Source organism: Pseudomonas sp. G.S.17 (genome assembly GCF_038096165.1).
Classification (GTDB): domain Bacteria; phylum Pseudomonadota; class Gammaproteobacteria; order Pseudomonadales; family Pseudomonadaceae; genus Aquipseudomonas.
Genome location: NZ_CP151076.1, coordinates 4,215,891 through 4,273,561, shown reverse-complemented (window position 1 = coordinate 4,273,561; position 57,671 = coordinate 4,215,891). Strand labels below are relative to the sequence as shown.

Genomic DNA, 57,671 nt, shown 5'->3' with positions numbered 1-57,671 from the left:
ACTGCGTTAAAAACAGGCGGAAAATGCTCATTTAGAACACCTAGACTCCGCTTTTCCGGCTGTTTTTGCCTTGTCTTGCCTTCGCTCGTGACGTTTTCACACAGTCTGTACAGGTGCGTCTCCGTCCCATAAAAATGCCGCTCATTGAGTGGCCTTTTAGAAGAGTGGTGAAAGTGCGTGCGATTTTGGCAGATATGGATGTATGACAATGTAGTGTGCTGTAATACCGGAAACTACACAGGAGGTTCTCATGTCCGTTATGTCCCTAAGGCTGCCAGACGAGATGGCAGATACCCTGGCGATTCTTGCCAAAGCTACAGGCCGAAGCAAATCGTTCCTGGCCATCGATGCCCTGCGTGAATATCTGGCCCGCGAAGCCTGGCAAATTTCGGAAATCCAGCGCGCAGTCGAAGAAGCCGATGCTGGTGACTTTGCGACTGAAGGAGAAGTCACTGCCGTCATGGAGAAGTGGACGAACAATGTGCGTTGAGTGGCTAAAAACTGCACTGAAAAATCTGGATGACGAAGCCGCTTACATTGCATTAGATAATCCCGCCGCCGCCGCAACTTTCGTTCTGGCCATACAGGCAAGTGTTGAACACCTCTGCCGGTTTCCAGCAATGGGCCGTGAGGGGCGTATTCCTGGAACACGAGAGTGGCCACTTCCCGACCTGCCATACCTCATACCTTATCGAATTCGCGGCGGGCGCCTGCAGGTGTTGCGCGTTTTCCATACGCGTCGCCTGCCACCGACTACATGGTAGACCCATGCCGAGAGGACAGCCGTTGCCCATTGCCGACCTTCGAGTCGATCTTCATGACGCTCTGTCCATTCGCGGGCAAGCCTCGCTCCAACAGATTTCACCCACAAAAAAGCCCGCAACTCTTGCGAGCTGCGGGCTTGGGTAACGCTGGGAAGATTACTCTTCCAGGTTGCCCATCGCGGTGGTGTTGAAGCCGCCGTCGACGTACATGATTTCGCCGCTGATGCCGGACGCCAGGTCCGAGCACAGGAACGCGCCGGCGTTGCCGACTTCATCGATGGTCACGTTGCGACGCAGTGGGGTCTGCGCTTCGTTGGCTGCCAGCATCTTGCGGAAGTTCTTGATCCCCGAAGCGGCGAGGGTGCGGATCGGGCCAGCCGATACTGCGTTGACGCGCGTGCCTTCCGGGCCAAGGCTGCCGGCCAGATAACGTACGCCCGCTTCCAGGCTGGCCTTGGCCATGCCCATCACGTTGTAGTTAGGCATGGTGCGTTCTGCGCCCAGATACGACAGGGTCAGCAGGCTGCCATTGCGGCCTTTCATCATTTCGCGGCCGGCCTTGGCCAGGGCCACGAAGCTGTAGGCGCTGATGTCGTGCGCGATGCGGAAGCCTTCGCGGGTGGTGGCCTGGGTGAAGTCGCCGTCGAGCTGGTCGCCCGGTGCAAAGCCTACGGAGTGAACGATCACGTCCAGGCCGTCCCACTTCTTGCTCAGTTCTTCGAAGACCTTGGCGATCTCTTCGTCGCTGGCGACGTCGCAAGGGAAGCACAGCTCAGGATTGGAGCCCCAGCCTGCGGCGAATTCTTCGACACGACCTTTGAGTTTGTCGTTCTGATAGGTGAAGGCAAGCTCTGCACCCTCGCGATGCATGGCGGCAGCGATGCCGGATGCGATGGACAGTTTGCTAGCGACACCGACGATCAGGACGCGCTTACCGGCGAGAAAACCCATGTGTTGTTCCTCTTCAGGTTAATCGACAGCTACCGGCGCCAAAAAGGCGGCTTCCAGCAGCTGCTGTGTATAAGGATGTTGCGGTGCGGCAAAGATAGCTTGCGCGTCACCCTGTTCGACCACTTGGCCCTGCTTGACCACCATCAATTGATGGCTAAGCGCTTTGACGACCGCCAGGTCATGGCTGATGAACAAATACGTCAGGTTGTACTTGGTTTGCAGTGACCGCAGCAGCTCCACTACCTGACGCTGGACTGTCCGGTCGAGCGCCGAAGTGGGCTCGTCCAGCAAAATCAGCGCCGGTTTTAACACTAATGCCCGGGCAATGGCGATTCTCTGCCGCTGCCCACCGGAAAACTCGTGGGGGTAGCGGTGCCGGGTTTCCGGATCCAGACCTACTTCCCTGAGCGCCGCGATGATCGCCATCTCCTGCTCGGCCGCTGTGCCCAGGCGATGGATACGCAGGCCTTCGCCGACGATTTCACCCACCGACATCCGCGGGCTCAGGCTGCCGAACGGGTCCTGGAACACCACCTGCATCTGTCGGCGCAACGGACGAATCTGCTGCTGCGACAGGCAGTCTAGCGTTTTGCCCTGAAACCGTATGATGCCCTGGCTACCGATCAGCCGGAGAATCGCCAGGCCCATGGTCGATTTGCCCGAACCGCTTTCGCCGACAATCCCCAGCGTTTGCCCTTGCGGCAGGCTGAACTGCACGCCGTCCACCGCTTTGACATGATCCACGGTCCGTTTCAGCAGACCTTTCTTGATCGGAAACCAGACCCGCAAGTCCTCCACTTCCACCAATGGCGCACCGGCCGGATTGTCCGCCGGACCGCCGCTGGGCTCCGCACTCAGCAAAATTTTCGTGTACGGATGCTGAGGCGAACGGAACAGCTCCTCACAGGATGCTTGTTCGACGATGCAACCGCGCTGCATGACACATACGCGATTGGCTATTTGCTTGACCACGTTCAGGTCATGGCTGATCAGCAGCAGCGCCATGCCCAATCGGGCCTGCAATTCCTTGAGCAATTCGAGGATTTTCAGCTGCACCGTAACGTCGAGTGCGGTGGTCGGTTCATCGGCGATCAACAGCTCGGGCTCGTTGGCCAGGGCCATGGCAATCATCACACGCTGGCGCTGACCACCTGAGAGCTCGTGTGGCAGGGCTTTGAGTCTTTTTTGCGGCTCGGGTATGCCTACCAGCTCCAGTAGCTCCAGGGTGCGCTGTGTGGCGGCCTTGCCCATCAGGCCTTTGTGCAGGCCGAGAACCTCGTTGATCTGCTTTTCGATGGATTGCAGCGGGTTCAGCGAGGTCATCGGCTCCTGAAAGATCATGGCGATTTTGTTGCCACGAATCGCCCGCAGTTTTTTCTCGCTCAGGGTCAGCAAATCCTGGCCGGCATAATGAATCGTGCCGCGGGGGTGACGGGCGAGCGGGTAGGGCAGCAGGCGCAGGATCGAATGCGCCGTCACTGATTTGCCGGAGCCACTTTCACCCACCAGCGCGAGGGTTTCGCCACGGCGGATATCAAAGCTGATGCCTTCGACCACGCGCTGACAGCCTTCGCCCGCCACGAACTCGACGGCCAGATCGCGAATCTCGATCAGATTGTCATTGTTCATCTCATTTCCTTGGGTCGAAAGCGTCGCGGGCGGATTCACCGATAAACACCAGCAGGCTGAGCATCAAGGCCAGCACGGCGAAGGCGCTGATGCCGAGCCACGGTGCCTGCAGGTTGGATTTGCCCTGTGCTACCAGTTCGCCCAGCGATGGCGAGCCAGCCGGCAAGCCGAAGCCGAGGAAATCCAGCGCCGTCAGGGTGCCGATAGCACCAGTGAGGATGAACGGCATGAACGTCATGGTCGAAACCATGGCGTTTGGCAGGATATGGCGAAACATGATCGCGCCGTTCTCCATGCCCAGCGCCCGGGCGGCGCGCACGTATTCCAGATTGCGCCCACGCAGGAATTCGGCGCGCACCACGTCCACCAGGCTCATCCAGGAAAACAGCAGCATGATGCCCAGCAGCCACCAGAAGTTGGGCTGCACGAAGCTGGCGAGAATGATCAGCAGATACAGCACCGGCAGTCCCGACCAGATTTCCAGGAAGCGCTGCCCGAGCAGGTCCACCCAGCCGCCGTAAAAGCCCTGCAAGGCACCGGCAATCACGCCGATGATCGAACTGAGGATGGTCAGGGTCAGGGCAAACAGCACCGAAACCCGAAAGCCATAGATGACTCGCGCCAACACGTCGCGGCCCTGGTCATCGGTGCCAAACAGATTTTCTGCCGATGGCGGCGCGGGTGCCGGGACTTTCAGGTCGTAATTGATGCTCTGGTAGCTGAACGGAATCGGCGCCCACAACACCCAGCCATTCTTGGCGGCCAGCAGTTCCTTGATGTAAGGGCTTTTGTAGTTGGCTTCCAGGGGGAATTCCCCGCCGAACGTGGTTTCCGGGTAGCGCTCAAGTACCGGGAAATACCAGCTGCCGTCATAGCGCACGGCCAGCGGTTTGTCGTTGGCGATCAGTTCCGCGCCCAGGCTCAGGCCGAACAGGATCAAAAACAGCCACAACGACCACCAGCCCCGCTTGTTGGCCTTGAAACGTTCGAAGCGGCGACGATTGAGAGGAGACAACTTCATATCAATGTTTCCTGCTTTCAAAGTCGATGCGCGGGTCTACCAGCGTGTAAGTGATGTCGCCGATCAGCTTCACCACCAAACCCAGCAAGGTGAAAATGAACAGCGTGCCGAACACCACCGGGTAATCACGGTTGATGGCGGCTTCGAAACTCATCAGCCCCAGGCCGTCCAGGGAAAAGATCACCTCGACCAACAGCGAGCCAGTGAAGAAGATGCCGATGAACGCGGAAGGGAAGCCAGCGATCACCAGCAGCATGGCGTTGCGGAACACATGGCCGTACAGCACGCGATGGTTGCTCAAGCCCTTGGCCTTGGCGGTGATCACGTATTGCTTGCCGATTTCGTCGAGGAAGCTGTTCTTGGTCAACAGGGTCATGGTGGCGAAGTTGCCGATCACCAGAGCGGTGACGGGCAGCACCAGATGCCAGAAGTAGTCGAGAATCTTGCCGCCGGTGCTCAGTTCGTCGAAGTTGTTCGAGGTCAGGCCGCGCAACGGGAACCAGTCCAGATAACTGCCGCCGGCAAATACCACGATCAACAGGATGGCGAAGAGGAACGCCGGAATTGCGTAACCGACGATGATCAGCGAACTGGTCCATACGTCGAAATGACTGCCGTGTCGGGTCGCCTTGGCGATGCCCAGCGGGATCGACACCAGGTACATGATCAGCGTGCTCCATAACCCGAGGGAAATGGACACCGGCATTTTCTCGATGATCAGGTCGATGACCTTGGCGTCCCGAAAGAAGCTGTCGCCAAAATCCAGGTGCGCGTAATTCTTGATCATGATCCACAGGCGTTCCGGCGCCGACTTGTCGAAGCCGTACATGTGCTCGATCTCTTTGACCAGGCCGGGATCCAGGCCCTGGGCGCCGCGATAGGTCGAGCCCGCCACCGAAACCTCGGCACCGCCACCGGCGATGCGGCTGGTGGCGCCCTCGAAACCTTCGAGTTTGGCGATCATCTGTTCCACCGGGCCGCCGGGCGCGGCCTGGATGATCACGAAGTTGATGAGCAGGATGCCGAACAGGGTCGGAATGATCAGCAGCAGCCGCCGAAATATATAAGCCAGCATGTTATTGCTCCGCACTGGCAGGCGCATCGCCCGTTTGTTGGGGCTCCGCCGGACGGGCATCAGGTTTGTACCACCAGGTGTTGGTGCCGATGTCCGATAGTGCTTTTACGCCGGGATGGGCGATGTGATCCCAATACGCGACACGCCAGGTTTTGATGTGCCAGTTCGGCAGCACGTAGAAACCCCATAGCAGCACCCGATCCATAGCCCGTGCATGGTCGACCAGACTCTGTCGGGAGTTGGCGTTGATCAGGCCGTCCACCAGGCTGTCTACCGCCGGGTCTTTGAGTCCCATGAAATTGCGGCTGCCGGTCCGGTCGGCACTGACTGAGTGAAAGTACTCGCGTTGTTCATTGCCCGGCGAGCTGGACTGGGGAAAGCTGCTGACGATCATGTCGTAGTCCCGCGAGCGCAGGCGGTTGATGTATTCCGATGCGTCGACCCTGCGGATGGTCAGTTCAATACCCAGATCGCTGAGGTTGCGTTTGTAGGGCAGCAGGATGCGTTCGAATTGGGTCTGGGCCAGAAGAAACTCCAGTTTCATCGGGTTGCCGTCGGCATCACTCATCTTGTCGTTCTTGATGGTCCAACCCGCTTCCTGCAATAACTGGAAGGCACGCCGCAATTGCGGACGAATCATGCCGCTGCCGTCGTTGACCGGCAGTTGGAAAGGTTCGCTGAACACGCGTTCGGGGATCTTGCCGCGCCAGGGGTCGAGGATTTTCAGTTCCTCGGCGGACGGCAGGCCGCTGGCGGCCATTTCCGAGTTGTCGAAATAGCTCTTGGTCCGGCTGTACGAACCATTGAACATTTGTTTGTTGGTCCATTCGAAGTCGAGCAGCAGGGTCAGCGCCTCACGCACCTTTGGATCCTGGAACAGCGGGCGCCGCAGGTTCATGACAAAGCCCTGCATGCCTTGTGGGTTGCCGTTGGGCAGTTCCTCCTTGATGAGTCGGCCTTCGCGAACTGCGGGCGTGTCGTAGGCGGTTGCCCAGTTCTTCGCGCTGGTTTCCAGCCAATAGTCGAACTGCCCGGCCTTGCCGGCCTGGAGGGCCACGTCCATGTCCCGGTAATAGTCGTAGCTCATCACATCGAAGTTGAACTGCCCACGGTTGACCGGCAGGTCCTTGGCCCAATAGTCCTTGACTCGCTCGTAACGCACTGAGCGGCCGGCGTTAACCTCGGCGACCTTGTAGGGGCCGCTGCCCAGCGGAAATTCGAGGTTGCCCTTGGTGAATTCGCGGGTGGCCCAGAAATGTTTGGGAAGCACGGGCAACTGGCCGAGGATCAACGGCAATTCCCGGCTTTGGTTGTCCTTGAACTTGAAAAGCACCCGCAGCGGATCTTCGACGACCACCTTGTCGACGCCGGCGTAATAGGCGCGGTACATCGGGGTGCCATCTTTGATCAGGGTGTTGAAGGAAAACTCCACGTCTTCGGCGCGGATCGGGTGGCCGTCATGGAAGCGTGCCTGCGGACGCAGGTAAAAGCGCACCCAGCTGTTATCCGGAGCCTTTTCGATCTTGCTGGCAATCAGGCCGTATTCGGTCATCGGCTCGTCCAGGCTGGAGCGGGCCAATGTGTCGTAGATCATGCCGACGTCATCGGCGGCCGTGCCCTTGTTGATGAACGGGTTGAGGCTGTCGAAGCTGCCGAAACCCGCCTGGCGGAAGAGCCCGCCCTTGGGTGCATCGGGGTTGACGTAATCGAAGTGCGTGAAGTTGGCCGGGTACTTGGGCGCTTCGTCGTACATGGTCACGGCGTGCAGAGGCACTGCCTGAGCTGTGCAGGCCACGCCGGCGAGGAAGAGGCCGCCAGCCTGCTTCAGCAGGGAACGCAAAACGGTCATTGAGTCTTCTCCAGGGGCTTGAGCCACCACGCGCGCAACCCCAACGTATAGGGCGGGGTGGTGACCATGGCGAACCGGTTGCGGTACGCCAGGCGATGATTGTTGAGGTACCAGTTCGGAATGCTGTAATGCTGCGACAACAGGACCCGGTCCAGTGCGCGGGCGGCCGCTACCTGGGTGTCGCGGGTTGGCGCGGCGAGCAATTGATTGAGCAGGCCGTCGACCACCGGGTTGGCGACACCGGCGTAATTCTTGCTGCCGGTAATCGCAGCCTGGCTGGAATGGAAATATTGCCATTGCTCCAGGCCAGGGCTGAGGGTCTGGTTCAGCGTCATGAGAATCATGTCGAAATCGAACTGATCCAGGCGCTGCTTGTACTGGGCGCGATCCACCGTGCGCAGCCGCGCGTCAATGCCGATGCGCCGCAGGTCTTCGATATAGGGTTGCAGAATGCGTTCGAGATTCGGGTTGACCAGCAGGATCTCGAAGCGCAACGGTTGGCCATCACGATTCATCAGGCGCTGATCCGCCAGTTTCCAGCCCGCTTCGCCGAACAGCCCCAATGCCTTGCGCAGGGTTTCCCGTGGGATGCCGCCGCCATCGGTTTTCGATACTGCAAAGGGCTGGGTGAACAGGCTCGGCGGCAGTTGCTCGCGATACTGCGACAGCAGCAGCCATTCCGCGCCCGTCGGCAGACCTGTGGCGGAGAACTCGCTGTTGGGGTAGTAACTGGTCGAGCGCTTGTAGGCATCGCTGAACAGCGTGCGGTTGGTCCACTCGAAGTTGAACATCAAGCCCAGTGCTTCGCGGGTTTTGACGTCGGCGAAGGTGGCGCGCCGGGTGTTCATGAACAAACCCTGGGTCTGGGTCGGGATCTTGTGCGGGATTTGCGCCTTGATCACATCGCCGCTGGCCACGGCCGGGAAGTTGTAACCGGTAGCCCAATTCTTGGCCTGATGCTCGATATAGATGTCGAATTCACCGGCCTTGAAGGCTTCGAAGGCCACATCGCTGTCGCGATAGAACTCGACTTCGACCCGATCAAAATTGTACTTGCCGCGATTGACCGGCAAGTCCTTGCCCCAGTAATCCTTGACCCGTTCGAACACTAATTGGCGACCGGGCTGCACACGCGTGATGCGGTACGGGCCGCTGCCCAGCGGCGCTTCATAGGTGGTGGCCTTGAAGTCGCGGCCTTTCCAATAGTGTTGCGGCAGTACGGGCAGCTCGCCCAGACGCAGAATCAGCAGCGGATTCCCGGCGCGCTTGAAGACGAAGCGAATGCGATGTCGATTGAGGATGTCGACCCGCTGCACTTCCTGCAACGCCGTGCGGTATTGCGGATGGCCATCCTTCAGCAGCGTGCGATAGGAAAACGCCACGTCATAGGCGGTAATCGGCTTGCCATCATGAAAACGCGCCTGAGGGCGCAAGTTGAACACCACCCAGCTGCGATCTTCACTGAACTCCACGCTCTGTGCGATCAAGCCGTAACTTGAGGTCGGCTCATCCCCGGAAGGATCGTACTGGCCGGTGCCGACCATCAGAGGTTCGTTGAGCTCACTGACGCCGTATTGCAGGAAGTTACCGGTGGAAATCGGGCTGCTGCCCTTGAAGGTATAAGGGTTAAGCGTATCGAACGTGCCAAAAGCCATCATTCGCAAGGTGCCACCTTTCGGCGCCTCGGGATTTACCCAGTCGAAATGCGTGAAGCTGGCCGGATACTTGAGTACGCCGAATTGCGCATAGCCGTGGCTTTCGCTGATGGCTGCGCAGACGGGAAAGCTCAAGGCCAGACTAATAAGTAGCAGGAAGGGACGTATCACGATCCAGACGGCTTGGGCTTTAGGTCGGTAACAGTAACAGCTTGTATCGGCAGGAAAAAGACTACGGCGGAAAGGGCGGAATCCCACAGTGAAGCGCGGATCTGTGGGAGCGAGCTTGCTCGCGAAGGGAGTCGAGCTACCGCAGCATGATCTGCGGCTGAAATATCGTCTTCGCAAGCAAGCTTGCTCCCGCGGGCGTCAGTCCTTGAGCGGTTGGGATCAATGCGGCAGGTAAACCGTGAGGGTCTGGCCCGGCTTCAATGCGGAACCGGTACGCGGGTTCCAGCGCTTGAGATGTTGCATCTCGACGTTGAAGCGCTTGGCGACCAGGTACATCGAGTCGCCTTTCTGGATTTTGTACTGCATGGATTTTTTGTCAGCTTCCTTGGCACCGGGTTTGCCTTTGGCGCTGGCGACAACCACTGTGCTTCTGGCTTTGGTCTTGTCTTCCATGACCAGGGTCTGGCCGACTTTCAGGCCTTGCCCGGACAACTTGTTCCAGTGCTGCAAATCCTTGACGTCGACCTTGTTCGCCTTGGCGATCATGGTCAGGTTTTCGCCGGGTTTGACTTTGTAGCTGCGGCTGCGAAGCGGCTTGTCGTTACGGGCAACTTCTTCGAATACCGGTTGCGCCGGGCTCATGCCTGGCTGGGTCGGAATGGTCAGGGCCTGACCGACGCGCAGATTGTTGCCCGTAATCTTGTTGCTGCTCTTCAATGAACTGACCGAAACCTGATAACGGCTGGCGAGACTGGAGAGGGTATCGCCGGGACGCACGCGGTATTGCTGCCAGTCGACCAGCTCCTGAGGTTTCATGTTTGACAGGCTGGCAGTCAGCAGTTGCGCCTTGGACGTCGGCACCAGCAAATGCTGCGGGCCGTCGACGGTCATGCGCTTCTTGAAGGCCGGGTTGAGCTGGAACAATTCGTCTTCGTCGATATTGGCCATGGCGGCGACCTTGGACAGGTCCATGCGCTGGTTCAGCTCGACGACTTCAAAGTAAGGCCGGTTGGCAATCGGGTTCAGGTTTACGCCGTAAGCTTCAGGCGCCAGAACAACCTGGGACAACGCCAGCAGCTTGGGCACGTAATCCTTGGTTTCCTGCGGCAATGGCAGGTTCCAGTAGTCAGTCGGCAGGTTGAGCTTGTCGTTGCGTTCGATGGCGCGGCTGACCGTGCCTTCGCCAGCGTTGTAGGCAGCAAGCGCCAGCAGCCAGTCACCGTTGAACATGTCGTGCAGCTTGCTCAGGTAATCCAGTGCGGCAACGGTCGAAGCCTGAACATCTCGGCGACCATCGTAAAAGCTGGTCTGACGCAGGTTGAAATAACGACCGGTGGACGGGATGAACTGCCACAGGCCGACCGCGCTGCTGCGGGACACGGCCATCGGGTTGTAGGCGCTTTCGATGACTGGCAGCAGGGCCAGTTCCAGCGGCATGTTGCGCTCTTCAAGACGCTCGACGATGTAGTGCATGTACAGGCTGCCGCGTTCGCCGGCGTTCTCGAGGAACGATGGGTTGTTGGCGAACCAGAGGCGTTGTTGATCGATTCGCGGGTTCAGGTCGTTGCCCTGTTGCAACTGAAAGCCCTGACGCATCCGCTCCCAGACGTCTTGCGCTGGCGCAAGCGGCGCGGGTTTGTGGCTGAGAAAAATCGGTTTTGGCTTGATCCCCGCGGCCTGGGTCGGCGCGCGATGGGTACTGCTGGGCTCGATATGGCTGGTGGTTTGACAGCCCGCGAGTGTAGCGCTCACGGCAACAGCGATAGCCTGAGCCAACCGGGTCAATGCGTCTGAATTGAGGGTTCTGCTTATAGGTGACGACATTGGCTGGGGGATAGTTCCAGGCGAAAATGTCGGGCGATTCTAGGAACAGCCCTGCCAATGGTCAACCACTCAGAATTTTGTTACTGATTTGCGGGTTGTTTAGAACTTATCTTTCCAGGCGCGCAATGCAGCAAAAACCGCGCTCGGCGACGGATTAGAGGTGCCGGTCCGTTCGTCCGCTTTTTCTTTAACAGATGTTTCATGGGTGCGGATAAAGGGGTTGGTCAGGCGTTCCAGGGCTAGATTTGAAGGCAGGCTGATGCGGTTCTCGCTACGCCATTGGCTGACCTGGGCAAGACGCTCGGCGATGTCGGTATTATGCGGTTCCACGGCCTGGGCAAAGCGCAGATTGCTCAAGGTGTATTCGTGAGTGCAGTACACCAGCGTGCTGTCCGGCAGTTCAGTCAGGCGGCCAAGGGAGTGGTGCATTTGTTCCGGCGTGCCTTCGAACAGGCGTCCGCAGCCCGCGGCAAACAACGTGTCACCGCAGAACAGCAGAGGCGCCGGAGTCTGCGCATGGTAGAAAGCAATGTGGCCGAGGGTATGGCCAGGCACCGCATAGACATCGAAGTCCAGTCCGAGGACGTTGATCCGGTCGTTATCGACCAGCGCCACGTCCCGGGCCGGGATGCTTTCCGCCGCCGGGCCGAGGACTCTGGCCCCGGTGGCCTGCTTAAGCTGGGCAACGCCGCCCACATGGTCGTGGTGATGGTGGGTGACCAGGATGTCGGTCAGTTGCCAGTCGGGATGCTGTTCCAGCCAGCCCAGTACCGGCGCCGCATCGCCCGGATCGACCACGGCACAGCGTTTGCTGGAAGGATCTTGTAACAACCAGATGTAGTTGTCAGTGAAAGCGGGCAGAGCATCGATCTGTATCATGGCGCAGTTCGCTTAGCGGGAAACAATGGTGCATCTTAGAGTCTGATTACGTTCGAGGCGAGCATCCCCTCAGGAGAACTGAAATGACCGATGAAGCTTTCGCCCAGGCTGATCCTGAGTGGCTGGCGCTGATCAGTTCGGCGCGTGAGTGGCTGTCCGGGCCGTTGGGCCAATTATTGCTGCAGGAAGAGCGTCGCGTACTCGAAGACGAGTTGGGACGTTATTTTGGTGGTTATCTGGTGCATTACGGGCCGTCTGCCGAGACCCCGCCCGCTGCCGAGCAGGTGCAGCGCAACGTACGCCTTGGCGCGCCACTGCCGGGAGTCGAGATCGTCTGTGAAGAGCAAGCCTGGCCGCTCAGCGAGCATGCGGCTGACGTGGTGGTCTTGCAGCACGGGCTGGATTTCTGCCTGTCACCCCATGGTTTGTTGCGCGAAGCTGCCAGCAGTGTGCGCCCCGGTGGTCATCTGCTGATTATCGGCATCAACCCCTGGAGCGCCTGGGGATTGCGCCGTGCGTTCGCCCAGGACGCTTTGCGCAAGGCGCGTTGCATTTCCCCGTCGCGGGTCGCTGACTGGCTTAATCTGCTGGGCTTCGCACTGGAGAAACGGCGCTTCGGATGCTATCGTCCGCCGCTTGCTTCGACAGCCTGGCAAGCGCGTTTGTCTGGCCTTGAACGGCTCGGTGGCGGCTGGCAAAGCCCCGGCGGGGGCTTCTATTTATTAGTGGCGCGAAAGATGGTGGTGGGGCTGCGGCCCGTGCGCCAGACCCGCCGCGAACCCTTGGGCAAGCTCATTCCGCTGCCCATGGCGAAAGTGAATCGTCGCAGTAGCGAGCCCTAGGCTGTGCTGAAGCCCACTATTTTCCGGATAAAGTTGTAATGAGCGAAAGCGTTGAGATCTTCACCGATGGTGCCTGCAAGGGTAATCCCGGACCAGGCGGCTGGGGCGCACTGCTGGTGTGCAAGGGCGTCGAAAAGGAGTTGTGGGGCGGCGAAGCCAACACTACCAATAACCGCATGGAGCTGACGGGCGCGATTCGCGGCCTTGAAGAACTCAAGCGCTCCTGCGACGTGACGCTGGTGACCGACTCGCAGTACGTCATGAAAGGCATTACCGAGTGGATGGTCAACTGGAAGAAGCGCGGCTGGAAGACCGCCGCCAAGGAACCGGTGAAAAACGCCGACCTCTGGAAGTTGCTCGATGAACAAGTCAATCGACACACGGTGACCTGGCAATGGGTGCGCGGACACATTGGCCATTACGGCAACGAGCGTGCCGACCAGCTGGCCAATCGTGGTGTCGACGAAGTGAGAGGCATCAAACATGCGTAGTGTTGTACTCGACACCGAAACCACCGGCATGCCGGTCACCGATGGCCACCGGGTTATCGAGATTGGTTGCGTCGAACTGATCGGCCGTCGTCTGACCGGTCGGCATTTTCACGTTTACCTGCAACCGGATCGCGAAAGCGACGAAGGCGCGATTGGTGTCCACGGCATCACCAACGAGTTTCTGGTGGGCAAGCCGCGTTTCGGCGAAGTGGCGGATGAGTTCTTCGAATTCATCAAGGGCGCGCAGCTGATCATCCATAACGCCGCGTTTGACATCGGTTTCATCAACAATGAATTCGCCCTGATCGGTCAGACCGACAAGGCCGATATCACCCAGCATTGCACGGTGCTCGACACCTTGCTGATGGCCCGTGAACGCCATCCCGGCCAGCGCAACAGCCTGGACGCCTTGTGCAAACGCTATGGCGTCGACAACTCCGGTCGAGAATTGCACGGCGCCTTGCTCGACTCCGAGATTCTCGCCGACGTCTACCTGACCATGACCGGCGGCCAGACCAGCCTGTCGCTGGCCGGCAATGCCACCGACGGCAATGGCTCCGGCGAAGGCTCGGGCAATAACGCCAGCGAGATTCGTCGTTTGCCGGCTGATCGCGCGCGTTGCCGGGTCATCCGCGCCAGCGACAGCGAACTGGCCGAGCACGATGTGCGCATGGCGGCTATCGCCAAATCGGCAGGTGCTCCGGCGTTATGGGTGCAGTTGCAGGAAGCTCGGGACCAGGCGTCAGCGTGATCCTTTCATCCAGCGTAGCGATGTGATGACTTTGGCTAATCCGGCGGTTAATCCGGCACTGAGCATTCGGGTGGCAGACGAATGCTTCGAGGATTACATCCTCAACAGCGAATTCACCTTCACCGTCAGCGGCTTTGCGTTGGCGCAGGTAGGACAGAGCGTCGAGTGCTGGAAGATCGAACCGGTCGAGCCGTATTCCAAGAACTACGGCATTGATTCCCAGGAGTTCTGCGATTATCGCGACGCAGCGGACAGCACCGTGCTGGTTGCTTGGCTGGATGAGCGAGCGGTAGGGCATGTGGTGCTGAGCACGCACTGGAACGGTTTTGCCCATATCGACGAAGTGGCGGTGGATGCGTCCGCACGGCGTAACGGGGTTGCCCGGGCGCTGCTGGATGTCGCGCAGTTCTGGAGTCGCAAGCAGGGTTTGCCGGGGATCATGCTGGAAACCCAGAACAACAATCTGGCTGCCTGCAAGTTGTACGAACGCTGCGGGTTCGTCGTCGGCGGGGTTGATCACATGCGTTATCGCGGCATTGACCCGCAAACCCGGGAAGCAGCAATATTCTGGTACTTGCTGTTCAGTGATGCGGCTACCAATGCCGTAGCCGGCAGCGACCCGCGTTCAGCCTGAACAGCCGCTTGCGCTTGCGATAAGACGAAGCGATCAAGCGACCTCAGGACGAGTATTACTTGGTACGGGTCATTTCCACACCGGACTGAAGCAACTGGAAGACATCTCCGCCCAAGTGCTTGACCCGATCACCGATTGCCAGGCGATAGGTTGATACAGGCTCCGTGCCGCCAGCCTCGGAGGGCTGTGATTCCTGGAACTCATGCACGGAGTAGACGCGGCCTTCGGCGTCCCTTGCATGAAATTGTCCGACGAGAACTGAAGCCATTTGCTTTGTAACCTCTGAAGATAACCGCTCATTTACTGCTGCATGCTAACACCGCGCGCCGGTAATCTGCGCCGGCTTGTAAGCCGAGTCGCAAGAAAGGTTTATGGCGTTGGCACTCAAGCCTTGTAGACCGCTGTTTTAGCACAGAGTTTTCCGGCCAAAAAAAAATAGTTGTAGGGGCAGTTTCCCCGCACACGTCGCCATTTGGCAAAAAATATTGGCACATTCAAACAAGTTAAAGCCGGTTTTAATCCCTGACTTCATCTATAACTAATGGCTCTTTGAATTCGTAAAAGGAAATCTCCATGAGTCAGGTTTATTCGGTCGCCGTTGTGGTGGGCAGTTTGCGTGCGGACTCCATTAACCGAAAAGTTGCGCTGGCGCTCGCTGCACTGGCTCCGGCGAATCTGCAGCTGAAGATTGTCGAGATCGGCGATCTGCCGCTGTACAACGAAGACATCGATACCGCGACGTCCACGCCTGAGTCTTACGCTGCGTTTCGCCAGCAGATAGCCGCAGCCGATGCAGTCCTGTTCGTCACTCCGGAATACAACCGCTCGGTGCCCGGCGTCTTGAAAAACGCCATCGACGTTGGCTCCCGGCCGTACGGCAAGAGCGCCTGGAGCGGCAAGCCAGGTGCCGTCATCAGCGCTTCGCCAGGCGCCATCGGCGGTTTTGGCGCCAACCACCATTTGCGCCAGTCCCTGGTGTTCCTCAACGTTCCTTGCCTGCAACAGCCGGAAGCCTACCTGGGCAACGCCGGCACCTTTTTCGACGCGGCCGGAACGCTGTCCGAGCAGACCAAACCCTTCCTGCAAACCTTCATCAATGCCTACGCGGCATGGGTTGAGCAGAACCAAAAAGCCTGAAATCCAGTTGCGCTGCCGCACGATAGATCGCTGCTTTATGTAGCGCAGCCCACCTGAATCTTGCCGATAAGCTCCTTTGTTTCAGTCTGTGCCTGGTCAGAAATGGCACAGGCTGGCTTCAGACAAGGAGACTTATCATGTCAGCTTCATCCGCCCTTATTTCCATCCCGGGCCGCTCGGGGAGTGCGGCAGGCCCGTCCCGAGGTAGGTGTGGTGTTCTTCTCAACAACGCCGACTCGGTGACCTGGCTGGGCATGAACCTTGGGCGCAGACGCTTTACCTGAAAACGTCCCTGGGTTGCTCCCCACGGCTTGCGCTAATCCAGCACTGCTTTATGTATGGAACGCCCGCCGGGTGCCATGGATACACTTCTTGTTTTTTGTTCAGACCCCGCGCTGCCAAGGGTGCAGGGTCTTTTCACAAGGAGCTTGCCATGCCATTGGCATCCATCAACTATTTCTCCAGCGACGCGCTCCGGGCGAATTACGTCGCAGATCTGGATCGCGCGCTGGCCCTGGCGCAAATCGATTCACGGCAGCATCAATGGCTCGGCAGGCTGGCCGAGCCTGCGCAACCCGGTCAAGTCGTCGACGGTCCACGAGTCGATCGAGTGGTCATCGATGACGGCGCAGTTCCTGCTGCAGAGCTGGCGGCCACGCTGTTGTTGACTGACCACACGTCCCGCGACCACACCGTATTCCTGCACACCCAGCTCAACGGGCTGGAACGGTTCGCCAGCCGCGAGCAGTTGGCGCGAATGCTCAATGCGCGTTTCAGGTTGCCACAGACGGCTGCACTCCCATGGGAATATGAATCGGTCGAAGGTGATCCTTTTGAGCGGCGCATGCACGCCATCATCCACCAGCATGGGCAGAGCCTGGAGGTTTTCGCGACCCACCTGGTGATGTTGCCTTCGCTGCACGTGGCGGTGGGCTGTGCGATGCAGGATTGCCTGGAGCACGCGCTGCCGGACACTTCACTGAATGCGTTCAATCATCTGCTGCAAATCGTGCAGGTTGCAGGCGACTTCGGTGTTGCTACCCAGCCGCTGGTATTGGGGACGCAGTCCCTGGCCGAGGCTGCACTGGATGAGTATGTCCAGAAACCTGCCGAACCTGCGGTGCAGAGGCGATTCCTGGGCGCTACGGGTCGGGTGTTGACCTCGGCTGAGGCGCAGCCGTTTGTGGCTGCGCTGACTGAAGTTCGCGGGGCGACCAAGGACTGTTTCGAAGGGCTGCTGGAGAACTTCTGGCTCAGCCCGGTTACCGGTGGCGGTACCCGGCGCGACTTCGGGACGCGACTGTTGGCGGACAGTTTTCGCCATCATTTGTTGAGCGGTCTGCAGACCGGGAGTATTTCCAGGGATGAATGGATTCACTTGCGCCGATTGCACCCTGAGTCCGGCACTGCCGGGCGCGCAGAACAACCTGCGACGGCCAGACTTTCCGTATCGATTGCAGGCGCGGAGCCGGTGAAGCTGGCGGGCGAAATCCTGATCGATCTGACAGCGGAGGGATTGTCCGGCGTGCTGTTGTTTTCAGCCAGACATGGGCTGCGCCGTTTCGCTGGCATCGGGCAGGTCATCGAGCATTTGACATCGACGGCTGGGCGGACGGAGATGCTGCAATGTACATCGCTCAATGACCGCCCATTGCTGCAAGCGCAGGGCCAATTGCAACTGCGCCTGGACCCGATTGAGCACCGGCTGTTCAGCGATGCAATGGACTCGATCATCGCCTGGCAGAAACGCAATCTGGCGTACGCCATCGATCTGCCTTGCAGTCAGGCCGACAAGGCAGCGGTGGTAATCGACGATGCGTTGGATGTTCGTCACTTGCTCAATCCAGGGCTTGTTTCCTCAGACAGTTCCGGCCGCTGGGGCGACAAAGCAATTGCTCCCGGACCCGCGTGCCAACCGGTTGCGGTGCGCGCCAACTCACTCGAACCGGACGCTATCGGTGGCGCCGTAGCAGTGGACACCTGGCAGAACTATCTCGATGCCATTGAGCAGCAAATCGATCAAACCGGCGGCCTATATCCCGGTGCGGCTGATTGCGCACGCCATGTTCTGAACCGTTATCTGTCGATCTTTACCACACTGAAACCTGACGCTCGTGATCTCTGGGTACAGCGCGTCGGTGAACGTCCGGTAAACATGCTGAATCTGCTGCTGGAAAAAGTAACCGGCCATTTCACTGGGCAATTGCCGGACGATTGCCAGGTATTCAGCGCAGCCTCTGCAGCCGCAGAACAGCACCCGCAGACGGCCCTGAAAATCAGCGTCCTGCAGCTCATTCTGGATCTGGCCGATACCGGGTTTCGGCAAGCTCTGACCTGGCAGGCGCGACACGCTCGCAATGGTCAGCTGCGCGACCGGGACACCCGATTTCTGCCCAGCCAGGCGGGCAGCAGAATGCGCGGCAATCTGCTGCGCCTTGCGTTGCGAGTGGAGAAACGCTTTGGCGATTTGAGTGCCAGATCGTTGGGCATGTTCGAGCAGGTTCTGGACCGACCGACCTTGAGCCTGCGCGCCCACTGGGGCGACGCCATTGCCGAGGTGTACACGCTGCATGTCGGGTATCAACCGGGGGCGCACACAGCCGTCATGACCAACGCGTTCGTCCTGCGTCAGCCACTGGACGCTGAGGGCCAACTGCTGCTGTGCTCGCCGCTTGTCGGCTTGCGAGAGCACCCAACGCGATCCGATCTGGAAGCGCTGATCCAGCAGAGACTGGCTGATCCCGCGACCCGCTCGGAGTGGCTGGACTGCTTCAGTTCACCGGCCAGGCAGCGGCTCCAGGCTCATCTGCATCAATCCTTGCCGATCACCGTCGGACTGGAGCGCATTGACGAACACTTTATCGAGCATCTCCAGAGTGCAGAGCTGGACCGGCAGATCAAGGAAGTCGAAGCCGCCTGTGACGATGCCGTGCGCTGGCAGGCGGACGCTGCTCTGACAGGCGCGCTGATCCGCACGGCAAATGCCAGTGACCAGTTGCGCGGGTTGAAGGACGCGCTGGCATATGCCGTTGAGGTCTCGCTGTTCACGGCAGTTTTGCCAAACTGGATAAACCGCGCCAGTGTCGAGGATCTTTTAACGCTCAGTACGTTGTTGGTCAGTGCTTACATTGTGCAAGGTGCCGATCAGGACTTCATGTTTGGTATCCCGAGTCTGGAGACACATGCCTATGAGCTGCTGAGCGCTCGGCTGGAGAAGGATTTCGCCGGGCAGTCGCTCGATCCGAACCGGATTCTGATCAGCCTGACCCATTACCTCATCGCGCCATCGCTGCTCGGCGAGATTCCCTCCTCGGTGCCTGCGGCCACTCAGGTCCACACGCAAACGCTGACCAATTTTGCGATCACCCGTTTCGGCGGCGCACAGAACGCAACGCTGAGTGTCGCCCTGGAAGAGGGGTATACGGTGTCGCAAATACCTGACGCCGCTTACGTGAGGGAGCTGGTAAAAGACCTTGATGTCGGCGCCAGCTATCAGGCGCTGCTGCACCAGAAACTCAACGTGCACGATCCGGAGTATCTCAAGCGTGTGAATTTATTCGCGGTTTGCATGCCGTCATTGCTGATCCTGGCGGCCTTTGAACTCAAGCTGCAGAAGGTTTTTTCCGAGGAAGCGCTAGGCTTTGTTCACGCGGTTGTGGAAATGCCCGATGGCCTGGCGAGGCTGCCCGTGGAGGGCAGGCAGGTTGTAATCAGTCCTCTGCAACTGGTCGCAGAACCGGGGGCTGCACCGGATGTGGTGACCGGTCTTTATATAATCACTGCGCCGGGCGGGCCGTGGGTTTTGTATTCGGTTCTAATGAACAACGTGCAGTTTTCGGAATACGCCAGCGAAGCTGCGTTGCTGGCTGCCATCCAGCACTCCAGCGATTTGCAATCGTTGATACTGGGACGTCTCGATCCGCAGGTCAGGCAAGTTTATGCCAATGGCGGATTCATCGAGCCGCACCTGCCCTGGAGTACGGAAGGGTTCATGGATACGCCGCTATTTGCCCCGGCGGCGCCGCGCATTCTGCTTGAACCGGTACGCGGCAACGCTTTGAGCTGTTTGTTCGAAGGATTGAAGGCGGTGCTGATGCTCACCGCGCAGCAGGCGAGCCTTACCACGGCGCAATACAACCGGCAGGCGTATCGGTTTCTGATGACCCTGGGCAGCGAGCAGACTCTGGCTCTGTTGCCGGGTCGGCTTGGCATGCTGATCGGGGCCTGGCAAAGCCAGTCATGGCTCAAAGCCTCTGCGGGAGACCTGACCGAGCGCCATTGGGGCAAGGCGCTTTCCGAATTTTCCACCGCCTTGGCCCTTTTGATTGCGTCGCGCCAGGATCCGAAAGACCGAGAGGAACAGGCGGTTGAGGAGCCAGCTGTCGAGGAACCTGTTATCCAGACACCGTCTTCGTCCTTTGTGGATTTTTCCTGGGGCAATCACAAGCTGACCCCTGAGCTGCGTAATCGGCTTCGGCGCCTTGAGGCACAAAACATTGCCCTGAGCGAGTTGACGAAGGATGAGCTGTTCAACGTGTACCGCAGTCGCAATACGCCCAATGAGTATGCGGCAGTCGACGGCAAGGTTTATCAGATACGTTTCACTACGGGTGGCTACCGTATCGTCAAGGACCAGATCCTGGGTCCCTGGATACGCACCGACAAGGACCGCAACTGGACACTTGATCTGCAAGGTGGACTCAAGGGCGGCGGTGGTTTTCTGTCCCGGGTTGAAGTGTTGCCCCTTGAAGATCAACTCAATGAGATCATGATTGTCGAGGCCCGTGGTTTACCGGAAATCAGGCGGCTATTTCCAGACAGAGCCAGACGAATAGCCGAGGCTCATCAGGGGGTTCGGAATCTATTGCGGACTGCGCGCAGCAATCTCTTGCCGAAGTATTCCACCGGGAAAATCCCCTCGGCAACCCAAAAGATAGTGGCCGACTTCTTTGCGGTGAACCCCCCCAGCGAGCGGCTGATCGCCTTGATCATCCTGAAAATTACTGAAATTCAGGGGGTGTTGCTGAATCAGTCGCTCTCGCCATTCTCTTCCGAGCGGTTTGTCGTCGGCACCAACAAGCGGGGGCATCAGGACGCTACGGCGTTCACCTACAGCGCGGACGTGCATAAACGAATCTTTCTCACCGAACGGTACTTTCGCGGCAAGACCTACCGCCTCAAGCCTCCGCCCAGAGGTCAGAATGCATTCGACGTTCAGGCGCACTTTCGGGCCACCACGCTGCTCCACGAACTGTCGCATATCGCCAACGACAGCCATGACATCGCTTATGTGGAAGCCACTGCGCCGTATCTGGATCTGATCTTCGACATTGGTGACTATTACCAAAGCGCGAAGAAGCGCTTTGAAGGTTATCAGCAGCGTTGTCTGTCGTTCGATACGCCTCGGGAAGAGTTATTCAAGGACACGACCAGCGACGAACTCCCCAGGGATCTGAAGACCAGCGATGGAGACGCCAAACTGACTATTTTGAACATCACCGGCAAGAACACACTGGAAGAGGCCCGGGATGTTTTCTATGCCGATGCTGACAAACGCATCGACATCATGTTGAGCAATGCCGACTCGATCACCCTGTTGATCACGTTGTTGGGGCGCGAACGATTCAACACCTCCACGACGTGATTGCCTGACGAGATTTGGTTGTCCGGGAAGGCGTCGGCGCAAACACTGGGCTGGATCAGGCTAAATGCTGCTGGCCGATCCGACGTCATCGGGGACAAGTCCCCTTCTACCGGGTGGCGCATGCCTCGGTAGGACCGGACTTGTCCGGGAAGGCGTCGGCGCAAATACCGGGCTGGGGCAGGCTAAATGGTGCTGGCCGATCCGACGTCATCGGGGACAAGTCCCCTCCTACCGGGTGGTGCATGACTCGGTAGGACCGGACTTGTCCGGGAAGGCGTCGGCGCAAACACTGGGCTGGGGCAGGCTAAATGCTGCTGGCCGATCCGACGTCATCGGGGACAAGTCCGGCGCTACCGGATCGCTTTAAACCAGGTAATGCTTGAGTTCCCGAGCGATCACCAGGCGCTGGATTTCGCTCGATCCTTCATAAATCTGGGTAATCCGTGCATCCCGGTAGTAGCGCTCTACCGGGTAGTCTTCCAGATAGCCGTATCCGCCGTGAATCTGGATTGCCTTGGAGCAGACCCATTCGGCCATCTCCGAGGCGAACAGCTTGGCCTGGGAAGCTTCTGACAGGCACGGTTTGCCTGCGCTGCGCAGTCGCGCGGCATGGAGGATCAACAAGCGCGTGGCGTTGATGCGGGTGTGCATGTCGGCGAGCATGTTGGACACGCTCTGGTGCTCGATGATCGGCTTGTCGAACTGCACCCGTTCCCGAGCATATTCCAGCGCAGCTTCAAACGCGGCGCGGGCAATCCCCAAGGCCTGGGCGGCGATACCGATGCGTCCGCCTTCCAGATTCGACAACGCGATGGCCAGGCCCTTGCCGCGTTCGCCGAGCAGATTGGCGGCCGGGATTCGGCAGTCGTTCAGCGTCACAGCGCAGGTATCGGAGGCACGAATGCCCATCTTGTGTTCGGTGCGATCCACCACAAAACCGGGCGTGTCGGTGGGCACCAGAAACGCTGACAAGCCTTTCTTGCCCAGCTCTGGATCGGTCACGGCGAAGACGATAGCCAGTTGTGCGCGCTTGCCGTTACTGACGAACTGCTTGGCGCCGTTGAGAATCCACTGGCCGTCGCGCAATTCGGCGCGGGTGCGCAGGTTATGGGCTTCGGACCCGGCATGAGGTTCGGTCAAACAGAAGCAACCAATGGCGCGACCGCTGGCCAGCTTCGCCAGCCAGGTGTGTTTCTGTTCTTCGCTGCCGTAATTGAGGACCGGGCCGCAGCCCACCGAACTGTGCACGCTCATCAAGGTGCCGGTGGCCGCATCGGCCGCAGAGATTTCCTCAACAGCCAGGGCGTAAGCCACGTAATCGATATAGGTGCCGCCCCATTCTTCCGGGACCACCATACCCAGCAGGCCGAGGTCGCCCAGTTTGCTGACCAGCGCGTCGTCGATCCAGCCGGCCTTTTCCCAGGCTTGGGCATGGGGCGCGATTTCATTGCGGGCAAAGTCCCGCGCCATGTCGCGGATCATGACTTGTTCTTCACTCAGTTCAATATCGTGCATGACTCAGTTCTCCTGGCCGTTGAAGAATCCGTGTACCTGCTCGGCGTTCAAGGCCTGCACGCTGGGTGGATTCCATTGTGGCTTCTTGTCTTTATCAATGATCAGGGCGCGGACGCCTTCGATGAGATCGCCCCGTTCAAACCATTGGCGATCCAGGTGCAATTCCATGGCAAAGCATTTTTCCAGGGACAGATGCCGGCCGCGACGCAGCATTTCCAGGGTCACGGCCATGGCCAGCGGCGAGCGAGTCTCCATCAGCGTTGCCGTGGTCAAGGCCCAAGGGTGGCAGTCGGCGACGGTTACTTCGCGCAATTGTTCGATGATGCTCGGGATATCCGGCAGGGCAAAGAAATGGTCGATGGCCGGACGCAGCTTCTCCAGCGGCGGATCAGCCAGCAGCTGGCTCGCCAGCCCGGCCATGATGCCTTGCAGATCCTTGAGCGCGCTGGTGTGCCACGGCATCTGGTCGAGCTGTTGATCAAGTTCCGTGAGCGCATCGCTGGGCAGATACCAGTCGGCCAGGCCGCAATACAAGGCGTCGGCGGCAGCGATTTGTACGCCAGTGACGCCCAGGTAAGTGCCCAGTGCGCCAGGGATTCGCGACAGGAAATGACTGCCGCCCACATCCGGGAAATAACCGATGGCCACTTCCGGCATGCCCAGCCGGCTGCGTTCAGTCACCACCCGCAGATCAGCGCCTTGCACCAAACCCATGCCGCCGCCCAGGACGAAGCCGTCCATCAGCGCCAGCACCGGTTTGGGGTAATGGTGAAGGGTCAGATCCAGCGCGTACTCCTCTACGAAGAAGTCCTGATGCAACGTCTCACCGCTTTTAAAACTGTCATACAGCGAGCGAATGTCGCCACCGGCACAGAACGCCTTGTCACCGGCGCCACGCAGGACCACGGCGTACACCGCATCGTCTTCGGCCCAGCTGTCGAGCTGACGTTGCAGGCCGCGCACCATGTTCAGGTCAATGGCGTTAAGGCCGGCCGGGCGATTGAGGGTCAGATGCCCGATATGGTTGCGGACCTCGGCCAGCACGGTGTCCTGGGGGAAATCCTGCGGCTCAGGTACGCCAGTTACAACCTGTACAGTCATCTGCAAACTCCCTGTTCATTGTTGTTTTGGGTTCATATTTTAGGGCGGGCGGTCTGAGTAAGGACCGCCGATGCTACCAGTGCAAATTTGCCAAGCACAATCGGCATTCCTGCAAAACGCCAAGGCATTCATGCATGGGCCGACAGCGCGTGTCAGTCTTCGGTGCCCGGATCGGGTGGAATTTCACCATCCCGGCTGGTATCGATGCTGACCACCACCGACATGCCCGGGCGCAGATGTTCGGCAAGCGGCTGATTGGGCTCGACGATGATGCGCACCGGAATCCGCTGGGCAATCTTGACGAAGTTACCCGTGGCATTGTCCGCCGGCAGCAGGCTGAACTCCGAGCCGGTGGCGGGGGCGATACGTTGCACGCGACCGTTCATCTTCTGGTGATTCAGCGCATCGACACTGAACGTCACCGGCTGACCGAGACGTACGTCGGCCATCTGGGTTTCCTTCATATTGGCAATGATCCACAGCCGGTTCGGCACCAGTGCCATCAATTGCGCGCCGGAGTTCACGTAGGCACCCAGGCGCACGCCGATCTGCCCAAGCTGCCCGTCCCGAGGCGCGAGAATGCGTGTGTTGGTCAGGTCAATACGGGCCAGTTCAATGGCGGCTTCGGCATTGGCCACCGAAGCTTCCAACGAACCGCGATTGACGATCACGGTTTGCAAGTCTTCCCGGGCGATCTCCAGCACGGCTCTGGCCTCGGCGGTGGCGGCGGTCGCTTGAGCGTCGGCGGCCCGGGCAACATCCAGTTCGCTTTTCGATATGGAACCGTCGGTCACTAACGCCTGGCTGCGGCGCAAATCCGCCGAGGCCTTGCGCCCTTGCGCGATGCTGCTTTCCAAGGCTGCCTTGCGTTGCACGATAGTCGCTTCTGCGCTGCGGCGCTGTTGCAGATTATTGGCGAGTGCAGCTTTCTGGATGCCCAGTTGCGCCACGGCCTGATCCAGATGCTGGCGATAGATTCGGTCATCGAGCCGCACCAGCAAGTCGCCCTGCTTGACGAACTGGAAGTCCTGGACCGGCACTTCGTAGACGTAACCGCTCAACTGCGGGCCGATGATCGTGGTTTGCCCGCGCACCAGCGCGTTTTCGGTGCTTTCTATCGGACTGCCGAACGGCGGCAGTTGCCAGGCGTACAGCACAATCAGAATGCCGATCAGGGCAACGCTGCCGAAAATCACCGAGGAGACGATTCGGGTGCGCAATGAGCGTGGCTGGCTGGTCGCGGGTGCCGGCGCTGGAGGAGGTGGTGCGGAAGACGCGGGGGCCGGGTTGGCTGGCGTCGGCGTGGTCGGTTCGGTCATGAAGAGGTGGCGCCACTGGAAGTTACGGAAGTCGAAGCCACCGGCGCGGGAGACGCAGGTGTAATCGGTTGAGTCGTCATTTTCAGCCAGATCCCGCGTATCGAGATCCAGATCATGGTCAACACGGCAATCACGGCGATGAGCATGAACACGTCGTTATAGGCCAGTACGTTGGCTTCCCGGGTGGCGGCGGTCGCAATAGCGCGAATGCCTTGATTGGTGCGCGCCGAAGGATCGGCGATAGCGCCAGCATAGCTGGCGCCGGAGCTTTGCAAGCGTGCCTGCACCTGTGGATTGATCAGGGTCAGATGCTCCACGAGGATGCTTGAGTGAAATTTCTCCCGCACGATCTGGAAAGTGCCCAGCGCCGCCGAGCCGATCAGGCCGCCAATGTTCTGGGTGATCCCGAACAACACGGAAAAACTCACCATGTTGCGCGGGTTGGCAATGACCCCGCTGACCCCCAGGACCAAGGTCGGCCCAAGGAAAAACGTCCCCCCAAACGCCAGCAGGAACTGGCTGAGGTACATGTTCGATTGACGGGTCAGGTTGGTCGCGCCGCTGTCCATCCACGCGCCGGTCGCCATCATCGCCAGAGAAATGATCAGCGGCGTGAACAGATGCGCTGGATTGATCGTCCAGGCACTGACCGCCAGGCCCGCGACGCTGCCGAGCAACATCACCGCATAGAGGGTGTGCAACTGTTCGGAGCCCATGTTCAAGGCTTGAAGAAAACCTACCGCGCCGATGGATTGTTCCGACAGCACCACGCGAAACAGGATCACCGCCAGCGCCAGGCGCAGGATCTTGCCGCTGCCCAGCCAGCGGGTGATCAGCAACGGATTGCGCCGATTATGCTCGATGGCCAATCCCGCCATGATCAGCGCAATGGAGGCCGCTGTCGCAACGCCGATCCAGGTTTGCTCCAGCCACCAGTCGATGCGCCCCAGCGACAGCACCGCGCAGAGCAAGGCGAAGCCGGAGGAGAGCAGGCCAAAAGTCAGGAAGTCGAGTTTTTCAAACGCCTTGAAGCGATCACCCGGCGGTAACTTCAGAAGCAGGACGCAGCCCAGGGAAAGCAGGGCCATGCCCAGTTCAAACAGGTACAAGCCACGCCACTCGGCAATCTGCAGCAGATCTTCCGAGACCAGCCGCGCCATCGGTACTGCCAGCTGCGCCGTTCCCAGCCCAAGCACCAGGGCTTTCAAGCGCCATTTGGTCGGGAACGCCTGGATCATGTAATACAGGCCCAACGTGGACAGCGCTGCGCCGACCATGCCGTGCGCGGCCCTCACGGCAATCGCCGAGTTGATGTCATTGACGAACAGATGGCCGAATGTCACCAAGGCATACAGCACCAGGAACACTTCGGTGAAGGCCCGCAGACCGAATTGCTGACGAAACTTCACCAGCAGCAGGTTCATCGACACATTGGTCATGACGTACGCAGCGGGCAGCCAGGCAATCTCGGCCGTCGTTGCAGCGAGTGAGCCTTGGAGATAGGGAAGGTTGGCAACCACCAGGGCGTTACCCAGGCCGCCGGTCAGCGCAACAATGATGCCTACCAGCGCAAATGCCCAGCGCTTGCCGGTCGAATGCAGCGGCGTGGACGGCGAACCCGGCAGGGTAGGGCGCTCATGGGGCTCCCAGTCACGGGGCGCATACTTATTGCTCATGAATCGGCACAGCCTTGTGGGTGGTGAGCGCGCAGCAAACAGGTTGATACCGTCTTGACCCTGAATACATCCCGTACAGACTGTGTGAAAACTACTGCGCTCGGCAATACTGCGTTAAAAACAGGCGGAAAATGCTCATTTAGAACACCTAGACTCCGCTTTTCCGGCTGTTTTTGCCTTGTCTTGCCTTCGCTCGTGACGTTTTCACACAGTCTGCGTAGGACCTGCTTTAGCCGGGAGGAGGCCGGTACATTTTCAGCAGTTGCGTCGTCAGACCCTGCGCCCTCCCGGCTAAAGCCGGTCCTACGGATCCTGTGTGCAAGTCGGCACCTACAATAAGCCCGTCGAAAGGGGAAAGTATTCAAGTGATTGTGTGTTCCGATCCACAGTGCTGGTAAACGTTCCCTTTGGGCCGCGTCCCCGTTCGGATATACGGTTTGAACATTCCGCGCTCGTCGCACCTCAAACTCCCTGCCGCCGCTCATAAAGAAACATCAAGAAACGCTCTACGCCGCATTACCTGAACACACAGGTCGCGGCCACGCCGGAGATGAACACCAATGATCAGTCCCTCACGCGAGCCACGCCAAACCCCTGTCGCCAACGAACTGCTCAAACGCTATCAAAGCGTACGCAGCCGCACGCAAATTCTGGCGGCGCCGCTCAGTGCCGAAGACATGGTGGTGCAGTCGATGCCGGACGCCAGCCCGGCCAAATGGCACATGGCGCACACGACCTGGTTTTTCGAAACCTTCCTGCTCAGCGAGAACCTCCCAGGGTATGCGGCGTTCGATCCGACGTTCGCCTATCTCTTCAATTCCTATTACGAAGCCGTCGGCCCGCGCCACCCGCGCCCGCAGCGGGGGTTGATGACCCGGCCCGGCATCGATCAAGTGCTGGCTTATCGCAATTATGTCGATCAGCACATGAACAGGCTGCTGCAAAGCCCCTTGCCGGAAGCACTCGACAGCCTGATCGAACTGGGCCTGGCCCATGAAGAGCAACATCAGGAATTGCTGTTGATGGACATCCTGCACCTGTTCAGCACCTCGTCACTCAAGCCGGCCTACGATTCTGGCTGGCCCAAGGATGCTGCCGGGCGGCGCGGTCAATACAAGCCGCTCAAGGGCGGTCTGACCGAAATCGGCCATCAGGGCACGCAATTCGCCTTCGATAACGAAGGCCCGCGCCACACCACGTACCTGCAATCGTTCGAAATCAGCGATCGTCTGGTCACAAATGGCGAATGGCTGGCGTTCATGAAGGCGGGCGGCTACAGCCAGGCAGGCCTGTGGCTGTCGGAAGGCTGGACCGTGGTGCAGGAAAACGCCTGGAACGCGCCGCTCTATTGGCAGCACGACGAAACCCACGGCTGGCGGCGCATGAGTTTGCGCGGTCTGGAAACCATCGAACGTGATGCGCCGGTGACGCATATCAGCTACTACGAAGCTGCCGCCTACGCCCATTGGGCCGATGCGCGTTTGCCCACCGAGGCCGAATGGGAAGCTGCGGCGATAGCGGGGCTGCTGGAGCAAGTCGATGATGTCGCCTGGCAGTGGACGCAAAGTGCCTACAGCGCTTATCCCGGATTCCGTCCGGCAGCCAGCGCGGTGGGGGAATACAACGGCAAGTTCATGATCAGCCAGATGGTCTTGCGCGGCGGCGCCAGCGTCACTTCGCCCAATCATTCCCGGGCCACGTATCGCAACTTCTTTCATCCGGAAAAGCGCTGGGTCGTTTCCGGTCTGCGCCTGGCCCGTGACAGTCGCCAGCCGGGAGTGGTCAATCCCCATGACAGCGAATTTGCCCGCGACGTTATTGCCGGGCTGTCCTCGCCCGCAAAAAACCTCTCGCCGAAGTATTTCTACGATGCTGCCGGTTCAGAGTTGTTCGAAGCCATTTGCCATACCGCCGAATATTATCCGACTCGCGCTGAAACCCGTCTGTTGACCGACGTGGCTGCACAAGTGGCCGCGTCGATTCCCCAAGGCGCGGCATTGGTGGAGTTTGGCAGCGGCGCCAGCGAGAAAACCTGTTTGCTGCTGGACGCTGCGCCACACATCGCGGTCTATGTGCCGATTGATATCAGCGCCAATGCCCTGAACAAGGCGGCGCACCAGCTTCAAGCGAAATACCCGCACCTGACCGTGGCGCCGCAAATCGATGACTTCACCCGCGCCATGAAACTGCCCCGTGCTGCGGACGGCCTGACCCGGGTCGGTTTCTTCCCTGGTTCGACCATCGGCAACTTCACCCCGGAGCAATCGGTGAAATTCCTGCGTGCGGCGAAGACGTTGCTGGGGGAAAACGCCCATTTCATCGTCGGTGTCGATCTGGTCAAGGACGCTGCCACGCTGGTCGCGGCCTATGACGACGCGCAAGGTGTCACCGCGCGTTTCAACAAGAACCTGCTGACCCGCATCAATCGCGAGCTGGATGGCACGTTCCGGGTTGACGCGTTCGATCATCTGGCCGCCTGGAATGCTCAGGAGCAGCGCATGGAAATGCATCTGGTCAGCCGCGTCGAGCAAACCGCGACAGTTGCCGGCCAGGCCTTCCACTTCAACCCCGGCGAACGCTTGCACACGGAAAACTCCCACAAGTTCACCGTCGAGGCATTCACCGCCCTGGCCGAGCAAGCGGGCTGGACCGTGAGCGAACAATGGATCAGCGAGGCACCGCAAGTGGCGTTGTTCAACCTGAAGGCGTGAGGTAAACGGGCAAACAAAAGCCGGCGTGATTAAGCGCCGGCTTTTTATGCACAGGCTTGTGCTTAGAAGATGTGCATGAACACCCAATACAACGAGCCCGACAACAGGATCGCTGCGGGCAGCGTCAGCACCCAGGCCATCGCCAGGTTACGCAAGGTACGCAGTTGCAGGCCCGAGCCATTGGCGACCATGGAACCCGCCACGCCGGACGACAGCACGTGGGTCGTCGAAACCGGGAGCCCGTACATGTCGGCCGCGCCAATGGTGAACATGGCGACGATTTCCGCCGAGGCGCCCTGGGCGTAGGTCATGTGGGTCTTGCCGATTTTTTCGCCGACGGTGATGACGATGCGCCGCCAGCCCACCAGGGTTCCCAGGCCAAGGGCGATGGCCACGGCGATTTTCACCCAGGTTGGAATGAAGCGGGTGGCGCTGTCGATCTGGTCCTTGAACAGCTTGAGCTTGTCCTGAGTATCGGTATCGAAACTGCCGACCTTGTTTTTCTCCATCAGGCGGATGGTTTCCGACGTCAGGTACATGTCGTTGCGCACGTTGGCCACTGCTTCGGCGGGCACGGCTGACAGCGAGCCGTAGCTCTTGACCTGAATGCCGATCTTGCCAGCCATGACCGCCAGCGCCGGGATCAGCTCGGGCGTGGCTTGTTTGCTGACCAGGTAGGCCGACAAGGTCTGGCGCGGATCAGCCGGAGCAGGGGCGGGGACGCTGCGGCTCAAGGCTTGCTGAGTCACTTCGGCGACAGCAGCGAATTGAATCGACTGGTCAGCGGGCATGGTGCGGTTCAGGGCATAAGCCATCGGCAGGGTGCCGACCAGAATCAGCATGATCAGGCCCATGCCTTTCTGTCCGTCATTGGAACCGTGGGCGAATGACACGCCGGTGCAGGTGATGATCAGCATGCCGCGAATCCACCATGGTGGTGGCGAATTGCCCTTTGGCGCTTTGTACAGCGCCCGATTCTTGATGAACAGGCGCATGGCGAGCAGCAACAATGCCGCGCAGCCAAAGCCGACCAGCGGCGAGAGCAGCAGCGAGTAGCCGATCTTGGTCGCCTGGGACCAATCCACGCCACTGGTGCCGTCGCGGCCGTGCATCAAGGCATTGGCCACACCGACCCCGATGATCGAGCCGATCAACGTGTGCGAGGAAGAAGCCGGCAAGCCCAGCCACCAAGTGCCGAGGTTCCAGATGATGGCCGCGATCAGCAGGGCGAAGATCATCGCGAAACCGGCGCTGGAGCCGACTTGCAGGATCAATTCCACCGGCAGCAGCGCAATGATGCCGAACGCCACTGCACCGCTGGAAAACAGCACACCGAGAAAGTTGAACAACCCTGACCAGGCCACCGCGAAGTTTGGCGGCAAGGAATGGGTATAGATCACCGTGGCCACCGCGTTGGCGGTGTCATGGAAACCGTTGACGAACTCAAACCCAAGCGCAATCACCAGCGCCACGCCGAGCAGCAGGAACGGGGTCCAGGTGGTGACCACCGTGCCCATGTCATCCACGTCTTGTTTCAGGCTGTAGGCGGTGAACAACAGGCCCATGGCGAGGATGAGGAAGAACAGCCCCATCGTGAGTTTGCCGGGCTTGCGGGAGAACTGCGGTCGTGAATCGTCGGCGTGTCTGATTGAGTCCGGGGCCAGTGTGCTGGAAACCATGGTGCGCAATCCTGTGGGAAAGGGATGGCACCCATGTTCATTACAAAATGTTACAGCGTTGCGACACAAGTCAACGATGTGACAATTAGTCCGGCTTTTCAGATGTCCGGTGTGGAAACTCGGCTTTGTGGGACCGGGTTTCGCGTTGGCGTTCTACGCCTGATCCCGATTCTTGCGAAACGCCCAGCGCCCGGCGATCAGCGTAAAAGTCGCCACCAGCGCGACCAGCACCCAGAAACCCTCGGGATCGGAAGCCAGTGGAATGCCCCCGACGTTCATGCCGAAGAAACCGGCGACGATGTTGATCGGCAGCGCCAGCACCGTGACCACGGTCAGGGTGAACAGGGTGCGGCTGCTTTGTTCGTTGAGGTTGGCGGCGATTTCTTCCTGTAACAGCTTGATGCGTTCACCCAGTGCCGTCAGGTCGCTGATCACCAGCGCTGACTCTTCGGTGGATTGCCGCAGCTCTTGCACATCGTCTTCCTGCAACCAGTACGGCGGCCGATGCAGCAGACGCATCAATGAGCCGGGCTCCAGCGCCAGCAGCCGCTGCAGACGGACCAATACCCGGCGCATGGCACCCAGTTCCGAACGGTTATTGCTCAGACGTTGCGACAGCAACTGATCTTCGATCTTGTCCACGCTGACGCTGGTCTTGCGCAGAAACTGAGTCAGCACTTCGCCCTGATCGCGCAGCAAATGCGCCAGCAACTCCACGGGCGAGCGAAACTGTTCGCCACGTTTGACTGACGAACGCAGCTTGTCTACCGAACGCAACGGCAATTGTCGCGCGGTGATCAGCAGTTGTCGGTGGGTGCAGACCCACAGGGTGGAGATGTCCGTGGACACCAGATTGAAGTCGAACACCACGTCGTTGACCACCGCCAGCAGGGCTGAGTCCACATGCTCAATGCGTGTCGAGCGCGAACCTTCGTGCAGCGCCTCGAAGAATTCTTCCGGCAACTCCAGGTGGGTTTTCATCCAGCGCTCGCAACCGGCATGCGCCAGATTCAGGTGCAGCCAGAGAAATTCTTCCGGGTCTTCGGGCGTGCGCAGGCAACTCAAGGCGGCGGTCGAGCCGATTTCCTCACCGACGCCACCGGGACGAAAACGAAAACCATAGAGCAGGCCGAACAGGTCGGAATCCTGGTTTTTTTGCACAATGCTCTGGCTCATGGTTGCTCGCAGGTCTTGATACGCCCGGTCCGTGACAAATGGACGAAGGGCGCATCATGACAAGCGTTTATTTCAGTTTTGTTGCGGTTTGTGACGGATTGTTTCGTATCAAACCATTGCCAAACGCTGCTTGCGGGTGGGCGCAGGCCAGGCTCGATCAAGGTCGGCGATATCTTCCGGGGTGAGCCTCAGCTCTGCGGCGGCGAGGTTGAGGCGCAGGTGTTCGGGATTAACCGCCTTGGGAATGGCAATCATGTTGTCCTGACGCAAGACCCAGGCGAGGCTGATCTGCGCCGGCGTTGCGTTGTGACGGGCGGCGACCGCCTGCAACGCCGGGTGATGGAGAAGGTTACCTGCCTGACCGATCGGGCAATACGCCATGGTTGGCATGCGCCGGATCTCGGCCCAGGGCAGCAGATCGAACTCGATGCCGCGCTCTTCCGGGTTGTACAACACCTGATTGGTCGCGCAGTCCGGGTTGTTCAGCTCCAGCATGTCCGGCACATCGAAATTCGACACGCCCCAACGGCCGATCTTGCCGGCCTCACGCAGGCGTTCGAACGCTTCAACGGTTTCTTCCAGTGGATACTGGCCGGGCCAGTGCAGCAGGTACAGATCGATAAAGTCAGTGTTCAGTCGTTTCAGGCTGCGCTCGCAAGCAGCGGGCACGCCCGTGCGGCTGGCGTTATGCGGGTAGACCTTGCTGACCACGAACACTTTGTCCCGCTGCCCGGCGATGGCTGCGCCCACCACTTGTTCGGCGGCGCCATCGGCATACATTTCGGCGGTGTCGATCAGGGTCATGCCCAGCTCGATCCCTTGGCACAGCGCGGCAATTTCCACGGAGCGCTGACGCGGGTCTTCACCCATGTGCCAAGTCCCCTGACCCAAGACCGGTACGGTCTGCCCCGCGAGTTCAAGCGTACGCATGGGAACCCCTGCAATTGGATGAATGATGAGGAGTGTGGCAGTGAAATGGGCAAAGGGTTCCCGGTACGGCGTTATTTCCCCGCCACCTTGCCGGCATTCTCCCAGCCGCCGCCCAACGCCAGGAACAGATCGATTTGCCCCATGGCAACTTGCGTATTGGCCATGGCCAGTTGGGCGCGGACGTCGGTGTAGGTGCGGGTGGCTTGCAGGTCGGCGAGGAAGGATTCGCGACCGGCCTGGAAGAAACGGTGGGTCTGGTCGGCGGCCTGTCTGGCGGATTGTTCGGCATCGGCCAGAGCGTCACGGCGTTCCAGCAAGGCGGTGTATTGCGCCAGGCCGGTCTGGGTTTCGCGGATGGCATTGAGCACCACGCCGTCGAAGCGGGCCAGTGCCGCCTGGGTCGAGGCTTCAGCCTGATGAATTCGCGCGCGGGAGCCGTTGGACGGGATGGTCCAGTTCAGCAGCGGACCGAAGCCCCAGCGATTGGTGGCGGGTTTGCCGAGGTTTTCCAGCAGGCCCACGGTGCCGACCGTCGCGCCGATGCTGATGTCCGGATACAACTCGCCGGTTGCCACGCCAATTTCCGCAGTGGCTGCGGCAAGGCGACGTTCGGCCTGGCGCACATCGGGGCGACGCTTGAGCAACGCGGCGCCATCGCCCACCGGCATCACTTGTGCGATATGCGGCAACTCGTTGCAGGTCGCCACGCCAGTCGGCAGCTGGTTCAACGGCTTGGCGAGCAGCATCGACAGGCGAAACAGCCCGGCCTGGCGCAGCGCTTCGTAACGCGGCAGCTCGGCGCGCAAGGATTTGAACTGGGTTTGCGAGCGGGTGACCTGGGTTTCATCGCCTCGGCCCGCATCACGCAAGCGCTGCGTCAGGGTCACGCCTTGCTGTTGCAGATCGAGGGATTCCAGGGCGATGTCGTGTTCTTCGTTGGCGGCGCACACCTGGGTATAGGCGCGCACCACATCGGCAACCAGAGTGATACGCGCGGTATCGGCGGCGGCCTGAGTCGCGTCGACATTGGCTTTTGCCGCTTCGATGCCGCGTTGCAAAGTGCCGAACAGATCGAATTGATACGAGGTGGTAATCCCGACGTTACCGACATTGGCCACGGGCACTTTGTCCGCCAGGAGAAAGGCTTCGCCGGATTCCTGAAGACGTTCCGCACCGAGCTTCACGCCGCTGTTGAAGCCACCGGCGGCCTGCGCCTCGGCAGTCTGATAGCGGGCGCGTTGCAGGTTGGCGGCGGCGATGCGCAGGTCGGTGTTGGAGGCCATGGCCTGTTGCACCAACTGATCGAGGCGCGGGTCCTGATACAACCGCCACCAGTCGGCAGGCACCGGCGCGGAAATCGTGTTGACCGATTCACCCGCCAGTTCGCCCTGCAAATCCGCACGATTGACGGCGGCGTCTGCGGGCAGCTTGTAATCCGGGCCGACGACCTGACACGCCGACAACAGCAAGCCAAGCCCGACCGTCGTCAGGCGCGTGAGGTGTTTCATTGCGCGGGCTCCTGGGTGGCTTGTGTCTGCGCGTCGTCGATGATCGACACCGTGGCGGTGCGCCCGGCGATCATGCGGAAGTCCGCCGGCACTTCATCAAAGGCGATGCGCACCGGAATCCGCTGCGCCAGACGCACCCAGCTGAACGCCGGGTTGACGTTGGGCAGCAGGTTCGAGCCGCTGCTGCGGTCGCGGTCTTCGATACCGGCGACGATGCTCACCACATGGCCGCGCAGCCGGGCGTTGTCGCCGATCACGCGGATATCCACGCCTTGGCCGATATGAATGCCGTCGAGTTTGGTTTCTTCGAAATAGCCGTCGATGTGAAAGGACGTGCCGTCCACCACCGACAGCACGGCGCGGCCTGCGGTGACGAATTCATGGGCGCGGGGCGCACGGTCGTTGAGGTAACCGTCAACCGGGCTGCGGATCACCGAGCGATCCAGGTTCAGCTGTGCGGCGTCCACGGCCACTTGCGACTCGTTGAGCGCGGACAAGGCGCGGGTTTCCCGGGACTGGCTTTCTTCCAGTTGTTCGCGGGCCACCAGATTGCCCAGGCCACGGTTACGTTTGTTTTCGCGACGGGCCTGCTCGTAGGTTTCCTGGCGTTCGGCGACCGTTGCCTGCGCCTGGCGCAAGGCCAGGCGGAAGCGGTCCTGATCGATGGTGAACAGCACCTGGCCCTTGGTTACCGACTGGTTATCGCTCACATCGACTTTCTGGATCAACCCGGAAACGTCCGGGGCGATCTGGATGATGTCGGCGCGGATATGCCCGTCGCGGGTCCACGGTGCATACATGTAATATATGACCATGCGCCAGACCACGATGGCGGCGAAGACCACAACGAGCAAAGTCAGGACCACACGGCCCAAAGTCAGCAGAGGTTTTTTCATTTCATCAGGTATCGACTGAGAGTATCCACGGCGCCGAGGAGCAAAGCGTATAGACCTACGTTGAACAATGCCCGGTGCCAGACCAGGCGGTAAAAGTGGACACGCGACAACCCAGCGTGGACCACCAGAAACAGCAAATACGTGATGCCCATCAGCGCCAGAAAGGTGGGGATGAACACCCCGCTGATGTCCAGATCACCGATCATAGAGGTGCTCCGTCAATGCCATAGGGCGGTTGTTCTTCGGTTTCCGCCGCCGGGTGGACGATCTCGACACCGGGCAACAGTGCCAGGCGCAAGCCGCTCAAGGCGTGCAGCAGGTGAGGGCGGGCCGGTTCATCGCCCATGCCTTCAGCGCTCAAGGCGCGGCGGGCGCGGTCCATGGTCATCAGCAGGCCTTTGGGGGCCGGCAGTCGTTCGCGTGCATTCAGGCAGGCCTGAAAATAACCGCCCACTTCATCCACCACTTGCCGCACCAGCATTTGCTGGCCGGCATGAACCCGCGGTAACCAGGCCAGCAGATCCAGCAGGTTCAACGCCACGCGCAGTTCGCGCAGGGCAATGCCGGTGTCCTGCGCGGTCAGGGTCAGGCGCGGCAAATGCTGCATCAGCCGATCAAGCATTTGGGCGCCCATGGTGCGGTGCTCGGCCAAGGTCGCCGGTTCGGTCAGCGCCACGATGTCGCGCCAGCTAAAGCGGGTCAGGCGTTTGGCTGCCAGTTCGACACCGAATGGCCGCACCACCAGAGTCCAGACAAAGGCAAACAACAGCCCCACGGGACCGGCCAGGTTGGAATTGACGAAGTTCAGGAAGTCCGCGTCGTAGGCGCTTTGAATGCTGATGAATGACGAGGTGTTGACGATGGTCAGCAGCGTCCCGAGGTAGAAGCGCGGCTGTACGGTGAGCGTGCCGACGCAAATGAACGGCACGGCAAACGCCAACACCAGCATCGGGAAATCATGCAGGTTGGGCAGGACCAAGAACAGATACAGGCTGGCAAATACCACCGAGAGCAGGGTCCAGAAGAAGAACCGGTAGATCTGCGGCGCCGGATCGTCCATCGCCGCGAAAAAGCTGCAGGATACCGCCGCCAGTGCGACCGCCGCCGCGCCGTCGGGCCAACCCAGCAGAATCCACAGCACCGAGGCGACGATGATCGCCAGAACCGTCGACGTCACCGAATAGAGCATCAGCCCGCGATCCAGGAACGGCGTGATTCGCCCCAGCCGCCAATGGCGATAGACCGCGCGCCATGGCGTCTGGTCGTCGGTCTTGATCGCGTGTTGCAGCGTGCGGCAGTCCTGCCACAAATCGATCCATTCGCCCAGACGGAACAGCGCGTTGGACAGCAGCAACTGACGTCGGTCGTCCAGCTGCGCAGCGGTGGGCTGCAGGCGCTCAAGTTCCCGGTGCAAGGCTTGCCACTGCTCAAACTGCAAACCGCTGGCGGTGTTGTCCAGCCAGGCGCGGGTGTCGATCAGCAGCGGCGCAAGATTGGCGACCAGTTCAGGGGTGCGACGGTCCAGTGCCCACAAGGCATCGTCCAGGGCGTCGATCACCGGCAGCAAATGGATCATCCGCCCGCGCAGTTCCTTGGCATTTCGCACGGTCTGGCTGCGCGCGCCTTCATGGGGCAATTGACCGATCATCAGCTCCAGGCTGTTGAAGGTGGCGACCATGGAGCCGCGCAAGGCGCCGACTTCTTCGGCATTGACCATGCGGGCCAGGAAGCGATCACTGTAGGCCGAGGCATCGCTGAACCATTTGTCCGCCGCGCCCTGCATGACCGGCGCCAGGCGGCGCGGCCAGAACATGCTGCCCACTACCGCCGCGCAAACGATGCCGAGGAAAATTTCTTCGGTACGCGATACGGCGATTTCAAACACCGCTTGCGGGTTATCCACCACCGGAAAGGAAATCAGCGGCAGGGTATAGCCGGCCAACATCAGGGCGTAGCTGTTGGCGGTACGCAAATGCAGGGACAGGAACAGCAGCGTGCCGGTCCACAGCGCGATGACCACCGCCAGCAGAATGGGCGTCTGCACAAACATCGGCACCAGAAACACCGCCGCCGCTGCGCCAGCCAGAGTGCCTAGTGCGCGGTACAGCGCTTTGGAACTGGTCGGGCCGACAAACGGGCTGGAGACGATATACACCGTGGCCATCGCCCAATACGGCCGAGGCATTTCCATCAACAGAGCGATGTACAACGCCAGCATCGAAGCGCCGAAAGTGCGCACGCCGTAAAACCAGTCGCGCGCCGGGGGAACGCCCGCAAAGAAATCTTTCAAACTGGCCCCGCTGTGTCCGGATGCGCTGCGTCGGCAAAGGCTTTGAAGACGCGCAATGTGGCGTCGAGATCTTCGCGAGCGACGTTTTTCAGCACGTCGCGGCGCAGGCGAATCAATTCTTCTTCGATGGCCAGGGACAAGGTTCGGCCGCTTTCGGTCAGGCTCAAGGCTTTGGCGCGGCGGTCATTCGGGTCTTCGGTGCGGCAGACGATTCCGGCGCTGCACAACTGATCCAGCAGGCGCACCAGCGTCGGACTTTCCATGCCCGCAGCGTGGGCGACGGTGACCTGATTCACGCCATCGCCCAAGCGCAGGATCATCAGCAAAGGGCCAGCGCAGGCTTCGGACACGCCGTAGGTGACCAGCGTGTTCTGGCAGATTCGCCGCCACTGGCGAGACGCAGCGACTATGCCGCTGCTGATATTCATCTGCAGTGAGTCAAGGGACATGAGATGGACCGGATTGAAATAGTTAGGGTTGATATTGTTCGTAGGAACATTATTAGCTTGCTAACTATTAATATCCTGTAACAAGGAGTTACAGTCAACCCCGAAGTGCCGGGTGGTGGGAGTTTTTTGGAGAGGATGGCGCAGGTTGACCGGAAGGAATTCATTCGCGAGGCTATATTCTGGCTACTCGTTTGAGGGCGTTCGCCAGGCTTTATCTCAGTCGATAAGCGTGCCACCTGAAAATCCGATTCGCGGGCAAGCCTCGCTCCAACGAGACGGCGCGGTCCTGTTGGAGCGAGGCTTGCCCGCGAAGAACGATGACGCGGCGGGTCTGGTCCAGTTATACGCTCGGCACGTACGCAAATTGTCAGGCCGTTGCAGTCTGATGAATCGGCAACATGACCTTGAACGCGGTACCCACACCCACTTCGCTGTGCACGGTGATATGCCCGCCGTGTTTGTTCACGATGCCGTACGACAGCGACAGGCCAAGACCGGTGCCCTGGCCGACGGGTTTGGTGGTGAAGAAGGGATCGAAAATGCGCTGCAGCGATTCCGGGGCAATGCCCGAACCGTTGTCAGCCACTTCCAGCCACACTTGATCATCCTCCACGCCGCTGCGGATGGTGATCTTGCCGCGTTGTGTGCCCATCGCCTGGGCGGCGTTGACCACCAGGTTCATGACCACCTGATTGATTTGCGAGGGCAGGCATTCGATTTCCGGAAGGTCGCCGTATTCCTTGATCACGTCAGCCTTGTATTTCAATTCGTTGGCGGCGATGTTCAGGGTCGAATCGATGCCGTCATGCACGTTCGCCCACTGCCATTGTTCACTGGAATCCACCCGTGAGAACGCCTTCAGGTCCTTGACGATTTTTCCGGCGCGGCTGATACCTTCCTTGGACTCCGCGATCAACACGGGAATGTCTTCCAGCAGGTAATCCAGTTCCACCTGCTCACGAAGGGCCGCCAACTGCTGTTCAGTCGGTCCCGGCGGCATCGCTTTTTCCGCCAGGCGATAGGCGTCGAGCATTTCCTGGAGTTTGCTGAAGTAGCCTTCCAGGGTGCCCAGATTGGAGGAAATAAAGCCGATGGGATTGTTGATTTCATGGGCGACACCTGCCGCCAGCTGGCCCAGTGAGGCGAGTTTTTCCGATTGCACCAGTTGGCTTTCCAGCAGTTTTCGCTCGTCGATTTCCCGCCGCAGGGCTTCGCTGGTCTGGGTCAGTTCAGCGGTGCGTTGTTCGACCAGGTTCTCCAGCGAGTCCATCTGTACCGAAGCGCGCTCGGCCATCTCCCATTTGTTGGTCAGGGTGTTGGCCAGTTGCTGGACTTCGATGTTGTCGAAAGGTTTTTTCAGAATCAGCAGGCGGTCATGGCCCTGTAACCGGTCCAACAAATCGTCCCAGGAATAATCGGTGTAAGCGGTGCACACCACGATTTGCAGGCGCGGGTCCGCCACCCACAAATGTTCGATGGTCATGGCGCCGTCCCAGCCCTGGGGCATGCGCATGTCGACGAACGCCAGGGCGTAGGGAAGATTCTGCGCCAGCGCCTCGTTGACCTTGGCCAATCCTTCCTCGCCGCCGTACGCGGAGTCCAGCGAGAACGGTTTGCCGACGACCGGAATCTCGTTGCCGAACAAGGCCGCTTCCATCAGGTCCAGTTCCTCATTGGATACGTCGGAGGGCGTGAGGATCTTGCGGAAATCTTCATGAATGGACGGGGTGTCGTCGATCAGAAGGATGCGTCGGTTAGTGAGACTTTTCATTGCGCACCTGCGGCAGGCTTGAATGGGAGATCCAGGGTGAACGAGGCACCTTTGCCGGGGCCGTCGCTTTGGGCCGTCAATTGCCCGTTCATCTCAACTGCAGCCAGGGCACAGCTGTGCAGTCCGAAACCATGGCCCTCCTTGCGCGTGGTGAATCCGTGAACAAACAGACGCGGCAGGTTTTCCGGCGAGATACCTTCGCCTTCGTCCTTGACGCAGATGCGCAGCGTCGTGCCCCCGACAATGTTCACCGCCAGGGTGATCTTGCGTGCCGCGTTGTCGGTCTGGGACATGGCGTATTTGGCGTTGCTGATCAGGTTGATCATGATCAGCAGGATCCGGTGTTTGTCGCCCAGTATTTCCGGCACGCTGCCGTATTCACGTACCACGGCGACACTGTGCCGGGTCAAGGCGCCGGAGTTCATGTGCAGGGCGTCCTCCAGCAAGGCGGTGATGCTCAGCGTTTCGACGAGGTCGGCGGCGCCGGCATAGGACTGCTGTGTCGCGACGATTTCCTTGATGTGGTCCACGCTTTTGGTCAACCGCTCCAGCTCCTCGGCGATGCTCTGTTGTTCCATATCCAGGCTGATCACCAACTGATTCAGGTAACCGGGCAGCAGCCTGCCTTTGTCGTCCAGGGTCATGAAATTGCCAAGGTCTGCCGCATGCTCGTTCATCATCGCCACGGCCTTGGACAAGCCACGGGCCTTGCTGTCGCGAACCCGGCGGGTCACCAGTTCTGCGGAAATGTTCACGCTGTTAAGCACGTTGCCGACGTTATGCAGCACGTTGGTGGCGATTTCCGCCATCCCGGCCTGACGCGCCGTGTCCATCAGTTCGGTCTGTGCATTCCTGAGTTCGCAGGTGCGCTCCTCGACTCGTCGCTCCAGGCTCGCATTGGCTTCCTGCAAGGCTCTATTGACGTCGTTGATCACTTTGTAGCTGCGCACCAGACGATGCAGCAGATAAAACAGCAGCAGCGCCATCACCGCCGAAAGGATGATCAGGTACAGGTGGTGCTGCTGCTCTTTTTCCACGGCCTGTTGTTGGTGAACGTTGAGCATCTGGTTAATCGCATCCAGGCGTTCCGACACAGGCACCGCCGCTATGCGGCCCAAAAGGTCATTGACGAAAGGCTGTTCCCGCTGGATCAGGTTGATGTGATTGAGCAGGATGCTGATCGAGGCGCCGAGCGGTGCTGGCAGCAAATCACTGGCCGCACGCACCCGATTGATCCCCACTTCGATCTCGGCAGACTTGTCAGACGTTGCCGACTGGGCGAACTCCAGACCGGTCAGCAGCAGGTCATAAATGTTGGTTGCGGTGTTCTGCAGCAGGACGGGATCTTCAACCCGTGCCAGCTGAAACTGAATGTCATCCGCCGCCGAGGGCAAAAATGCCAGGGAGTTGCGCAGCACCGCGTCGTGGGACTTGAACTGTTCCACCAGCTCCGTCTTCAGGTCCAGGGCCTCCAGGTACGCGTCGCGATGGGCTGTCCATTCGTCGGTCTGTTGGCCGGGGTCAAGGTGCAGCATCGTTTCGAAACGGGACCCCAGGCGCTTCATTTCCGTCAGGGGCGCGACCAGCAGGTCGTAGTCCTGGGTGACGCCCATCCGCGACTTGAGGATTTCCGTTTCCCAATGCGCATCCAGCTGTTTGAGCTGGCGTATCACGTCCCGGGATTCGAAGTAGGTCGAGGTCTCGTGGGCGATCGAATTGAAGTATAAAAACACCAGACCCGAGGCGATGCTCAGGGTTATGGCACCCAACAGCGAGGTTTTCGAGCGTCGGGACATGTTCATAGGGGTTTACCTGCCAGCTCACCGGTCAGGGTTTTCAGAAACTGCACAATCAGCGATTTATCCTGCTCGGTCGGGATGCGGCCCAATTGATAGGTGAACATCACCTCGACGGCCTGTTCCAGGGTAGCGGCCGATCCGTCGTGAAAATAAGGCGCGGTGATCGCGACGTTGCGCAGGCTGGGCACCTTGAATACGTTGCGGTCGGCCTCGTTGCCGGTCACGAGAAAGCGGCCCTGATCAGCGTCGGTGACGTTGCCCCTGACCTTGAAGTAATCGCCCATGACTCCGAATTTCTGAAACATGTTGCCACCGATGTTGATCCCCTGATGACAGGCAATGCAGCCGTATTGCTTGAAGCGCTGATAGCCGTACTTTTCCTCCACCGTGAGGATGTCCGTGTCACCTTTGAGGTAACGATCGAAGCGCGAGTTGGGGGTGATCAGGGTGCGCTCATAGCTTTGCAGCGCTTGCTGGATATTGGCGATGGTGACGCCGTCGGTGTAGGCGGCGGCAAAGGCTGTCCGGTAATGACTGTCGCCGGACAGCAGGGTGCTGACGTGTTCCCAGGAACTGCCCATTTCCAGGGGGCTTTGCACCACTTCATGGATCTGTGCCGTCAGGGATTCGGCGCGACCGTTCCAGAACTGTTTGAAATTCAGCGCCGCGTTGAACACCGTCGGCGTATTGATCGGCAACGTGCCGCCTTGAAAGCCAATCGACAGCGGTTTGTCGTCGGCGCCGCCATGGTCCAGGCGATGGCAACTGGCGCAGGAAAGCGTGCCATTGGCTGAAAGGCGTACTTCATTGAACAGCTGGCGGCCCAGTTCGACCTGCTGCGGGTCTTGCACCACAACATCAGGCAACGGCTGGAGCGGTTCATCCAAGGGTTGTGCGACACTGGCGGTCGCTACGCCCAGAATCAGAGCGAGGACAACAATCAATCCATATGAAGGCATCTATAGCGTCCTGTGCCAATGGAGTGGAGCTTGCGCAAAGCGGTGCAGACGGGGCAGAGCGCCGGACCGATAACTGTATTTCGGCTGCCGCAGGATTTTAATGAGCCAGCCAGACGAATATAAATGCCCTTCCCCAAGCTCATGGACTAACGCATTATCTGCGGTAGCGATGGAACTTAACGCGCACAAATAAATGCTAATCAAGGTGTCGACATGGACGAACAAGCTGGTTCCGAGGTTGAATTCAAGCCCAATGTGTTGCTGGTAGACGACGAGGAGCTGATTCTCAGCAGCCTGCGTCGCTTACTGCGCTCTCACGGCTACAACCTGTTCCTTGCCGATAGCGGGGCCAAGGCGCTGGAAATCATGGCGCAGCAGCATATTGATCTGGTAATGAGCGATGCGCGCATGCCGAACATGGACGGCGCGACGCTGCTGGCCGAGATCAACAAACGTTACCCCTCGACCATGCGCATCCTGCTTACCGGCTTCGCCGACGTGGACATGATTGCCAAGGCCATCAACGAAGGCCGAATTCATAGCTACATCAGCAAGCCCTGGAACGATGAAGAGATGCTGCTGACCCTGCGCCAGTTGTTTGCGCATCAGCATTCGGAACGGGAGCGGGTGCGGCTTGAGAAGCTCACCAAGGTGCAGAACGAAGCCCTGCAGTCGATGAATATCACCTTGGAAAACCGGGTTGCGGCGCGTACTTCAGAGCTGCAACAGACTGCCGACATGCTCGATCTGGCCTACGACGAACTCAAGCGCAGCTACGCGACCAGCACCGAGGTGTTCTCGGTGCTGCTCAACCAGCGTCTGCCGCACGATAAACAAACCAATCGGCAGATCATCGATCTGGTCCGCACGTACGCCCAGGTCCATCCCATGGATGAAGCCAGCCAGCGTGACTTGTGCATGGCGGCGGCGCTGCACAACATCGGCAAGTTGAGCTGGACCGACAGCATGATGAGTGCGCCGGCGGACTTGCTCAATCACACTGAGCGCGACCGCTATCGTGGCTATCCGAAGAAAAGTGAATCGGTGCTGATGACGCTGGAGCCGATGCAGGATGCGGCGCGGCTGATTCTTCACCACCAGGAGCGCTGGGACGGCACCGGTTTTCCCGACCATCTCAAGGGCGAGGCCATTCCGTTCGGTTCGCGCCTGCTCAAGCTCGCCGTGGATTTCATCGAACTGCAGCATGGCTTGATCCTTGAGCGGCAGATGAACAGCGACGAAGCCCTGACCTTCATCCGCAAATACAGCGGGCGGCTGTACGATCCAGGCTTGCTGGAGGACTTCATCAAGGTCTGCGCGATCTACCAGAGCGACGTGACCCTGGGCGACCCGCTGGTCAAGGGCTTCACCACCCGCGAGCTGGAGGCGGGGATGGCGCTGGCACGCAACCTGAGCGCCGACAACGGCATGCTGTTGCTCAACGCTGGCAAAGTGCTCAGCGAGCAACTGATCCAGAAGCTGATTGCGTTCGAGGCCATGGAAGCCAGCAAGTACACGGTTTTCGTGCGTCTGGAAGCGCCGGTTCTCGCAGACTAGGCTCTGCGAACGGCGCTTGAGCCGTCAGCCTGTGCCTCATTGGTGCGCAGGCTGACTGTAAAAATTTAAAAAAGTGCCTCTCCTGGGCTAAAAAATACGACCGTTCGTCGCAATCCCCGCAAAAAATACCCCTCAAAAAATGTATCAGCGCCGCTACCACAGCAAAAAACTGACGCGCGGCCCCGGCTTAGAGGCCTCGTGGGCTCACAACTGCCATTCAAATGAAGCTGTACAAGTTCCGACTCAAATACTGGCCAAATAATAGCCTTTGCGATTGGGTGCTGTTTTATTGACGCCAATACTCTGTCGTGGGCGCTATTTAAAGCGAAGAACCTGCCGATACTCCGAGACGAAGCCAATGGGCAGCAAAAGCCCGATATAGACACTTTGTCGGTGCGCCAGCGCACCTCGTGAGTACGCAATGATCGATCTCGCCATGTGGAACCTGTCTGTACCGGTAGGCACTCCTGCCGCCACGATTGAGACGCCCAAACTGCTGGGCGGTTATCAGGATGGCTTTTTCCGTTCGGGCGACACCCTGTTTTTCTGGGCACCGGTCACGGGCTCACGCACTGAAAACGCCGTCTATCCCAGAACCGAGTTGCGCGAGACCAAGGCTGATGGCAGCGTAAACAACTGGGCGTACTCGCAGGCGGACAATTTTCTCAGGGCCGCGCTGATGGTCAATCAGGTGCCTTCGACGGGCAAGATCGTGATCGGGCAGATCCATTGCTACCAGAGCACGGAGCCGCTGCTCAAGGTTGAATATCAGTACAAGGAAAAACTCCAGACCGGCAACATCGTCGCCAAATTCCGCCGCAGCCCGGATGCGGAAATCGAAGTCATCACCATTGCCCAGGGCATCCCGCTGAATCAACGCTTCAGCTATAGCATCCACTTGACTCCGGCTGGCAACCTGACGGTCAATGCCTCGGACTTTGTCTGGAGCGCCAAACTTGATGCGACCTGGAGCACCAAACTGCTGTATTTCAAGGCAGGGGTTTATACCCAGGACAACACCGGCTATGCCAGCGAAGGCGGCGCGGCGACGTTCTACAAGCTGACGATCAATCACGACAAGAAGGCGTGATTGGTCCGGCGCGAAAAACACCGGCACCGTTGGAGCGAGGCTGAACCTGTGGGAGCCGAGCTTGCTCGCGAAGAACGATGACGCGGTGCATCTGGGCCACCGAGTCGGCTGAATCGCGGGCAAGCCTCGCTCCAACGGACGCTGAACCTGTGGGAGCCGAGCTTGCTCGCGAAGAACGATGACGCGGTGCATCTGGGCCACCGAGTCGGCTGAATCGCGGGCAAGCCTCGCTCCAACGGACGCTGAACCTGTGGGAGCCGAGCTTGCTCGCGAAGAACGATGACGCGGTGGGTCTGGGCCACCGAGTCGGCTGAATCGCGGGCAAGCCTCGCTCCAACGGACGCTGAACCTGTGGGAGCCGAGCTTGCTCGCGAAGAACGATGACGCGGTACATCTGGGCCACCGAGTCGGCTGAATCGCGGGCAAGCCTCGCTCCAACGGACGCTGAACCTGTGGGCCGAGCTTGCTCGCGAAGAACGATGACGCGGTGCATCTGGGCCACCGAGTCGGCTGAATCGCGGGCAAGCCTCGCTCCAGCGGGGTCAGTGATCACGCAATTGCAGGTTTTGGCACCGCTGGAAAAACCAGCGTAAAGCAAATCCTCCCCGCCACCGGCTGCGCCACTGCAACCCGGCCGCCGTGCAGATGCATGATCGCCGCGACTATCGCCAGGCCCAGGCCGTTGGAGTCCGAGCTTTGATGGCGGGAGGCGTCGCCCCGGTAGAAACGGTCGAACAGCTTGCCCAAAGCGGCTTCAGCCAGGGGCGATCCCTGATTTTCCACTTCGATCAACCAATGACCAGCGTGCTGTTTGACCCGCACCAGAATCTCACTGCCAGGGTCAGCATAGCGGATGGCATTGGCCACCAGATTACTCAACGCCCGGCGCAGCAGGATCGGGTCGGCCTGCAAGTTGCCGTCGCCTGACGTCTGGATATTCAACTGCCGCTCTTCGGCAAGGCCCTCGAAATATCCAGCAATCCGCTGCAACTCGTCCTGCAGGCACAACGGCTTACGTTCGATCGCCGCCTGGGCTTCATCGGCGCGGGCGAGAAACAGGATGCTCTCGATCAGTCGCGAAATGCGTTCCAGCTCCTCAAGATTGGAAGCCAGCAGCGCCTGGTATTCATCGACGCTGCGCGTCTGGCGCAGGGCAACCTGGCAATGGCCCATCAAGGAACCCACCGGCGTGCGGATTTCATGGGCCAGGTCGGCGGAAAACTGCGTCAGGCGTTGATAGCCATCATCCAGCCGTTCCAGCATGGCGTTGAACGCATCCACCAGCGGCTGCAATTCCACCGGCGCGTCCTGATTGTCGAGGCGCTTATGCAGGCGCGCCGGGGTGATGTCCGATGCGTGGGCAGTCATCCGCCGCAGCGGGCGCAGGCCACGACGCAACAGCACGTAGCCGAGCAGCGCGGTGATCAGGAAGGCCAGGGTAATGGCGGCATAAATCCGCTGCCGGAAGCTCTCCAGCATGGCCATTTCCTTGACCATCAAATGCGCTGCGGTCAGGCGCACTTCAACGCCACCGGAGAGTGCCGTGCTCGAAGCTGCCCTTAAAGGCACGCCTTGCAGGCTGGTGCCGCTGCGCAGGTCGGTGTCGCGCAATGCCACGTCCTGCGGGACGACGGGCAACTCCGGCAATGGCGCCCGTTGCGGATTGACCGATATCACCGGCGCCTTGCCCGGCTCGCCAATCAAAAAAATGTCTTCTTCACTGTCGAGCATGTTCTCGAACAGCTGCGGGCTGCCCTTGAGATTGTCCAGGGTCAGGTCGTAGCGCAGCAGTTTGCGAAAGTGATCGAGGCGTGCCAGCACGGCGTGATCGGTGCGCTGCATGACTGATTGTTTCATCGACGCGTACAGATACCAGCCCGCGCCGCTGACGGTAAACATCGCTACCAGCGCGAAGGCCAGGCTGGAGCGCAGGATCAGGGATGGTTGGCGTCGGGACTGCACGGTCGCACCTCGCAGACGTAACCGATGCCGCGCACGGTGTGGATGAGTTTGACCGGGAAGGGCAGGTCGACCTTGCTGCGCAGGCGTTTAATCGCCACGTCGACGACATTGGTGTCACTGTCGAAATTCATGTCCCAGACTTCCGAGGCGATCTGCGCCCTGGACAGCACATCGCCTTCGCGACGCAGCAGCAGGTGCAGCAAGGCGAACTCTTTATTGGTCAGGACAATCACCTGTTGCTGGCGGGTGACGCGGCGGCGCAGCAGATCCAGTTCCAGATCGGCCAGATGAAAATGGTCGGCCTCACGCACCACGCCCCGGCGCAGGATGGTGCGGATGCGCAGCAGCAGTTCGGTGAAGGAAAACGGCTTGACCAGATAGTCGTCGGCACCCAGCTCCAGGCCGCGAATCCGGTCCTGCAGTTGGTCACGGGCAGTGAGGAACAGTACCGGTACGTCCTGTTTTGCGCGCAACACTTCGATAATCTGCCAGCCGTCGATGCCCGGCAGCATCACGTCGAGCACGATCAGGTCGTAGCGATTTTCCAGGGCCAGGTGCAGGCCGTCGGTGCCGTGCTGGGTCCAGTCGACTTTATAACCGGATTCGCCGAGGCCCTTTTTCAGGTACTCGCCGGTCTTGGTGTCGTCTTCGATGAGCAGGATGTGCATGATGGTTCCGCCTGTTCAGGCGCAGCACGCCGGGTGGGAAGGCAAGTCTAACCAAGACCCGGCGGGCTGTCGGTTACATTTTTGTCATTGATCCGGGCGCTGCGGCGAATGACAAAAATGTCATTCGCCGGTCATGGTTCAGTGCCGGTTGCGGGGTGATGATTGCGAACTCAAATCTGCACATTCAACCCTGCCAAGGAATCACTCATGAAGACTGCACTGTCCACTACGTTCGGCCTGCTGTTGCTCAGCGCCGCTGTCATGACCCAGGCCGCTGACATGCCTGTGGTCAAACCCATGCGCGGTACCGTCGACAGCGTCCAGACCGATACCCTGAGCTACACCACTCGCGCCGGTCAGCACCAGACCATCACGCTGACTGACAAAACCGGGATCCGCCTGGTGTCCAAAGCCGATCTGGATTCGATCAAGGCAGATAGCTTCGTCGGTTCCGCCGCGATTCCCCAGGCCGACGGTTCGTTGAAAGCGCTGGAAGTCACGGTATTCGAAGCCAGCCTCAAAGGCAGCGGTGAAGGTCACTACGGCTGGGAAAACGCCGACGGCAGCACCGGCACCATGACCAACGGTACGGTCGGCAAATTGTCCAAAGCCAACGGCCGCACCCTGACCGTGTTGTACAAAGGCGGCGAGAAGCAATTGGTGGTACCGGAAGACGTGCCGATCGCCTATGTTGAACCGGGTCAGCGCAGCGAATTGAAAGCCGGCGCGAAGATCGTCCTGTTCCCTGCCGATGACGGTAAATCCGCCCGTGGTGTAGCGGTCGGCAAAGATGGTTTTACCCCGCCGATGTAAGACGGCTTTGATAAATCCCGTAGGACCGGCTTCAGCCGGGAGGGCTGTGTCTTTGAGGAAACAGATGCAGCGAATGTATCGGCGTCCTCCCGGCTAAAGCCGGTCCTATGTATGGACTCGCCCACACTTTCAACCTGCTTTTGAACACTGCTACCCGGTTGCATCTATGTATAAGGCCTGTTCGAGGAAGCGTTACGGCTTCTGGCCAACATTGGGTAAGCTCGCGGTATGCCGATTACGTTAAGGCCTCAAAGGGCCAGTAGGACCGCAGGCATCTATCCGCGACGGTCTGACCTGGGGTCAATGTTCTTCAGCAGCGGTTGAGGTGACTCAGCACCCCGGTGGCAGAACTCTGTTGATTAATGATTCATCGTCGCCTCCTGGCAACCTGCAGGCTGACGACGATAGGTCTGATTGTTTTGCAGCAGCACCCAGACGATGCGCAGGTTTCTATTGGCCAACCTTACGGCTGCTCCTTTTTGACCATGCTGACTTAGCCAGCGTCTTAGCCGGCGATCATCGGGATGCTCCGAATCAGGCTTCACCTGCCTTAACACGGCGTGCGCTCCTTGAATCGACAGGCTGCGAATATAGCCATCTCCGCGTCTGCAAATTCCTCCCAATCGGATTTTTTGCCCGCTGCTGTGCTGCTCGGGCACCGTGCCGAAGTAGGCAGCAAACATTCGGGCATTGGCGAAACGCTCAGGCTCAGTCTGTTTGGCCAGCAAGGCGGTGGCGATGATTGGGCCGATGCCGCGCACTGTCATCAGACGCTTTGCTGTCTCATCTTCGCGCGCTGCTGCTTCCAGACGGCCCGTCAGTACATCGATGCGCTCACCCAGATGGCTCCATTCGCCCAGCATTTCATCAATCAGCTCGCGCAACATATCCGGCAATGGCTGGATGGCATCTTCCAATATACGTGGGACATTTCGGCTGAGGGTCACCGCCCCTTGCGCCATGGCAATGCCCTGTTCCAGCAACAGCCCGCGTATCTGATTACCCATTGCAGTGCGCCGCCTTACATACCCTTGTCGAGCACGATGCAGAGCCTGCATGGCCAGTTGTGCGGTGCTTTTGACTGGCACTGGCGCAATGTTTACATCTCGTCCTGAACGCAATATCGCCAGCACATCGTTGCGATCATTTTTGGCACCGCTACGATGTTTGGCGACATGTTGCGCCGGTAAAATTCGCGCCTGATTGCCTTGTGCTTGCAACAGCCGCGCCCAAGCCTGCGCGCCAGGGCCGGTCTCCATCAGCACCGTCACGCCTGCCGGCAGTTTTTGTAAAAAGGCCACAAAGGTTTCGCGTGACTTGATCCGCTCTTCGTAAATGACCTGACCAAGGGCATCTTCCCCGGCCACCTGGAACACATTCTTGGCAAGATCTACCGCCACTGTCGAACAAGCCGACACGTCGGCTGAAGACAAGGCGTTACTTTTGGTCGTATGCTTTTTCATGGACTCGCCCTCGCTGTCGTTGGCTTCTTAAGAATGCCACCGTGGCGCTACAGACGCCTCGGCTTGGGCGAGTCCATCCAATTACGACAAGCGCGTTGCAGGCGGGGATTTTGCTTGTCCCGTCGGATCGGCTTTAGCCGGGAGAGGGCCGGTAAAATCGACACGTTTCTATGGTCTGCACGAACGTCCTCCCGGCTGAAGCCGGTCCTACGACAAGCGCGTTGCCCCGGCTGAAGCCAGTCCTACGATCCGGAGGGCCGGTCCAATCTTTTACTCAGTTCAAACCTAACTTGCCACGCAATGTGGACAAGTCTTCAGCCAGGGTATTGACCGGGCCAACCAGCGCCTTGCGATCGTTTTCCTTCACTTTGTCGTAAGTCTCGAAACCGCCATCCTTGGTTTTGTACTTGGCCAGGATCTTGTCCACGGTGGCGAAGTTCTTGTCGACCTTGGCAGCGAAGACTTTGTCGGACTTCTCGATCTGTGGGCGGAACAGGTCGACGATTTTCTTCGCGCCGTCGATGTTGCCCTGGAAGTCATACAGATCGGTGTGGCTGTAGCGGTCTTCTTCACCGGAAATCTTCGTTGCGGCAACTTCTTCAAGCAGCGCAGCGGCACCCCCGACAACTTTCTCTGGCGGGAAAGTCAGGCCGGAAACGCGGGTTTCCAGGTCGTGTACATCAGCCATCAGCTTGTCAGCAATCGGGCCCTGATCCTTGGTGGTGTTCTGCGAGAACAGCGCGTATTCCAGGCGATGGAAACCGGTGAAATCTTCAGCATTCACGCCTTTCTCGTGGTCATCGACGCGTGAGTCGATAGACGCGTCCAGGTCGCTGAACAGCTCAGCCATCGGCTCGATTTCTTCGTAGAACACGCGTGTTGGCGCGTACAGCTTCTTGGCCGTTGCCAGGTCGCCTTTCTTCACTGCGTCGGTGAATTTCTGGGTGTGGCTGACCAGCTCGCCGATCTGCTCGGTGACGTAGATTTTGTAGTCCGACACCGGCCCTACCAGGTCAAGCGGAGCAGTCGCGGCGAAAGCCGACAATGGGGTCTGGAGCAAACCAACGGTGAGCAGCAAAGCAAAAGGCAACTTTTTCATGGGACTCTTCCTGTTGAGGTGGTAGGGGCAGTTTTGGGGAAAATTCACGCCGTTTCAGGCGCAGTGGTCGACGCCTGAAGCAGCGAGCGACCAATGAAATCCTGAGTGTCGATAACGCCGGGCAAGGTGAAGAAATAACCGCCGCCGACCGGCTTGAGGTATTCCTCCAGCGGTTCGCCGTTGAGTCGGGTCTGCACGGTGATGAAGCCTTTTTCCAGGTCGGACTGGTAACAGATGAACAGCAGGCCCATGTCGAGCTGGCCGTTCTTGTTGACGCCGTTGGAGTAGTTGAACGGGCGGCGCAGGATCAGATTGCGCTGGGTTTGGGCGGTACGCGGATTCGCCAGGCGAATATGCGAATCGAGCTTGGTCTTCTTGCCGTGCGGGTCGGCAACGTAATTCGGCACGTCGGTTTCGACCTTGCCGTCCATGGGCGCGCCCGTGGTTTTGACCCGGCCGAAAATCGCTTCCTGTTCCTGCAGCGGCGTGCGGTCCCAGCGTTCGACAAAATTGCGAATGATGCGCACCGCCTGATAGCTGCCATTGGCGGCCCAGGTCGGTTCGTTGCTGCCGGGCTGAACCCAGACCAGCTCGTTCATGGCCTTCTGATCGTTGGAATCCGGGTTGGCGGAACCGTCACGGAAGCCGAGGAAGTTACGCGCGCTTTCCGGCGGCTGGTCCGGCTTTTTCGGCGCTTGCGGCGGCACCGTGCCTTCCTGTTTCCAGCGCACCAGCAGCAGGTCCGGCAGGTTTTTCACGATGTCGCGCAACGCGTGAATGTTGCTGTCGGCGCTGTTGGCGCAGAACTGGATGCTCAGGTCGCCATGGCAACTGTCGGCTTCCAGTGCGTCATTGGGGAAACCAACCATGCGGCTCAGGCGCTTGGGTTTGACCGCTTCCAGGCCGAAACGCTCGTCGAACAGCGACTCGCCCACCGAAACCGTAATGGTCAGGTTATCCGGTGTGACGACCGGGCCGAGGATGCCGGAGTCCATCGGCGGAAACTTCGGATCGACCTCAGGCACCGGGCCGCCGGTCATCAAGAAGGCGATGCGCTCGTTCAGCGTGCGGAACAGGCGCTCCAGGTCTTCCCGGTCGGCGGCCAGCACGTCGAAAGCCACCAGCATGCCCGAGGCCGGGCGCGGGTTGACGATGCCGGTCTGATGCACGCCGAAAAACAGGTTGCGGTCTTCGGTCTTTTCGCTTTTCGGCGCTTCGGTTACCTGCGCCGGGGCGGCAGCCAGAACGTTACCGCTCAGGCTGCTGCCCGCCAGCGCCGCACCCGCCGCGCCGAGGCCCAGCAGGACGCGGCGACGTTGGACGGATTGCGGGGCGTTGCTGTTGTCTGAGTCGTTCATGGCTATTTTCTTTGCTCGCTATCTGAAGGCGAAACCAGGTCCTACAGCGACCATGGCATCTCGTAAATCACCGCAGTGGCATCAATTAAAGGCCCGACAGGCCGAGTGCTGGATCGATTCCTTCGAGTGCATCCGCCAATGCCTTGGCGTGGTCGGCGATCAGCTTGCGCTGGTTGGCGTTGACCTGATCGTACGGGCGATAGCCGCCGTCGGTTTTCAGGCCGTTGAGTTCGGTGTCCAGTGCCGCCGCTGCGCCATCGATTTTCTGCACCAGCTCAGCGGAATTCTTCGCCAGCAGCGGCCGAATCAGATCGACCACTTTGCGTGTGCCTTCCAGGTTGGCCGCGAAGCCGTTGAGGTCCAGATGGCTGTAACGCTCTTCTTCGCCGTTGCTGCGGATCTCGCCCAGGCTGCGCATGTTGCGGGTGATGATGCTCGCCAGTTGCTCGGGCGCCATGTTCTGCGCCAGCAGCTGTTGTTTGAGCGTGGTGACATCGGTTTGCAGGCGTTGCGCAATCGGTGCCAGGCCGTCGACGGTTTTCTTGTCGAACAGCGCGTATTCCAGGCGATGGAAGCCGCTGAAGCCTGGGTCCTGTTCGCGTTTCTCGTAGTAATCGGCGCGGGCATTGATGGCGTTGTCCAGCTCGGACAAGCGCTGCGCAGCCGGGGCGATACGTTGGTAAGCAGCGCGGGCCGGGGCGTAGGCGGCTTGCGCGGCGCTGAGGTCGCCGGCTTCGATGGCTTGCTGCAGCGCCGTTACGGCCTTGATCAGCGCCGTGCCTTGCAGGCTCAGGTACACGCGGTATTCGGACAGCGGACCAATGAACGCCACCATCGAGGGGCGAGCCTTGGCGTTGGCATCGGATTCAGCGGTCGGCGTAACGTGCAGCGTGCCGCGCGGATTGCTCAGCAGGCCGCAGGTAATCGCGTAATCGCCGGGCAGCAGGTTGGCGTTGATCACCTGGCTCAGGCCCGGCGCAATATTTTCCCGTTCCTCGACCACCAGCACGCCGTCAAGAATTTCCCATTCGACGGCCCGCTCGGAGCGGTTGACGATGCGGAAGGCATTCTTGCCCGCAGCCACGGTGAGGTCATTGGGCTCGCAAGCGTGAGCATGAATGGTGACCACGGTTTGCGCATTGGTATTGGCGGCGCGTTTTTTCATGGCGTTCTGCGAGGCGTAATAGAACAGCCCGCCTGCAGCGATCATGACCACCACCGAACCGGCGACGGCCAATCGCAAGGCGCGGGGAGGCTTGGCTTTCTCTGAAAGCCCTGTGGGACGATTCGACATGTGTGCCCTTATTCGTTCGTAGCTGAAGAGGGGTGCGGATGCGCGGGCCGGGTGGGCAGACTCACCACCGGGGCGCTGGGCATGAAGAACAGCGCCAGCGCGACGACCAGGTAAATCACATACACGCTGAGGGTGCTGATGGTTGGCGCATCCTGGTAACCGAACATGCCTGCCAGCACCGAACCGGCGGGTCCGTCCATTGGCAGCGTGGCGCTGAAGTCGAAGACCACCGTTTGCAGGTGATTCCAGATCCCGGCTTCATGCAGTGCCTGTACCGAGTTGGCGAGAATCCCGGCGGCAACCACCAGAATGAACAAGCCGGTCCAGCGGAAAAACAGGCTGAGGTTCAGGCGCATGCTGCCACTGTAGATGGCGAAACCCACGGCAATCGCAATGATCAGGCCAAGCAGGGCACCCAATGGCGCGCCGGGGCCTTCGCTTTGCTGGAAGACGGCAAGCAGGAAAAACACGGTTTCCAGACCTTCACGGGCCACGGCGAAAAACACCATGGCGATCAACGCGTAGGTCTGGTTTTTCGAACCGGCGAGGGCGGCATCCAGGGACATGTGCAATGAATGCTTGATAGAACGAGCGACCTTGCGCATCCAGAACACCATGGAGCTGAGAATGCCGACGGCGACAAGGCCGACGACACCTTCGAACAATTCCTGCTGTTTCTGCGGGAATTCGGCGCTGACCATTTCCAGGCCACCCCCGACGAACAACGCCAGGGCAGCAGCGAGGAAAACCCCAATCCACACGGCTGGCATCCACTCGCCGCGACCGGTCTGTCTCAGATAACTGGCGATGATGCCAACGATAAGCGCGGCTTCAATCCCTTCGCGCAGCATGATCAAAAAAGGAACGAGCATGTTTCACCAAGGTTTTTTGCTGTAGGCTGATTCGTTTCAGCGGGTCAGAAAGTCTCTGATGTCTGAAACAACGCGTAACATAATGATACTCATTATTGAATGCGTATAGTTGTTTTTTTGATTCCGATCAGTTTCGCATTCTCGTTCAGGAAGGGTTCAGGCGGGATTCAGGGCGAGATTCGGACGCAGATTTGTTGGAGCGAGGCTTATAAACCGCTCAAAATCCCATACGCCAACTTCACCCGCGCTTCATTGGGGTAATTCCTGTTGGCGAGGATCACGATTCCGGTCTTCTTCTCAGGCACAAACGCCACGTAACCGCCAAAGCCGTTGGTTGAGCCGGTCTTGTTGATCCAGGTGTTTGGCTGCGGGGCGAGGGGCGGGCTGATTGCCTGGGCGGGTTGGGTCTCGTAAACCATCTTGTTGGAGTTGCCATCCAGCAAAGTTTCCAGTGGCACCGGGTAAGGGTATTGCTCCCAGACCAGCGCCTGCGTCATCGCGCCCACTTTGAAATAACCCGCATGCGTCTGCGCCAGGGCCTGTTTGATCGGCGGTTCCACTGGCGTCATCGCCATATTCGCCTCGACGAAGTGCAGCATGTCCCTTGCACTGGATTTGAGGCCATAAGCTTCGGCGCCGAGCACGCCGCCCTGTAAGCGGATCGGTTGGTCCTGTTTGTCGTAGCCCTGGGCATATGCCGACATTTTGCTCGCGGGCACATTCAGCCAAGTGTTGCTCAGCCCCAATTTAGGCAGCAAATGCTGCTCCATCGCCTGTGCAAACGGCATGTGCATGGCCGTGGCGGTGATCATCCCGAGCATGCCGATGCTCGGGTTGGCGTAAGTCCGTTTGCTGCCCGCTGGGTATTGCGGTTGCCAGGCCTGCAAATACTCCATCAACTGTTCAGTGTTCTGTACGGCGTCCGGCACTTGCAACGGAAAGCCGCCAGCGGTGTGAGTGCCGAGATTCATCAAGGTCACCTGGTCGAACGCGCTGCCTTTGAGTTGGGGCAGGTATTTTCCTGGATGATCGTTCAGCGACAACTGGCCATTGACCTGGGCGAGAGTCGCCAAGGTTGCGGTGAGGGTTTTGCTGATCGAGCCCAGTTCGAACAACGTATCGCTGCTGACCTTGGCCTGAGTGTCCTTTGATGCCACGCCAAAGTTGTAAAAGTGCTGCCGACCATCAACGGTGAGCGCAATCGCAAGTCCGGGAATCTTGTACTGCTGCATGACCGCTTTGGCGGCATCCGCCACGGCGACGTCCAACTTGCCGGATTCAGATTCGGCAGTCGCCATTGCCATGCCCGCAACCATCAGGCCGCAGGCGGCAAGCAGCACTTTGGCGCGGGAAGGGTCGATTGGGAACATCCAGGTTTCCTCGTTTTATAGGGTCGGGCATGCAGCCTATTGAGCGTGGCGAAGGCGGTTCAATAAACCTTCTATCACAAAATATTTCCCACCAGCTCCACGAAGCGTTGCGCGGCTGGGCTCAGGCTTTGGTTGCTGCGGGTGATCAAGCCTATTTCCCGGCTGACCCCCGGATGATCCACCGGCACCCGAACCAGATCGCCACGGCCCTCGTCAGCCGACTCTGGTAATAACGTCATGCCCAACCCCTGGCGAACCAGTGCCAGCACCGTCGACATGTAGTTGGCTTCCAGCCCCGGCACCAGTTCCAGCTGTTCTTCGGCGAACAACTGCTCCACACGTTCGCGCACGCTGCTGTCGCGGCCGGTCAGGATAATCGGCTGTCCGGCCAGCGCCGCGAGCTTGATCGACGAGCGTCGGGCCAGCGCATGTTTATGGGGTACAAACAGGCACAGGCGATCGGTCATCACCACCTGAAAATCCAGGCCATGACTCATCCGGGCTTTGACGCCCAGGCCGAAATCCACTTCGCCTTCGCGCACCAGCGCATCGATACGCTGCGCCACCACATCCCGCAGACGCACTTCGACGCCGGGAAACTGCTCGCGAAATTGGCGCAACACCGGCGGCAATGCGCCGGAGCACAAGGAGGGCAGGGCGGCAATGGTCACCACGCCGCGCCGCAGGGCCGCCAGATCCCGAGAGCCGGCGACGATGTTGTCCAGATCCAGCAGCAATTTTTCCATGGGCCGCAGATTGTTCTGCCCGGCCGCCGTGAGGCTGACGTGCCGTGGACTGCGCTCCAGCAACGAGACGCCGAGCCATTCTTCAAGCTGCTGGATCTGCACGGTCAGCGCCGATGGCGACAGGTTCAGCTCCAGCGCCGCTTTGGCGAAGCTGCCGCTGTGGGCCACGGCGAGGAAGGCGCGGATGTGCTGAATGGAATTCTTCATTTTGTTTTTCCGAATGCAGGGCGCTGAACATTTCAATTTACAAAGCTTACCTGTGTTTTCAATACTCGTTGAAAAC

General features: G+C 59.6%; 45 protein-coding genes. 12 read left to right on the top strand and 33 right to left on the bottom strand.

Annotated features, from left to right (window positions below; all coding sequences use genetic code 11):
* The first annotated feature begins 250 nt into the window (after positions 1-250).
* Complete coding sequence (locus AABC73_RS20025) at positions 251-490, top strand: ribbon-helix-helix protein, CopG family (protein ID WP_341520643.1); 240 nt, start codon at positions 251-253, stop codon at positions 488-490.
* Positions 480-764 carry a type II toxin-antitoxin system RelE/ParE family toxin gene (locus AABC73_RS20020; protein WP_341520642.1) on the top strand — a complete coding sequence of 95 codons (285 nt, stop codon included), beginning with the start codon at positions 480-482 and terminating at the stop codon, positions 762-764. Before AABC73_RS20025 ends, AABC73_RS20020 begins: the two co-directional genes overlap by 11 nt.
* 156 nt (positions 765-920) lie before the next feature.
* Here the strand turns inward: AABC73_RS20020 and fabI are convergent, their stop codons facing one another.
* From fabI to gloB, 8 genes are all read right to left on the bottom strand, one after another.
* A complete protein-coding gene (fabI, locus tag AABC73_RS20015; protein WP_065833467.1) occupies positions 921-1,715 on the bottom strand; it encodes an enoyl-ACP reductase FabI in 795 nt (264 codons plus the stop codon).
* Between the two features lie 18 nt (positions 1,716-1,733).
* Complete coding sequence (locus AABC73_RS20010) at positions 1,734-3,344, bottom strand: ABC transporter ATP-binding protein (RefSeq protein WP_341520641.1); 1,611 nt, start codon at positions 3,342-3,344, stop codon at positions 1,734-1,736.
* Between the two features lies 1 nt (position 3,345).
* A complete protein-coding gene (locus tag AABC73_RS20005) occupies positions 3,346-4,365 on the bottom strand; it encodes a microcin C ABC transporter permease (RefSeq protein ID WP_020288773.1) in 1,020 nt (339 codons plus the stop codon).
* 1 nt (position 4,366) lies between these two features.
* Positions 4,367-5,440 (bottom strand): microcin C ABC transporter permease YejB, encoded by a 1,074-nt coding sequence (locus AABC73_RS20000; protein ID WP_331151981.1) that lies wholly within the window; start codon positions 5,438-5,440, stop codon positions 4,367-4,369.
* A gap of 1 nt (position 5,441) precedes the next feature.
* A complete protein-coding gene (locus AABC73_RS19995) occupies positions 5,442-7,289 on the bottom strand; it encodes an extracellular solute-binding protein (RefSeq protein WP_341520640.1) in 1,848 nt (615 codons plus the stop codon).
* Positions 7,286-9,115, bottom strand: a complete 1,830-nt coding sequence (locus AABC73_RS19990; protein ID WP_341520639.1) for an extracellular solute-binding protein — start codon at positions 9,113-9,115, stop codon at positions 7,286-7,288. The genes AABC73_RS19995 and AABC73_RS19990 overlap by 4 nt, the downstream gene beginning before the upstream one ends.
* Before the next feature lie 219 nt (positions 9,116-9,334).
* A complete protein-coding gene (locus AABC73_RS19985) occupies positions 9,335-10,939 on the bottom strand; it encodes a LysM peptidoglycan-binding domain-containing protein (RefSeq protein ID WP_341520638.1) in 1,605 nt (534 codons plus the stop codon).
* Positions 10,940-11,038: 99 nt separating this feature from the next.
* Entirely contained in the window at positions 11,039-11,818 is a 780-nt protein-coding gene (gene gloB / locus AABC73_RS19980) for a hydroxyacylglutathione hydrolase (RefSeq protein WP_341520637.1), read from the bottom strand.
* An 83-nt stretch (positions 11,819-11,901) separates the two neighbouring features.
* On the opposite strand from gloB, the gene AABC73_RS19975 reads away from it, so the two are divergent.
* The 4 genes from AABC73_RS19975 to AABC73_RS19960 are packed head-to-tail and all read left to right on the top strand — an operon-like array spanning position 11,902 to position 14,536.
* Complete coding sequence (locus tag AABC73_RS19975) at positions 11,902-12,660, top strand: methyltransferase domain-containing protein (protein WP_341520636.1); 759 nt, start codon at positions 11,902-11,904, stop codon at positions 12,658-12,660.
* 38 nt (positions 12,661-12,698) lie between these two features.
* The gene (gene rnhA / locus AABC73_RS19970; protein ID WP_020288766.1) at positions 12,699-13,151 is read left to right on the top strand and encodes a ribonuclease HI; all 453 of its coding nucleotides are present in this window, start codon (positions 12,699-12,701) and stop codon (positions 13,149-13,151) included.
* The gene (gene dnaQ / locus AABC73_RS19965; protein ID WP_331151987.1) at positions 13,144-13,902 is read left to right on the top strand and encodes a DNA polymerase III subunit epsilon; all 759 of its coding nucleotides are present in this window, start codon (positions 13,144-13,146) and stop codon (positions 13,900-13,902) included. Before rnhA ends, dnaQ begins: the two co-directional genes overlap by 8 nt.
* Positions 13,903-13,927: 25 nt before the next feature.
* Complete coding sequence (locus AABC73_RS19960) at positions 13,928-14,536, top strand: GNAT family N-acetyltransferase (protein ID WP_341520635.1); 609 nt, start codon at positions 13,928-13,930, stop codon at positions 14,534-14,536.
* Positions 14,537-14,591: 55 nt separating this feature from the next.
* Here AABC73_RS19960 and AABC73_RS19955 read toward each other — a convergent pair whose 3' ends face one another.
* A complete protein-coding gene (locus tag AABC73_RS19955) occupies positions 14,592-14,804 on the bottom strand; it encodes a hypothetical protein (RefSeq protein ID WP_020288763.1) in 213 nt (70 codons plus the stop codon).
* Between the two features lie 305 nt (positions 14,805-15,109).
* Here AABC73_RS19955 and AABC73_RS19950 point away from each other — a divergent pair, with 305 nt between their 5' ends.
* Together AABC73_RS19950 and AABC73_RS19945 are read left to right on the top strand one after the other, a co-directional pair.
* Positions 15,110-15,673, top strand: coding sequence for an NAD(P)H-dependent oxidoreductase (locus AABC73_RS19950; protein WP_341520634.1), 564 nt, complete (start codon positions 15,110-15,112; stop codon positions 15,671-15,673).
* Positions 15,674-16,106: 433 nt separating this feature from the next.
* Positions 16,107-21,317 carry a DUF6543 domain-containing protein gene (locus AABC73_RS19945; RefSeq protein WP_341520633.1) on the top strand — a complete coding sequence of 1,737 codons (5,211 nt, stop codon included), beginning with the start codon at positions 16,107-16,109 and terminating at the stop codon, positions 21,315-21,317.
* Positions 21,318-21,680: 363 nt separating this feature from the next.
* Here AABC73_RS19945 and AABC73_RS19940 read toward each other — a convergent pair whose 3' ends face one another.
* The 4 genes from AABC73_RS19940 to AABC73_RS19925 all read right to left on the bottom strand — a co-directional run bounded on the left by AABC73_RS19940 (position 21,681) and on the right by AABC73_RS19925 (position 26,928).
* Positions 21,681-22,832: an acyl-CoA dehydrogenase family protein gene (locus tag AABC73_RS19940; protein ID WP_341520632.1), complete on the bottom strand. Its 1,152-nt coding sequence runs from the start codon at positions 22,830-22,832 to the stop codon at positions 21,681-21,683.
* A 3-nt stretch (positions 22,833-22,835) separates the two neighbouring features.
* Positions 22,836-23,933 (bottom strand): enoyl-CoA hydratase/isomerase family protein, encoded by a 1,098-nt coding sequence (locus AABC73_RS19935; RefSeq protein WP_341520631.1) that lies wholly within the window; start codon positions 23,931-23,933, stop codon positions 22,836-22,838.
* Between the two features lie 152 nt (positions 23,934-24,085).
* Complete coding sequence (locus AABC73_RS19930; RefSeq protein WP_341520630.1) at positions 24,086-25,252, bottom strand: HlyD family secretion protein; 1,167 nt, start codon at positions 25,250-25,252, stop codon at positions 24,086-24,088.
* Positions 25,249-26,928, bottom strand: coding sequence for an MFS transporter (locus AABC73_RS19925; protein ID WP_341520629.1), 1,680 nt, complete (start codon positions 26,926-26,928; stop codon positions 25,249-25,251). Before AABC73_RS19925 ends, AABC73_RS19930 begins: the two co-directional genes overlap by 4 nt.
* Before the next feature lie 560 nt (positions 26,929-27,488).
* On the opposite strand from AABC73_RS19925, the gene egtB reads away from it, so the two are divergent.
* Complete coding sequence (egtB, locus tag AABC73_RS19920; protein WP_341520628.1) at positions 27,489-29,639, top strand: ergothioneine biosynthesis protein EgtB; 2,151 nt, start codon at positions 27,489-27,491, stop codon at positions 29,637-29,639.
* A 62-nt stretch (positions 29,640-29,701) separates the two neighbouring features.
* Here the strand turns inward: egtB and AABC73_RS19915 are convergent, their stop codons facing one another.
* From AABC73_RS19915 to AABC73_RS19865, 11 genes are all read right to left on the bottom strand, one after another.
* Positions 29,702-31,318, bottom strand: coding sequence for an inorganic phosphate transporter (locus AABC73_RS19915; protein ID WP_341520627.1), 1,617 nt, complete (start codon positions 31,316-31,318; stop codon positions 29,702-29,704).
* Positions 31,319-31,471: 153 nt separating this feature from the next.
* Positions 31,472-32,494 carry a transporter gene (locus AABC73_RS19910; RefSeq protein ID WP_331151998.1) on the bottom strand — a complete coding sequence of 341 codons (1,023 nt, stop codon included), beginning with the start codon at positions 32,492-32,494 and terminating at the stop codon, positions 31,472-31,474.
* Positions 32,495-32,602: 108 nt separating this feature from the next.
* Positions 32,603-33,424, bottom strand: coding sequence for an aldo/keto reductase (locus AABC73_RS19905; RefSeq protein ID WP_341520626.1), 822 nt, complete (start codon positions 33,422-33,424; stop codon positions 32,603-32,605).
* 71 nt (positions 33,425-33,495) lie between these two features.
* The gene (locus tag AABC73_RS19900; protein WP_341520625.1) at positions 33,496-34,932 is read right to left on the bottom strand and encodes an efflux transporter outer membrane subunit; all 1,437 of its coding nucleotides are present in this window, start codon (positions 34,930-34,932) and stop codon (positions 33,496-33,498) included.
* A complete protein-coding gene (locus AABC73_RS19895; RefSeq protein WP_341520624.1) occupies positions 34,929-35,828 on the bottom strand; it encodes an HlyD family secretion protein in 900 nt (299 codons plus the stop codon). Before AABC73_RS19895 ends, AABC73_RS19900 begins: the two co-directional genes overlap by 4 nt.
* Positions 35,825-36,034, bottom strand: a complete 210-nt coding sequence (locus AABC73_RS19890; RefSeq protein WP_341520623.1) for a DUF1656 domain-containing protein — start codon at positions 36,032-36,034, stop codon at positions 35,825-35,827. The genes AABC73_RS19895 and AABC73_RS19890 overlap by 4 nt, the downstream gene beginning before the upstream one ends.
* On the bottom strand, positions 36,031-38,118 hold the full coding sequence (locus AABC73_RS19885; RefSeq protein WP_341520622.1) for an FUSC family protein: 2,088 nt from the start codon (positions 38,116-38,118) through the stop codon (positions 36,031-36,033). The genes AABC73_RS19890 and AABC73_RS19885 overlap by 4 nt, the downstream gene beginning before the upstream one ends.
* A complete protein-coding gene (locus tag AABC73_RS19880; RefSeq protein ID WP_341520621.1) occupies positions 38,115-38,567 on the bottom strand; it encodes a MarR family transcriptional regulator in 453 nt (150 codons plus the stop codon). The genes AABC73_RS19885 and AABC73_RS19880 overlap by 4 nt, the downstream gene beginning before the upstream one ends.
* Before the next feature lie 367 nt (positions 38,568-38,934).
* Positions 38,935-40,338 (bottom strand): ATP-binding protein, encoded by a 1,404-nt coding sequence (locus AABC73_RS19875; protein ID WP_341520620.1) that lies wholly within the window; start codon positions 40,336-40,338, stop codon positions 38,935-38,937.
* Positions 40,335-42,140, bottom strand: coding sequence for a DAHL domain-containing protein (locus tag AABC73_RS19870; RefSeq protein ID WP_341520619.1), 1,806 nt, complete (start codon positions 42,138-42,140; stop codon positions 40,335-40,337). The genes AABC73_RS19875 and AABC73_RS19870 overlap by 4 nt, the downstream gene beginning before the upstream one ends.
* Positions 42,137-43,096, bottom strand: a complete 960-nt coding sequence (locus tag AABC73_RS19865; protein WP_341520618.1) for a cytochrome c peroxidase — start codon at positions 43,094-43,096, stop codon at positions 42,137-42,139. Before AABC73_RS19865 ends, AABC73_RS19870 begins: the two co-directional genes overlap by 4 nt.
* Before the next feature lie 213 nt (positions 43,097-43,309).
* Here AABC73_RS19865 and AABC73_RS19860 point away from each other — a divergent pair, with 213 nt between their 5' ends.
* Both AABC73_RS19860 and AABC73_RS19855 read left to right on the top strand, forming a co-directional pair.
* Positions 43,310-44,653 (top strand): HD domain-containing phosphohydrolase, encoded by a 1,344-nt coding sequence (locus tag AABC73_RS19860; protein ID WP_341520617.1) that lies wholly within the window; start codon positions 43,310-43,312, stop codon positions 44,651-44,653.
* Positions 44,654-45,074: 421 nt separating this feature from the next.
* Positions 45,075-45,743: a polysaccharide lyase family 7 protein gene (locus AABC73_RS19855; protein WP_341520616.1), complete on the top strand. Its 669-nt coding sequence runs from the start codon at positions 45,075-45,077 to the stop codon at positions 45,741-45,743.
* A gap of 549 nt (positions 45,744-46,292) precedes the next feature.
* On the opposite strand, the gene AABC73_RS19850 is transcribed toward AABC73_RS19855, so the two are convergent.
* Both AABC73_RS19850 and AABC73_RS19845 read right to left on the bottom strand, forming a co-directional pair.
* A complete protein-coding gene (locus AABC73_RS19850) occupies positions 46,293-47,642 on the bottom strand; it encodes a heavy metal sensor histidine kinase (RefSeq protein WP_341524290.1) in 1,350 nt (449 codons plus the stop codon).
* Positions 47,643-47,677: 35 nt separating this feature from the next.
* Positions 47,678-48,373 (bottom strand): heavy metal response regulator transcription factor, encoded by a 696-nt coding sequence (locus AABC73_RS19845; RefSeq protein WP_341520615.1) that lies wholly within the window; start codon positions 48,371-48,373, stop codon positions 47,678-47,680.
* A gap of 207 nt (positions 48,374-48,580) precedes the next feature.
* Here AABC73_RS19845 and AABC73_RS19840 point away from each other — a divergent pair, with 207 nt between their 5' ends.
* A complete protein-coding gene (locus tag AABC73_RS19840) occupies positions 48,581-49,186 on the top strand; it encodes a hypothetical protein (protein WP_341520614.1) in 606 nt (201 codons plus the stop codon).
* Positions 49,187-49,545: 359 nt separating this feature from the next.
* Here AABC73_RS19840 and AABC73_RS19835 read toward each other — a convergent pair whose 3' ends face one another.
* From AABC73_RS19835 to AABC73_RS19805, 7 genes are all read right to left on the bottom strand, one after another.
* The gene (locus AABC73_RS19835; RefSeq protein WP_341524163.1) at positions 49,546-50,604 is read right to left on the bottom strand and encodes an IS110 family transposase; all 1,059 of its coding nucleotides are present in this window, start codon (positions 50,602-50,604) and stop codon (positions 49,546-49,548) included.
* 319 nt (positions 50,605-50,923) lie between these two features.
* Entirely contained in the window at positions 50,924-51,748 is an 825-nt protein-coding gene (gene efeO / locus AABC73_RS19830; RefSeq protein ID WP_341520613.1) for an iron uptake system protein EfeO, read from the bottom strand.
* Positions 51,749-51,792: 44 nt separating this feature from the next.
* Positions 51,793-53,106 (bottom strand): iron uptake transporter deferrochelatase/peroxidase subunit, encoded by a 1,314-nt coding sequence (efeB, locus tag AABC73_RS19825; protein WP_341520612.1) that lies wholly within the window; start codon positions 53,104-53,106, stop codon positions 51,793-51,795.
* Positions 53,107-53,191: 85 nt separating this feature from the next.
* Entirely contained in the window at positions 53,192-54,400 is a 1,209-nt protein-coding gene (gene efeO / locus AABC73_RS19820) for an iron uptake system protein EfeO (RefSeq protein ID WP_341520611.1), read from the bottom strand.
* Between the two features lie 8 nt (positions 54,401-54,408).
* Complete coding sequence (efeU, locus tag AABC73_RS19815; protein ID WP_341520610.1) at positions 54,409-55,272, bottom strand: iron uptake transporter permease EfeU; 864 nt, start codon at positions 55,270-55,272, stop codon at positions 54,409-54,411.
* Between the two features lie 206 nt (positions 55,273-55,478).
* Positions 55,479-56,576 carry a class C beta-lactamase gene (ampC, locus tag AABC73_RS19810; RefSeq protein WP_341524289.1) on the bottom strand — a complete coding sequence of 366 codons (1,098 nt, stop codon included), beginning with the start codon at positions 56,574-56,576 and terminating at the stop codon, positions 55,479-55,481.
* A gap of 140 nt (positions 56,577-56,716) precedes the next feature.
* Entirely contained in the window at positions 56,717-57,595 is an 879-nt protein-coding gene (locus AABC73_RS19805; protein ID WP_341520609.1) for a LysR family transcriptional regulator, read from the bottom strand.
* Positions 57,596-57,671: the final 76 nt, after the last annotated feature.

Coding starts and splice junctions, on each gene's coding strand:
- AABC73_RS20025 (WP_341520643.1), top strand. CDS start 251: ATGTCCGTTATGTCCCTAAGGCTGCCAGACGAGATGGCAGATACCCTG.
- AABC73_RS20020 (WP_341520642.1), top strand. CDS start 480: ATGTGCGTTGAGTGGCTAAAAACTGCACTGAAAAATCTGGATGACGAA.
- fabI (WP_065833467.1), bottom strand. CDS start 1,715: ATGGGTTTTCTCGCCGGTAAGCGCGTCCTGATCGTCGGTGTCGCTAGC.
- AABC73_RS20010 (WP_341520641.1), bottom strand. CDS start 3,344: ATGAACAATGACAATCTGATCGAGATTCGCGATCTGGCCGTCGAGTTC.
- AABC73_RS20005 (WP_020288773.1), bottom strand. CDS start 4,365: ATGAAGTTGTCTCCTCTCAATCGTCGCCGCTTCGAACGTTTCAAGGCC.
- AABC73_RS20000 (WP_331151981.1), bottom strand. CDS start 5,440: ATGCTGGCTTATATATTTCGGCGGCTGCTGCTGATCATTCCGACCCTG.
- AABC73_RS19995 (WP_341520640.1), bottom strand. CDS start 7,289: ATGACCGTTTTGCGTTCCCTGCTGAAGCAGGCTGGCGGCCTCTTCCTC.
- AABC73_RS19985 (WP_341520638.1), bottom strand. CDS start 10,939: ATGTCGTCACCTATAAGCAGAACCCTCAATTCAGACGCATTGACCCGG.
- gloB (WP_341520637.1), bottom strand. CDS start 11,818: ATGATACAGATCGATGCTCTGCCCGCTTTCACTGACAACTACATCTGG.
- AABC73_RS19975 (WP_341520636.1), top strand. CDS start 11,902: ATGACCGATGAAGCTTTCGCCCAGGCTGATCCTGAGTGGCTGGCGCTG.
- rnhA (WP_020288766.1), top strand. CDS start 12,699: ATGAGCGAAAGCGTTGAGATCTTCACCGATGGTGCCTGCAAGGGTAAT.
- dnaQ (WP_331151987.1), top strand. CDS start 13,144: ATGCGTAGTGTTGTACTCGACACCGAAACCACCGGCATGCCGGTCACC.
- AABC73_RS19960 (WP_341520635.1), top strand. CDS start 13,928: ATGACTTTGGCTAATCCGGCGGTTAATCCGGCACTGAGCATTCGGGTG.
- AABC73_RS19955 (WP_020288763.1), bottom strand. CDS start 14,804: ATGGCTTCAGTTCTCGTCGGACAATTTCATGCAAGGGACGCCGAAGGC.
- AABC73_RS19950 (WP_341520634.1), top strand. CDS start 15,110: ATGAGTCAGGTTTATTCGGTCGCCGTTGTGGTGGGCAGTTTGCGTGCG.
- AABC73_RS19945 (WP_341520633.1), top strand. CDS start 16,107: ATGCCATTGGCATCCATCAACTATTTCTCCAGCGACGCGCTCCGGGCG.
- AABC73_RS19940 (WP_341520632.1), bottom strand. CDS start 22,832: ATGCACGATATTGAACTGAGTGAAGAACAAGTCATGATCCGCGACATG.
- AABC73_RS19935 (WP_341520631.1), bottom strand. CDS start 23,933: ATGACTGTACAGGTTGTAACTGGCGTACCTGAGCCGCAGGATTTCCCC.
- AABC73_RS19930 (WP_341520630.1), bottom strand. CDS start 25,252: ATGACCGAACCGACCACGCCGACGCCAGCCAACCCGGCCCCCGCGTCT.
- AABC73_RS19925 (WP_341520629.1), bottom strand. CDS start 26,928: ATGAGCAATAAGTATGCGCCCCGTGACTGGGAGCCCCATGAGCGCCCT.
- egtB (WP_341520628.1), top strand. CDS start 27,489: ATGATCAGTCCCTCACGCGAGCCACGCCAAACCCCTGTCGCCAACGAA.
- AABC73_RS19915 (WP_341520627.1), bottom strand. CDS start 31,318: ATGGTTTCCAGCACACTGGCCCCGGACTCAATCAGACACGCCGACGAT.
- AABC73_RS19910 (WP_331151998.1), bottom strand. CDS start 32,494: ATGAGCCAGAGCATTGTGCAAAAAAACCAGGATTCCGACCTGTTCGGC.
- AABC73_RS19905 (WP_341520626.1), bottom strand. CDS start 33,424: ATGCGTACGCTTGAACTCGCGGGGCAGACCGTACCGGTCTTGGGTCAG.
- AABC73_RS19900 (WP_341520625.1), bottom strand. CDS start 34,932: ATGAAACACCTCACGCGCCTGACGACGGTCGGGCTTGGCTTGCTGTTG.
- AABC73_RS19895 (WP_341520624.1), bottom strand. CDS start 35,828: ATGAAAAAACCTCTGCTGACTTTGGGCCGTGTGGTCCTGACTTTGCTC.
- AABC73_RS19890 (WP_341520623.1), bottom strand. CDS start 36,034: ATGATCGGTGATCTGGACATCAGCGGGGTGTTCATCCCCACCTTTCTG.
- AABC73_RS19880 (WP_341520621.1), bottom strand. CDS start 38,567: ATGTCCCTTGACTCACTGCAGATGAATATCAGCAGCGGCATAGTCGCT.
- AABC73_RS19875 (WP_341520620.1), bottom strand. CDS start 40,338: ATGAAAAGTCTCACTAACCGACGCATCCTTCTGATCGACGACACCCCG.
- AABC73_RS19870 (WP_341520619.1), bottom strand. CDS start 42,140: ATGAACATGTCCCGACGCTCGAAAACCTCGCTGTTGGGTGCCATAACC.
- AABC73_RS19865 (WP_341520618.1), bottom strand. CDS start 43,096: ATGCCTTCATATGGATTGATTGTTGTCCTCGCTCTGATTCTGGGCGTA.
- AABC73_RS19860 (WP_341520617.1), top strand. CDS start 43,310: ATGGACGAACAAGCTGGTTCCGAGGTTGAATTCAAGCCCAATGTGTTG.
- AABC73_RS19855 (WP_341520616.1), top strand. CDS start 45,075: ATGATCGATCTCGCCATGTGGAACCTGTCTGTACCGGTAGGCACTCCT.
- AABC73_RS19850 (WP_341524290.1), bottom strand. CDS start 47,642: ATGTTTACCGTCAGCGGCGCGGGCTGGTATCTGTACGCGTCGATGAAA.
- AABC73_RS19845 (WP_341520615.1), bottom strand. CDS start 48,373: ATGCACATCCTGCTCATCGAAGACGACACCAAGACCGGCGAGTACCTG.
- AABC73_RS19840 (WP_341520614.1), top strand. CDS start 48,581: ATGAAGACTGCACTGTCCACTACGTTCGGCCTGCTGTTGCTCAGCGCC.
- efeO (WP_341520613.1), bottom strand. CDS start 51,748: ATGAAAAAGTTGCCTTTTGCTTTGCTGCTCACCGTTGGTTTGCTCCAG.
- efeB (WP_341520612.1), bottom strand. CDS start 53,106: ATGAACGACTCAGACAACAGCAACGCCCCGCAATCCGTCCAACGTCGC.
- efeO (WP_341520611.1), bottom strand. CDS start 54,400: ATGTCGAATCGTCCCACAGGGCTTTCAGAGAAAGCCAAGCCTCCCCGC.
- efeU (WP_341520610.1), bottom strand. CDS start 55,272: ATGCTCGTTCCTTTTTTGATCATGCTGCGCGAAGGGATTGAAGCCGCG.
- ampC (WP_341524289.1), bottom strand. CDS start 56,576: ATGGCAATGGCGACTGCCGAATCTGAATCCGGCAAGTTGGACGTCGCC.
- AABC73_RS19805 (WP_341520609.1), bottom strand. CDS start 57,595: ATGAAGAATTCCATTCAGCACATCCGCGCCTTCCTCGCCGTGGCCCAC.